This window comes from Mycobacterium sp. HM-7, from assembly GCF_053852335.1.
On the sequence record NZ_CM132657.1, the window covers coordinates 682401 to 737716 of the forward strand.

General features: G+C 67.9%; 57 protein-coding genes and 2 riboswitches (2 of these 59 cut by a window edge). Of the genes, 35 read left to right on the forward strand and 22 right to left on the reverse strand.

The window, feature by feature from the left end; translation table 11 throughout:
• The 4 genes from ACWW1C_RS03235 to ACWW1C_RS03250 all read left to right on the forward strand — a co-directional run.
• Window positions 1-231 carry the end of an MspA family porin gene (locus ACWW1C_RS03235; protein ID WP_455982098.1) on the forward strand. 426 nt of this gene lie to the left of the window's left edge, so the window shows 231 of its 657 coding nt (coding positions 427-657); the start codon falls outside the window, past its left edge; its stop codon occupies window positions 229-231.
• A gap of 209 nt (window positions 232-440) precedes the next feature.
• Window positions 441-1085, forward strand: coding sequence for a phosphate signaling complex protein PhoU (gene phoU / locus ACWW1C_RS03240; RefSeq protein WP_455982099.1), 645 nt, complete (start codon window positions 441-443; stop codon window positions 1083-1085).
• Window positions 1086-1212: 127 nt separating this feature from the next.
• Window positions 1213-1599: a hypothetical protein gene (locus tag ACWW1C_RS03245; RefSeq protein ID WP_455982100.1), complete on the forward strand. Its 387-nt coding sequence runs from the start codon at window positions 1213-1215 to the stop codon at window positions 1597-1599.
• 47 nt (window positions 1600-1646) lie between these two features.
• Window positions 1647-1985, forward strand: a complete 339-nt coding sequence (locus ACWW1C_RS03250) for a cupin domain-containing protein (RefSeq protein ID WP_455982101.1) — start codon at window positions 1647-1649, stop codon at window positions 1983-1985.
• On the opposite strand, the gene ACWW1C_RS03255 is transcribed toward ACWW1C_RS03250, so the two are convergent.
• The 3 genes from ACWW1C_RS03255 to ACWW1C_RS03265 form a co-directional block, all read right to left on the reverse strand.
• On the reverse strand, window positions 1966-3561 hold the full coding sequence (locus ACWW1C_RS03255) for a GMC oxidoreductase (protein WP_455982102.1): 1596 nt from the start codon (window positions 3559-3561) through the stop codon (window positions 1966-1968). The genes ACWW1C_RS03250 and ACWW1C_RS03255 overlap by 20 nt on opposite strands.
• Before the next feature lie 78 nt (window positions 3562-3639).
• A complete protein-coding gene (locus ACWW1C_RS03260) occupies window positions 3640-5289 on the reverse strand; it encodes a DNA repair helicase XPB (RefSeq protein WP_455982103.1) in 1650 nt (549 codons plus the stop codon).
• 154 nt (window positions 5290-5443) lie between these two features.
• Window positions 5444-7681: a helicase-associated domain-containing protein gene (locus ACWW1C_RS03265; protein WP_455982104.1), complete on the reverse strand. Its 2238-nt coding sequence runs from the start codon at window positions 7679-7681 to the stop codon at window positions 5444-5446.
• A gap of 83 nt (window positions 7682-7764) precedes the next feature.
• On the opposite strand from ACWW1C_RS03265, the gene ACWW1C_RS03270 reads away from it, so the two are divergent.
• The 4 genes from ACWW1C_RS03270 to ACWW1C_RS03285 are packed head-to-tail and all read left to right on the forward strand — an operon-like array spanning window position 7765 to window position 9357.
• The gene (locus ACWW1C_RS03270) at window positions 7765-7959 is read left to right on the forward strand and encodes a hypothetical protein (RefSeq protein WP_155902146.1); all 195 of its coding nucleotides are present in this window, start codon (window positions 7765-7767) and stop codon (window positions 7957-7959) included.
• A 41-nt stretch (window positions 7960-8000) separates the two neighbouring features.
• A complete protein-coding gene (moaC, locus tag ACWW1C_RS03275) occupies window positions 8001-8462 on the forward strand; it encodes a cyclic pyranopterin monophosphate synthase MoaC (protein ID WP_455984122.1) in 462 nt (153 codons plus the stop codon).
• The gene (locus tag ACWW1C_RS03280) at window positions 8459-8938 is read left to right on the forward strand and encodes a MogA/MoaB family molybdenum cofactor biosynthesis protein (RefSeq protein ID WP_455982105.1); all 480 of its coding nucleotides are present in this window, start codon (window positions 8459-8461) and stop codon (window positions 8936-8938) included. The genes moaC and ACWW1C_RS03280 overlap by 4 nt, the downstream gene beginning before the upstream one ends.
• Window positions 8935-9357, forward strand: coding sequence for a molybdenum cofactor biosynthesis protein MoaE (locus ACWW1C_RS03285; RefSeq protein WP_455982106.1), 423 nt, complete (start codon window positions 8935-8937; stop codon window positions 9355-9357). Before ACWW1C_RS03280 ends, ACWW1C_RS03285 begins: the two co-directional genes overlap by 4 nt.
• Window positions 9358-9477: 120 nt before the next feature.
• On the opposite strand, the gene ACWW1C_RS03290 is transcribed toward ACWW1C_RS03285, so the two are convergent.
• The 4 genes from ACWW1C_RS03290 to ACWW1C_RS03305 form a co-directional block, all read right to left on the reverse strand.
• Window positions 9478-10617: a transglycosylase family protein gene (locus ACWW1C_RS03290; RefSeq protein ID WP_455982107.1), complete on the reverse strand. Its 1140-nt coding sequence runs from the start codon at window positions 10615-10617 to the stop codon at window positions 9478-9480.
• A gap of 8 nt (window positions 10618-10625) precedes the next feature.
• Window positions 10626-10798: riboswitch (cyclic di-AMP (ydaO/yuaA leader) on the reverse strand.
• 234 nt (window positions 10799-11032) lie between these two features.
• Window positions 11033-11290, reverse strand: coding sequence for a MoaD/ThiS family protein (locus ACWW1C_RS03295; protein ID WP_455982108.1), 258 nt, complete (start codon window positions 11288-11290; stop codon window positions 11033-11035).
• A gap of 2 nt (window positions 11291-11292) precedes the next feature.
• Complete coding sequence (gene moaA, locus ACWW1C_RS03300) at window positions 11293-12354, reverse strand: GTP 3',8-cyclase MoaA (protein WP_455982109.1); 1062 nt, start codon at window positions 12352-12354, stop codon at window positions 11293-11295.
• Window positions 12351-12785 carry a YccF domain-containing protein gene (locus ACWW1C_RS03305; RefSeq protein WP_455982110.1) on the reverse strand — a complete coding sequence of 145 codons (435 nt, stop codon included), beginning with the start codon at window positions 12783-12785 and terminating at the stop codon, window positions 12351-12353. The genes moaA and ACWW1C_RS03305 overlap by 4 nt, the downstream gene beginning before the upstream one ends.
• Before the next feature lie 150 nt (window positions 12786-12935).
• On the opposite strand from ACWW1C_RS03305, the gene ACWW1C_RS03310 reads away from it, so the two are divergent.
• Window positions 12936-13346 carry a cold-shock protein gene (locus ACWW1C_RS03310; protein WP_455982111.1) on the forward strand — a complete coding sequence of 137 codons (411 nt, stop codon included), beginning with the start codon at window positions 12936-12938 and terminating at the stop codon, window positions 13344-13346.
• An 83-nt stretch (window positions 13347-13429) separates the two neighbouring features.
• Window positions 13430-14434, forward strand: a complete 1005-nt coding sequence (locus ACWW1C_RS03315) for a glutathione S-transferase family protein (RefSeq protein WP_455982112.1) — start codon at window positions 13430-13432, stop codon at window positions 14432-14434.
• A gap of 3 nt (window positions 14435-14437) precedes the next feature.
• Here ACWW1C_RS03315 and ACWW1C_RS03320 read toward each other — a convergent pair whose 3' ends face one another.
• Window positions 14438-14920: a DUF2771 domain-containing protein gene (locus ACWW1C_RS03320; protein WP_455982113.1), complete on the reverse strand. Its 483-nt coding sequence runs from the start codon at window positions 14918-14920 to the stop codon at window positions 14438-14440.
• Window positions 14917-16641, reverse strand: coding sequence for an MFS transporter (locus ACWW1C_RS03325; protein WP_455982114.1), 1725 nt, complete (start codon window positions 16639-16641; stop codon window positions 14917-14919). Before ACWW1C_RS03325 ends, ACWW1C_RS03320 begins: the two co-directional genes overlap by 4 nt.
• Window positions 16642-17061: 420 nt before the next feature.
• Between ACWW1C_RS03325 and ACWW1C_RS03330 the strand changes: the two genes are divergently transcribed.
• The gene (locus ACWW1C_RS03330) at window positions 17062-17763 is read left to right on the forward strand and encodes a DUF3027 domain-containing protein (RefSeq protein ID WP_455984123.1); all 702 of its coding nucleotides are present in this window, start codon (window positions 17062-17064) and stop codon (window positions 17761-17763) included.
• Here ACWW1C_RS03330 and ACWW1C_RS03335 read toward each other — a convergent pair.
• The gene (locus ACWW1C_RS03335) at window positions 17760-18227 is read right to left on the reverse strand and encodes an SRPBCC family protein (protein WP_455982115.1); all 468 of its coding nucleotides are present in this window, start codon (window positions 18225-18227) and stop codon (window positions 17760-17762) included. The two genes, ACWW1C_RS03330 and ACWW1C_RS03335, sit on opposite strands and share 4 nt — an antisense overlap.
• A gap of 25 nt (window positions 18228-18252) precedes the next feature.
• Window positions 18253-18519: a DUF2530 domain-containing protein gene (locus ACWW1C_RS03340; RefSeq protein WP_455982116.1), complete on the reverse strand. Its 267-nt coding sequence runs from the start codon at window positions 18517-18519 to the stop codon at window positions 18253-18255.
• A 41-nt stretch (window positions 18520-18560) separates the two neighbouring features.
• Here ACWW1C_RS03340 and ACWW1C_RS03345 point away from each other — a divergent pair, with 41 nt between their 5' ends.
• The 3 genes from ACWW1C_RS03345 to ACWW1C_RS03355 are packed head-to-tail and all read left to right on the forward strand — an operon-like array spanning window position 18561 to window position 20135.
• Complete coding sequence (locus ACWW1C_RS03345) at window positions 18561-18992, forward strand: Rv0880 family HTH-type transcriptional regulator (protein WP_455982117.1); 432 nt, start codon at window positions 18561-18563, stop codon at window positions 18990-18992.
• Window positions 18989-19849 carry a TrmH family RNA methyltransferase gene (locus ACWW1C_RS03350; protein WP_455982118.1) on the forward strand — a complete coding sequence of 287 codons (861 nt, stop codon included), beginning with the start codon at window positions 18989-18991 and terminating at the stop codon, window positions 19847-19849. The genes ACWW1C_RS03345 and ACWW1C_RS03350 overlap by 4 nt, the downstream gene beginning before the upstream one ends.
• A gap of 10 nt (window positions 19850-19859) precedes the next feature.
• Window positions 19860-20135, forward strand: coding sequence for a DUF2537 domain-containing protein (locus tag ACWW1C_RS03355; protein WP_455982119.1), 276 nt, complete (start codon window positions 19860-19862; stop codon window positions 20133-20135).
• Between the two features lie 152 nt (window positions 20136-20287).
• On the opposite strand, the gene sepH is transcribed toward ACWW1C_RS03355, so the two are convergent.
• Together sepH and serC are read right to left on the reverse strand one after the other, a co-directional pair.
• Entirely contained in the window at window positions 20288-21235 is a 948-nt protein-coding gene (sepH, locus tag ACWW1C_RS03360) for a septation protein SepH (RefSeq protein ID WP_455982120.1), read from the reverse strand.
• 137 nt (window positions 21236-21372) lie between these two features.
• On the reverse strand, window positions 21373-22479 hold the full coding sequence (serC, locus tag ACWW1C_RS03365) for a phosphoserine transaminase (protein ID WP_455982121.1): 1107 nt from the start codon (window positions 22477-22479) through the stop codon (window positions 21373-21375).
• Between the two features lie 207 nt (window positions 22480-22686).
• On the opposite strand from serC, the gene ACWW1C_RS03370 reads away from it, so the two are divergent.
• Window positions 22687-23703, forward strand: a complete 1017-nt coding sequence (locus tag ACWW1C_RS03370) for an AurF N-oxygenase family protein (RefSeq protein WP_455982122.1) — start codon at window positions 22687-22689, stop codon at window positions 23701-23703.
• 15 nt (window positions 23704-23718) lie between these two features.
• Window positions 23719-25395, forward strand: coding sequence for an FAD-dependent oxidoreductase (locus ACWW1C_RS03375; protein ID WP_455982123.1), 1677 nt, complete (start codon window positions 23719-23721; stop codon window positions 25393-25395).
• 63 nt (window positions 25396-25458) lie between these two features.
• On the opposite strand, the gene ACWW1C_RS03380 is transcribed toward ACWW1C_RS03375, so the two are convergent.
• The 3 genes from ACWW1C_RS03380 to ACWW1C_RS03390 form a co-directional block, all read right to left on the reverse strand.
• The gene (locus tag ACWW1C_RS03380; protein ID WP_455982124.1) at window positions 25459-25914 is read right to left on the reverse strand and encodes a VOC family protein; all 456 of its coding nucleotides are present in this window, start codon (window positions 25912-25914) and stop codon (window positions 25459-25461) included.
• A 99-nt stretch (window positions 25915-26013) separates the two neighbouring features.
• Window positions 26014-27156 (reverse strand): citrate synthase 2, encoded by a 1143-nt coding sequence (locus ACWW1C_RS03385; RefSeq protein ID WP_455982125.1) that lies wholly within the window; start codon window positions 27154-27156, stop codon window positions 26014-26016.
• Between the two features lie 55 nt (window positions 27157-27211).
• The gene (locus tag ACWW1C_RS03390; protein WP_455982126.1) at window positions 27212-27832 is read right to left on the reverse strand and encodes a maleylpyruvate isomerase N-terminal domain-containing protein; all 621 of its coding nucleotides are present in this window, start codon (window positions 27830-27832) and stop codon (window positions 27212-27214) included.
• A 73-nt stretch (window positions 27833-27905) separates the two neighbouring features.
• On the opposite strand from ACWW1C_RS03390, the gene pdxH reads away from it, so the two are divergent.
• The 7 genes from pdxH (at window position 27906) to arfA (ending at window position 34846) form a co-directional block, all read left to right on the forward strand.
• Window positions 27906-28535, forward strand: a complete 630-nt coding sequence (pdxH, locus tag ACWW1C_RS03395) for a pyridoxamine 5'-phosphate oxidase (protein ID WP_455984124.1) — start codon at window positions 27906-27908, stop codon at window positions 28533-28535.
• Entirely contained in the window at window positions 28532-29803 is a 1272-nt protein-coding gene (locus ACWW1C_RS03400; RefSeq protein ID WP_455984125.1) for an MFS transporter, read from the forward strand. The genes pdxH and ACWW1C_RS03400 overlap by 4 nt, the downstream gene beginning before the upstream one ends.
• Before the next feature lie 121 nt (window positions 29804-29924).
• Window positions 29925-31220: a citrate synthase gene (locus ACWW1C_RS03405; RefSeq protein WP_455982127.1), complete on the forward strand. Its 1296-nt coding sequence runs from the start codon at window positions 29925-29927 to the stop codon at window positions 31218-31220.
• 239 nt (window positions 31221-31459) lie between these two features.
• Window positions 31460-32914, forward strand: coding sequence for an MFS transporter (locus ACWW1C_RS03410; RefSeq protein WP_455982128.1), 1455 nt, complete (start codon window positions 31460-31462; stop codon window positions 32912-32914).
• Complete coding sequence (locus ACWW1C_RS03415) at window positions 32904-33323, forward strand: MarR family winged helix-turn-helix transcriptional regulator (protein ID WP_455982129.1); 420 nt, start codon at window positions 32904-32906, stop codon at window positions 33321-33323. The genes ACWW1C_RS03410 and ACWW1C_RS03415 overlap by 11 nt, the downstream gene beginning before the upstream one ends.
• Window positions 33324-33372: 49 nt before the next feature.
• The gene (locus tag ACWW1C_RS03420) at window positions 33373-33738 is read left to right on the forward strand and encodes an FKBP-type peptidyl-prolyl cis-trans isomerase (RefSeq protein WP_455982130.1); all 366 of its coding nucleotides are present in this window, start codon (window positions 33373-33375) and stop codon (window positions 33736-33738) included.
• A gap of 118 nt (window positions 33739-33856) precedes the next feature.
• Entirely contained in the window at window positions 33857-34846 is a 990-nt protein-coding gene (arfA, locus tag ACWW1C_RS03425) for a channel-forming protein ArfA/OmpATb (protein ID WP_455982131.1), read from the forward strand.
• An 86-nt stretch (window positions 34847-34932) separates the two neighbouring features.
• On the opposite strand, the gene ACWW1C_RS03430 is transcribed toward arfA, so the two are convergent.
• Complete coding sequence (locus tag ACWW1C_RS03430; protein WP_455982132.1) at window positions 34933-36273, reverse strand: sensor histidine kinase; 1341 nt, start codon at window positions 36271-36273, stop codon at window positions 34933-34935.
• Between the two features lie 10 nt (window positions 36274-36283).
• Window positions 36284-36994, reverse strand: a complete 711-nt coding sequence (locus ACWW1C_RS03435; RefSeq protein ID WP_455982133.1) for a response regulator transcription factor — start codon at window positions 36992-36994, stop codon at window positions 36284-36286.
• 73 nt (window positions 36995-37067) lie between these two features.
• On the opposite strand from ACWW1C_RS03435, the gene ACWW1C_RS03440 reads away from it, so the two are divergent.
• The 5 genes from ACWW1C_RS03440 (at window position 37068) to ACWW1C_RS03460 (ending at window position 42991) form a co-directional block, all read left to right on the forward strand.
• A complete protein-coding gene (locus ACWW1C_RS03440) occupies window positions 37068-38057 on the forward strand; it encodes a phospholipase D-like domain-containing protein (protein WP_455982134.1) in 990 nt (329 codons plus the stop codon).
• Window positions 38050-38625: a chromate transporter gene (locus ACWW1C_RS03445; protein WP_455982135.1), complete on the forward strand. Its 576-nt coding sequence runs from the start codon at window positions 38050-38052 to the stop codon at window positions 38623-38625. The genes ACWW1C_RS03440 and ACWW1C_RS03445 overlap by 8 nt, the downstream gene beginning before the upstream one ends.
• 10 nt (window positions 38626-38635) lie before the next feature.
• Complete coding sequence (locus ACWW1C_RS03450; protein ID WP_455982136.1) at window positions 38636-39196, forward strand: chromate transporter; 561 nt, start codon at window positions 38636-38638, stop codon at window positions 39194-39196.
• 67 nt (window positions 39197-39263) lie between these two features.
• The gene (locus tag ACWW1C_RS03455) at window positions 39264-41177 is read left to right on the forward strand and encodes an ABC transporter ATP-binding protein (protein ID WP_455982138.1); all 1914 of its coding nucleotides are present in this window, start codon (window positions 39264-39266) and stop codon (window positions 41175-41177) included.
• A complete protein-coding gene (locus ACWW1C_RS03460; RefSeq protein WP_455982139.1) occupies window positions 41174-42991 on the forward strand; it encodes an ABC transporter ATP-binding protein in 1818 nt (605 codons plus the stop codon). The genes ACWW1C_RS03455 and ACWW1C_RS03460 overlap by 4 nt, the downstream gene beginning before the upstream one ends.
• A 4-nt stretch (window positions 42992-42995) precedes the next feature.
• Here ACWW1C_RS03460 and ACWW1C_RS03465 read toward each other — a convergent pair whose 3' ends face one another.
• Window positions 42996-43835 carry a LuxR C-terminal-related transcriptional regulator gene (locus tag ACWW1C_RS03465; protein ID WP_455982140.1) on the reverse strand — a complete coding sequence of 280 codons (840 nt, stop codon included), beginning with the start codon at window positions 43833-43835 and terminating at the stop codon, window positions 42996-42998.
• A 58-nt stretch (window positions 43836-43893) separates the two neighbouring features.
• On the opposite strand from ACWW1C_RS03465, the gene ACWW1C_RS03470 reads away from it, so the two are divergent.
• The 5 genes from ACWW1C_RS03470 (at window position 43894) to ACWW1C_RS03490 (ending at window position 50060) form a co-directional block, all read left to right on the forward strand.
• Window positions 43894-45612: an AMP-binding protein gene (locus ACWW1C_RS03470; protein WP_455982141.1), complete on the forward strand. Its 1719-nt coding sequence runs from the start codon at window positions 43894-43896 to the stop codon at window positions 45610-45612.
• Window positions 45612-47228 (forward strand): AMP-binding protein, encoded by a 1617-nt coding sequence (locus ACWW1C_RS03475; protein ID WP_455982142.1) that lies wholly within the window; start codon window positions 45612-45614, stop codon window positions 47226-47228. Before ACWW1C_RS03470 ends, ACWW1C_RS03475 begins: the two co-directional genes overlap by 1 nt.
• A gap of 148 nt (window positions 47229-47376) precedes the next feature.
• Window positions 47377-47529 (forward strand): hypothetical protein, encoded by a 153-nt coding sequence (locus ACWW1C_RS03480; protein ID WP_455982143.1) that lies wholly within the window; start codon window positions 47377-47379, stop codon window positions 47527-47529.
• Between the two features lie 76 nt (window positions 47530-47605).
• Window positions 47606-47777, forward strand: a riboswitch (M-box (ykoK) riboswitch).
• 287 nt (window positions 47778-48064) lie between these two features.
• On the forward strand, window positions 48065-48217 hold the full coding sequence (locus ACWW1C_RS03485; RefSeq protein ID WP_455982144.1) for a hypothetical protein: 153 nt from the start codon (window positions 48065-48067) through the stop codon (window positions 48215-48217).
• Between the two features lie 100 nt (window positions 48218-48317).
• On the forward strand, window positions 48318-50060 hold the full coding sequence (locus ACWW1C_RS03490) for an NRAMP family divalent metal transporter (RefSeq protein ID WP_455984126.1): 1743 nt from the start codon (window positions 48318-48320) through the stop codon (window positions 50058-50060).
• 49 nt (window positions 50061-50109) lie between these two features.
• Here the strand turns inward: ACWW1C_RS03490 and ACWW1C_RS03495 are convergent, their stop codons facing one another.
• Window positions 50110-50298 (reverse strand): hypothetical protein, encoded by a 189-nt coding sequence (locus ACWW1C_RS03495; RefSeq protein WP_455982145.1) that lies wholly within the window; start codon window positions 50296-50298, stop codon window positions 50110-50112.
• Between the two features lie 368 nt (window positions 50299-50666).
• Here ACWW1C_RS03495 and ACWW1C_RS03500 point away from each other — a divergent pair, with 368 nt between their 5' ends.
• On the forward strand, window positions 50667-51413 hold the full coding sequence (locus ACWW1C_RS03500; RefSeq protein ID WP_455982146.1) for an SDR family oxidoreductase: 747 nt from the start codon (window positions 50667-50669) through the stop codon (window positions 51411-51413).
• Between the two features lie 6 nt (window positions 51414-51419).
• Here the strand turns inward: ACWW1C_RS03500 and ACWW1C_RS03505 are convergent, their stop codons facing one another.
• Together ACWW1C_RS03505 and ACWW1C_RS03510 are read right to left on the reverse strand one after the other, a co-directional pair.
• Window positions 51420-52172 (reverse strand): IclR family transcriptional regulator, encoded by a 753-nt coding sequence (locus ACWW1C_RS03505; RefSeq protein ID WP_455982147.1) that lies wholly within the window; start codon window positions 52170-52172, stop codon window positions 51420-51422.
• Window positions 52169-53626, reverse strand: coding sequence for an APC family permease (locus ACWW1C_RS03510; RefSeq protein ID WP_455982148.1), 1458 nt, complete (start codon window positions 53624-53626; stop codon window positions 52169-52171). The genes ACWW1C_RS03505 and ACWW1C_RS03510 overlap by 4 nt, the downstream gene beginning before the upstream one ends.
• A gap of 254 nt (window positions 53627-53880) precedes the next feature.
• Here ACWW1C_RS03510 and ACWW1C_RS03515 point away from each other — a divergent pair, with 254 nt between their 5' ends.
• On the forward strand, window positions 53881-55316 hold the 5' portion of the coding sequence (locus ACWW1C_RS03515; RefSeq protein ID WP_455982149.1) for an aldehyde dehydrogenase family protein. 64 nt of this gene lie beyond the right edge of the window; 1436 of the gene's 1500 nt are visible here — the first part of the coding sequence; the start codon lies at window positions 53881-53883; its stop codon lies beyond the right edge, outside the window.

Genomic DNA, 55316 nt, shown 5'->3' on the forward strand with positions numbered 1-55316 from the left:
CCGCTACAGGGGCAGATAGAAGTCCACCCTAAGCCGGGCACCGTGACCACCGTGCCGGTCGACAAGAAGTCCTTCAAGGCCGCGCCCGTCCGCGTCACCCTCAAGGACACCCACATCAAGGTCGACGGCTGCCTCGGGCAGTCGTTCCTGCGCTCCTACGCGACGCTCACGAGCTCTACTGCCGACACCGACGACATCGTCGCCTACTACGGCATCACCAAGTCGGTCTGATGATCAACGCACCCGCCTTCCGGTCGCGGTCAGCGGAGTGTGTCTCGTCGCTGATGAACTCCTGCCACGACGGCCCAAACCGGGCCGCCGTGGATATCGCGCCGCAGCGGACGCCGTAGCGGTGGGAGGCGAAGCCTCCACCGGCATTGTTAGCTGGAGTTAACAACCGTGTCACGCGCGATCGCGCGGATGTCGTAGGCTCGAAGTCCATGCGAACTGTCTTCCACGAGCAACTCGACACTCTCAACGAGAATGTCGCAGACCTGTGTGAGCGCACCGCCGACATGATGAAGCTGGCCACGGAGGCTTTGCTGTATGCGGACCTCGAGGCTTCTGAACGCGTGATCGACCGCCGCGACGATGTCGATCGGCTGTGTGCCGTGCTGGAAGGCGACATGTTCACCCTGTTGGCTCGCCAGGCGCCGGTGGCGAGTGATCTGCGCGTGGTACTCAGCGGCATGCGCAACGTCGCCGATCTGCAGCGTATGGGTGCACTTGCGGCACACGTCGCACGGATCACTCGTCGTCGTCACCCGGAGATCGCCGTCCCCGCCGATGTCTGCGGCTATTTCGCGGAAATGGGGCGCATTGCCGTCCAGCTGGCGCTGGACACCAAAAGTGTTGTGCGCGAAGGTAATCCTGACATCGCAGCCCGGCTCAACGTTGACGACGAAGCGATGGACAACCTGCACCAGCGGCTGTTCGCCGTGGTGATGAATCCGGAATGGCCCCATGGCACGACCGCTGCCGTCGATGTCACGCTGCTCAGCCGCTACTACGAGCGCTTCGCCGACCACGCTGTGGAAATCGCCCACAAAGTCATCTACCGCAGCACCGGGGCGCGACGGGACTAGTACCCGCCGCGGGCAGCTGGTGCGGGCCGGCGCGGGCTGAATGAGCCTTTACTGCCAGGTGTCTTTTGTCGGTCGGGAACATGAACGGCCGGTAGCGCGAAGGTGCAGTCTCGGTGATCATTGCGCCATGTTGCCGACGATGCGCGAAACCGGACGCCGAGCCGCCCCGGTGCCGATCCCCTCCAATGCCACGGCCACCCGGCGCACGGTGCGCCCCGGCGTCGTGAGTGGCCGGTCGCGGATCGATGCCGAGCCCCGGCCCGCCCACCGCGCAGACCTGGCGCAATCACGCCTGTTCGAGGCGCTGCTGCTGGACGAGATCGCCGATCTGGAAGACCAGATGACGTTGTTGGAGCGGCGATCCCGGCGCGCTCAGGCCACCGCGGCGACGGGGTCGGAGCTCCCGTCGGATGCACTGCTCGCGCTGCGTCGGCGGCTCGCGGAGGTGCAGCGGATGCTCGACGCGCTGGGTCGTCGCTTCCCCAACGAGGGGGATTCGCTGCGCGTGATTTAAACCGTCAATGGGTTCCCGCGGCCATTGCTGAGGCGGATAGTCGAAGTATGGAGAAAATCTCGCTGACGGCGCTGGCCCGCCAGCATCTGGATGCAGCGCGGAACGGGAACGGCGGGCGCAGCGCTCACACGGTCTTCGGCGGCCACGAGCATGCGTTGCGGCAGACGCTGATCGCCCTCGCCGAGGGCAATGAGTTGGCCGAACACGAGAGCCCGGGGGAGGCCACGCTTCAGGTGCTGCAGGGCCGGGTACGGCTCGTCGCCGAACAGGCCAGTTGGGACGGCATGGCCGGCGACCACATCATCATCCCGGCCACTCGGCACAGCCTGAAGGCCCTGGCCGATTCGGTGGTGCTGCTGACCGTGGTCAAACAGCCGGCGCGTTAGTCGGGATGAACGTCATCGCGCGCTCGGCAAGTGCGGTGATCGTCAGGCTCGGGTTGGCACCCACATTGGCCGGGACGGCGGCGCCGTCGGTGACCAGCAGGTTCTGGTAGCCGAAGACGTGGTTCCGGCTGTCGACGACGCCCGTCTCGGGGGAGGCGCCGATCACCGCGCCGCCAAGGATGTGCGCCGTCGACGGGACTGCGAAGATGCCCTCGGTGATGCTGCTGTACGCAACGCCGTTCATGCGGCGCGCGAACCATTTAGCCGCGTCGTACGCCGCCGGCACGAAGTCCGGATTGGGACTGTTCGGGTCCTGTTCGGTCGTCAGCGCGACATTTCCGTTCGGCAGCCGGGTCTTGACCTTGAGACGCATCGAATTGTCCAGCGACTGCATCACCAGCAGGATGATCACCCGGCGCGATGTGCCCTTGATCTTCCACGCTTCGAGCGCCGCCCGCGGATTCTTGGCGGCCGCGGCGAGAAAGTGGAACGGCCGCGTGCCCCGCTTGCCGGCTTCGACCATCAAATTGAACAACAGTGATTGGGAGTCGCCGGCATTGCCGTAGGTGACGACCTCGATGTGGGTCCTCGGATCGGGGTAGATGCTCGAGGTGATGGCGATCGAGTGCGTGAAGTCGTCGGGGTAGTCCTCGGGCGCCATCACGGTCAGGATCGATTCACTGTTGGTGCGGACGACGTACCCCAGTCGATCGGAGATGTTGGGCAGCGAGCCATTCACCTTGCAGCGCTGCAGCAGCCGGTTCGTGCCCAGTGCGCCGGCGGCGACGACGACGCCGCGGGCGCGCAGGGTCTCGGCGGTGCGCTTGCGTAGCGCGCCGCTCTTCTGGTGTGTCACTTCGTATCCCACGGAACCGTCGCCGTCGAGCGGCTTGATGTCGGTCACCGTGCGCTCGCTGAAAATCTTCACGCCGAGCTTCTCGGCGAACCACAGATAGTTCTTCCGCAGCGTGTTCTTCGCGTTGTGGCGACACCCGACCATGCACGAACCGCATTTGATGCAGCCCGTCCGGTCGGGCCCTTCGCCGCCGAAATACGGGTCGGACACGGTCTTGCCGGGCTGTCCGAGGAACACCCCGACGTGCGCCCGGCGATAGGTGTCACCGACGCCGATCGACTCGCCGTATTCCTTCAGCAGCAGGTCGGCGGGGCCGTCGTCGTCGTACTCGGTGACACCGAGCATGCGCTCGGCCTCGTCGTAATGCGGGGCCAGCTCGGCCTCCCAATCGGCCAGGCCTTTCCACTGTTCGCTGTTGTAGAAGTCCGGGAACGCCCGGTACAGCGTGTTCGCGTATCCGAGGCTGCCGCCACCGACACCGCACCCCGATCCGATCCAGATGTCTTTGAAGAGCGTCAGCCGGAAGATGCCGCGCATCCCGAGCTGCGGCACCCAGTAGTAGTTCTTGGTGTCCTTCGTCTCGCGCGCGTAGTCGGCGTCGTCGAACCGCCGTCCGCATTCGAGAACCGCTACGCGGTAACCCTTTTCGGCCAGGCGCAGCGCCGAGACGCTGCCGCCGAAACCGGATCCGATGACCAGCCAGTCGTAGTCGTATGTCATCAGTGACCTCCGCCGTCGGGTGAGCTGCGACGAGCGTAGTACCCGGCGGTCACGGCCGCACCTGATTGCTGGGACTCGCTAAATAGCGGGCCCCAGCAGGTCATCGGCATCTTTGATGACGTAGCCATAACCCTGCTCGGCGAGGAAGCGCTGCCGGTGCGCGGCGTACTCGGCGTCGAGGCTGTCACGCGAGACCACCGAGTAGAACACCGCGCCTCCGCCGTCGGCCTTGGGGCGCAGCAACCGGCCCAGGCGCTGGGCCTCTTCCTGGCGTGACCCGAATGTTCCCGAAACCTGAACGGCCACAGAGGCTTCCGGCAGATCGATGGAGAAGTTGGCGACCTTCGACACCACCAGGGTGCGGATCTCGCCGGACCGGAACTGGTCGAACAGCGCTTCGCGCTCGGCGTTCTTGGTCGAACCCTGGATCACCGGGGCGTCCAGCTCCTGGCCGAGTTCCTCCAGTTGGTCCAGGTAGGCGCCGATCACCAGGGTCGGCTCGTCGGGGTGGCGGGCCAGGATCGACTTCACCACCGCGATCTTGGTGTGCGCCGTCGAGCACAGCTTGTAGCGCTCCTCGGGCTCGGCCGTCGCGTACGTCATGCGCTCGTTCTCGGTCATGGTGACCCGGACCTCGACGCACTCGGCCGGCGCGATCCAGCCCTGCGCCTCGATGTCCTTCCACGGCGCGTCGTACCGCTTCGGCCCGATGAGCGAGAAGACGTCGCCCTCGCGGCCGTCTTCGCGGATCAGGGTGGCGGTCAGGCCGAGCCGGCGCCGGGACTGCAGATCGGCCGTCATCCGGAACACGGGCGCGGGCAGCAGGTGCACCTCGTCGTAGATGATCAGGCCCCAGTCGCGGCTGTCGAACAGCTCTAGATGCTTGTACTCGCCCTTGGTGCGGCGGGTGATCACCTGGTACGTCGCGATGGTGACGGGCCGAATCTCCTTGCGCTCGCCGGAGTATTCGCCGATCTCCTCCTCGGTCAGTGAGGTGCGCGCGATCAGCTCGCGCTTCCACTGCCGGCCGGCGACGGTGTTGGTGACCAGAATCAGCGTCGTGGCCCCGGCCTTGGCCATGGCTGCCGCGCCGACCATGGTCTTGCCCGCGCCGCAGGGGAGCACCACGACGCCCGACCCGCCGGCCCAGAACGAGTCCGCGGCCAGCTCCTGATAATCGCGCAGCTTCCAGCTGTCCTGCTCCAGCGTGATCGGGTGTGCCTCGCCGTTGACGTAGCCGGCCAAATCCTCTGCCGGCCAACCGATCTTGAGCAGCATCTGCTTGACGCGGCCGCGCTCGGACGGGTGGACGATGACGGTGTCGTCGTCGATCTGGGCGCCCAACATCGGGGTGATCTTCTTGTTCCGCAGCACCTCGGCGAGCACCGCGCGGTCCAGGCTCACCAGCGTGAGCCCGTGTGCCGGATGCTTCACCAGCTGCAGCCGGCCGTAGCGGCCCATGGTGTCGACGATGTCGACCAGCAGCGGCTGCGGCACCGCGTAACGCGAGTGCGACACCAGCGCGTCGACGACCTGCTCGGCATCGTGGCCCGCGGCGCGCGCGTTCCACAGCGCCAGCGGCGTGATCCGGTAGGTGTGCACGTGCTCGGGTGCACGCTCCAGCTCGGCGAACGGTGCGATCGCCGCCCGCGCCGCCCCGGCCAGCTCGTGATCGACCTCGAGCAGCACGGTCTTGTCCGACTGGACGATCAGGGGTCCGTCAGTCATGCGCCATCCACTCCGTTACTCGCTCGCCGGCCATTCGATCCATTATCCAGGCTCGGCCGACATTCCCGACTGTGCGACCAGATCCCGCGCAGGCCAGGCCCCAGGTCCATGCGCGCATTCGATATCGACGACAACAAGGACCGCGGCGCCCGCGTTATTCCGGCGCGACGACCGAGGTCACCCGATGGATGGCGAACTCGCGGACCCGCCCGGCGGCCGGGTCGTAGGCCGTCAGCTGACCGCCGCGCACGTTGACGGGCGACACCACCCGCTGAGTGGCCACCCCGGCAGCGTCGACGTAGCCGATCACCACGGCTGACTGCGTCAGCGCGGCGTCGGTCAGCAGTGAGATGGCCGCCGCCGGGTCCAGGCGCTCCCCGTTGCCGCCGCGGCCGGTCTGGCGCAGGACTGCGACGATGGCGCCGAGCGTCTTCTCGTTCGGCGCCTGCGGGTGGCGGAAGGTGCGACGGTGGATGGGCGTGGACACCCGCGCGCCGAGCGGACGCAGGTCGACGATGGTGCCCGACCAGTCCTCGGCGGCCGGGGCGAAGCCCGCGGTGCGCAAGCCCGCCAGCACGTCGGCGATGGGCGCCGGCGACACCGCGACGGTGGGGGCCAGGGCCCGCAGGCTCAACTGATCGAGCGTGGGGGAGGCCAGCGCCTGCGCCAGCAGGGCAGGGTCCTCGCACCGGATGAACGACGACGCCATGCCGACCCGCAGCTGGCCGTGCCTGCGGGCCACATCGTCGATCAGATAGGTGAGGCCCTGCGGCACAGGCGTTTTGGAATGCCGGGCGAACAGGGTGTGGATCTCGCTGGCGGTCCTGCCGGTGTCCAGGGCACGCCGGATGGACTGCTCGCTGATGCGGTACACCGTTGCCGCGCCGGCGGATTCGATGTCGGCGACGGTCGCCAGCTGATCGGCGAGGTCGCGTTCCAGCGGCCCGGGGACGACGACCGTCAGGTCGGCCTGCAGCAGGAAATGATCGATGGGGTCGGGCAGCGCCGCCGCCATCGCGGCAACGACCTCTTCTTCGGGTGCACCGGCCAGCAGCAGTCGAATGGGCCCGGCGATGGCGCCGCGCCCGAGCATGCCCACGGCATGTGCCTCGGTGAGTAGTTCGTCAGCCGGTTCGGTCTGCAGCCGTGCTGTCCAGCGCGGCCGCCGCCACAGCATCGCGGCGGACGCGGCGGCGGTGTCCATGGTGCTACCCGGCGGCAGCTCGGCGAGCACCGTCAGCAGCAATCGGCGGTCCAATGGCGCGGCCGACGAATACAGCGCATTGGTAAGGGCGGCATAGGGTTTGCCGTCGGGGCCACGCTTGCCCACCAGGCCGGGCCGGCATGGCAGGTCCAGCCAGGTGGTGGCCAGCAGATGCCAGCGCGTCGCGGCGCTCGATTCGATGAACCGGTCCGCGGCGACGGTAGGGGCCCAGTAGGGGCCGTCGTCGTAGGCGTCCGAGTCCGGGATGCCCGACGCGATGAGGGTGGCGGACGCGCACAACTCCAGGATCAGTGACAGCCGGCCTTCGTCGATGCCGGTGACCTTGGTCAGCCGCTTGGCGTCGCGCACTCCGAGGCCGCCGCTACGCAGCTCGGGAACCGGTGTCGCCGATAGGGTTTCGAGGACCAGTTCGACTTCGCGCAACAGGTCGATGGCCGAGCCGGCGGCGGCCGCGTCGACGTCCTGCTCCGCCAGCACCGGTGTCGACGGCGTCGGTGGCGTCAGCGTCGTCGGCCCCGCGGTCTGACCGCGCAGCACCTGGCCTACCAGGCGCGGCAGGATCACCGTCTCGTCGTCGATCCGGCGCAGCAGCCCGGCAGCGATCAGCTGTGGCACCGGGCGGTCGGGCGCGGTCCCCGGCGCGGCATCCTTGGTCCGGCCGATCGGTGAGCCGTCGGCCAGCCGCTCCAACAGCTCGCGCTGTGGGGTGTCGATGCCGGCCAGCTTCTGGGCGATGCCGTCGGCGTCAAGCTCTTCGACCGTCACCTGTCCCGGATACCAGGGCAGCACCGACGCCGCCTCCGAGACCACGCGCACCGTGTCGGAGCCCCACACCAACCCGCGGGTCCGTAGCGCGTCGAGGGCCGAGGTGACGATCTTCTTGGGGGCGCGGCCGGCCAGCAGCTTGAACAGGGCACCCGTCGGCACGGCGATGGTGGTGGCCTGCAGCGTCAGCAGCGCGTCCAGCACCGCGAGCTGCAGAAAATCGAGATCATCGGTCGCGGCTTTGACCGATTGCCGGGACTGGGCCCGGGCCGCGAGCGAGGACAGGGTCGCCGGCGGCGGCTGCGTGAGGTCGGGTCGGGCGCTGAGCAGCTGCACCAGCTGCGCGTCCGACATGTCGGCCAGCCAGGAGCCCAGCGGCACACCCGGGGATTCGTCGATCATTGCTGACCAGCGTAAAGCAGGTGACTTTGTCGTCTTCGCGTCCGGGACGCCCGGCCTCGCCAGCGGGCGCGGCGCCTGCCACAATGTCATCCGTGGCTGACAAGAAGAAGAACCAGTACGTCGACAACGGGTGGCCCGAGGTGTCCGGTGACGACCACGCCGTGAGCGAACTGGCAACCGACCGTACAGGCGCGCTCTCGCCGTTCGGCGACCTGGAGTTCCCGCTGCCGGCCGAGAAGCTGCCGTACACGCACCCGGTCACCGTCGTCAACAAGTAGCCGTGGAGCTCTCGCACCTGGACGAAACGGGTGCGGCCCACATGGTGGACGTGTCCGCCAAGGACGCCACCCTGCGCACCGCCTTCGCGGCGGGCGTGCTGCGTACCCGTGCTGACGTCGTCGACCTCATCACCAGCGGTGGCCTGCCCAAAGGAGACGCGCTCGCGACCGCTCGCGTGGCCGGCATCATGGCCGCCAAGCGCACCAGCGACCTGATCCCGCTGTGCCACCAGCTGGCGCTGACCAAGGTCGAGGTGGCTTTTGAGACCGGCGTCGGCGGTGCCGACAAATCAACGGAGGCTGCGGCGTCCGACATTCTCATCACCGCGACCGTGCGCACCACCGACCGCACCGGCGTCGAGATGGAGGCGCTCACGGCCGTCAGCGTCGCGGCACTGACGCTGTACGACATGATCAAGGCCGTCGACCCGGCCGCGCGCATCGACGATATCCGGGTGCTGCGCAAGGAGGGCGGTAAGACCGGCCTCTGGGAGCGGGCGTGAGCCGCACTGCCCGCGTCGTCATCGCTTCCACTCGCGCTGCCGCCGGCGTTTACGAGGACCGCACCGGCCCCCTGATCGTCGCCTGGCTCGCCGAGCGCGGGTTCGACGTGCCCGCACCGGTCGTCGTCACCGACGGCGCTCCCGTAGGCGCTGAACTGCGCCGCGCCATCGCCGACGACGTCGACGTCGTCCTCACCTCCGGCGGCACCGGAATCTCCCCGACCGATGCCACGCCGCAAGCCACCCTCGAGGTCCTGGACTACCAGATCCCGGGGTTGGCCGATGCGATCCGGCAGTCAGGCCTGCCGCACGTCCCGACCTCGGTGCTGTCGCGTGGTGTGTCCGGCGTCGCCGGCCGGACGTTGATCGTCAACCTGCCGGGTTCGTCCGGGGGAGTGAAGGACGGGCTGGGCGTGCTGGCCGGGGTGCTGGACCATGCGCTCGACCAGCTCAGTGGAAAGGACCATGCCGGATGATCGTGCTCCGCGCCGACCTCAGTGAATCGCCGATCGATGTGGCCTCGCACGAGGCGCTGGTCGACCACAGTGCCGCGGGCGCGGTCGTGAGCTTCGCCGGTGTGGTGCGCAACCACGACGGCGGCCGTGGCGTCACGCACCTGGAGTACTCGTCGCACCCGTCGGCCGCAGAGGTGCTGGCCGAGGTCGCCGCCGACGTCGCCGCCGCTTCAGAAGGCGTACGGGCCATCGCGGTCAGCCACCGGATCGGCGTGCTGAACATCGGCGACGCCGCCCTCGTCGCTGCCGTGTCGGCCGATCACCGCGCCGCGGCGTTCCGCACCTGCGCGTTGCTGGTCGACACCGTCAAGGAGCGGCTTCCGGTCTGGAAGCACCAGTTCTTCACCGATGGCACCGACGAATGGGTCGGCTCGGCCTGAGCTCCTCGGTTGAGCCTGCGCTGACGGCGCAAGCTACTCGAGCTTTTGCGCCGTGGATACCGGGTCAACGGAAAGAGAATCGCCCCGGTCGATGACCGGGGCGATTTCTCGATGTGCGTATTACGGAGCCGGAGCCGGAGCGATGTCGGCAACCGGGGCCGGGCCGGGCGCCGAAGCGTTCGGCGGGGCCTGGATGTCGCCACCCGGGGTGCCGTTCCGCGTCGAGGCGACGGCGAGCAGGGCGTCACGACCGGAGATGTCGTTGTTCTGGACCGCGTGCCACAGCTGCTTGAGGTAGCTCATGTTGGCGCTGTCGCCCGTGTCCGTCGGCTCCATGGTCGAACCGGGGGGCAGGTTGGTCGGGCTCGCGAGGTGCGGCGTGCCGTTCGGCGGGGTCTGCAGTCCGGCCGGGGCGGCCGGGGCGGGAGCCGCGGCATCGGCAACCGGCGCCGGGGCCGGGGCGTCGACGACCGGGGCCGGGTCGGCCGGCAGGTCCTGCTTGGCGTGCAGGGCCCAGGCGCCGGGCTCGGCGGGGGCTTCGGTGGTGTCCCAGTTGGCGGCCTGGATGATCGGCGCCGGGGCGTCGACCGGGGCTTCCGGGGCAGGGGCTTCGACGACGGGAGCCTCGGGTGCGGGCGCGTCGAGCGCGGGGGCCTCGGGTGCGGGCGCGTCGAGCGCGGGGGCCTCGGGTGCCGGGGCGTCCAGCGCGGGGGCTTCAGGGGCGGGAACCTCGTTGGCGACGGTGACGATCGTCGGGCCCTCAGGGGCGGGTGCGGGTGCATCCAGCGGAGCGGCGGCGTCCTGCACCGGAGCCGGATCGGCCGGGGCGCCCAGCTCAGGGTTGTCCAGCGTGGCGGCCGGTGCCGGCTTCGGGGTGCTCACCGCGTTGCGCGGGGTCGAGCGGGACAGGCCCGTGCCGCAGACCGGCCATGCGCCGCGACCCTGGCTGGCCAGGACGCGCTCCGCGACCGCGATCTGTGCTTCCTTGCTGGCCATGTTCGCGGCCGGGGCGTACTCGCCACCGCCGTGTGCACTCCAGGTGCTGGGCGAGAACTGCAGCCCGCCCTGGTAGCCGTTGCCGGTGTTGATGGCCCAGTTGCCGCCGGATTCGCAGCGGGCTACCTGGTCCCATTCGCCGTCGGTGGCGGCGGAGGCCTGAGCTGCGAGGGCGATGCTGCCGCCACCCAGGACCGCGCCGGTGAAGGCGATCTTGGCGACAGAGACACTGGACGTGGTCGGTTTACGGTGGCGTCCACTCATGGAAAAAGCAGTCCTCTCGTCAACGCCTACGAGGTCAGCTGTCGGGTTCGGGCTGGAGAGGTTGCCCGGCCTGCAAAGCAGGCTTCACCCCAAGGAGCCGAGGCTCCTGGTCCTGATTACTTCGGTGGACCGGTTGGGTCCCCCGCCCCCATCCACGGGTTGTCGTCGGCCGCACTTGATGGATGGAGCTAGGCGTTTCAAGTGCGGTTGCCAAAGGGTCGCTCTGGCTTGAGAGATGACGGTATCGGTTCAGGTGGGTTCCGTCACCTCGACCGATTTTGGGCGTTTCGGCCCCGAGCAAATTATGAGAGGACTTTAAAGCCGCTGGCTGTTTCGGCGTTTTAGCAGGTGTAAACCGGGGTCCATGCGGCCACAGCCAGTTCGTTATCGTTTCGTTATGTGAGGCATTTCACAATTAGCCACCGGCGAAGGGGGGTAGGACATCGAGCGTCTGAGCAGGTGCCAGCGCGGTGTCCAGATCGCGCACGGCGACGCCGTCGCGCAGAAACGAGCAGCGTGAGAGCACTTTTGCCACATCTGTCCCACGTGTACCAATGGAGTTCACCAGATCCCGGACGGTTACACCGGCATTGAGCTGCAACGTTTCGGTCTCGATTCCGGTCGCGGCCTTCGCGGCGGCGAAATAGCGCACGGTCACTGCCAGGTCGGACAACGTCAGCCGCCGATCGCACTCATCGGCCGGGCCGGCTGGACGAAACCCGGATCGTTTATTCCATGGCCTGCCGGCTTGGCCCACATGGCGGCCCGCCAGGCGGCCTCCAGCGCATCGTCGTCGGCCCCGCTTCGCAGCAACGCCCGTAAGTCCGTCTCCCGCTGTGAGAACAGACAGCTGCGCACCTGACCGTCGGCCGTGAGCCGGGTGCGGTCGCACGTGCCGCAGAACGCGGCGGAGACCGACGCGATGACGCCGACGGTGCCCAGCACCGTGTCGTCGTCGTGAACCTGCCAGAGCTCGGCCGGCGCGGAGCCGCGCGGCGTCGGGTCCGGGCGGAGGCTGAACTCGCGCCGTAGCCCCCCGAGAATCTGGTCGGCCTGCAGGACCGAACCGCGCTCCCAGTGGTGCCCGGCGTCCAGTGGCATCTGCTCGATGATCCGTAGCTGATACCCGTGCTCGAGGCAGAAGCGCAACAGCGCCGGGGCGTCCTCCAGGCCGGTGTCCGGATCGAGCACCGCGTTCACCTTGACGGGGCTGAGTCCGGCGTCCTTCGCGGCCGCCAGGCCGTCGAGGACCTCGGGGAGTCGCCGACGCCGGGTGATGGCTGCGAAGCGGTCGGCGTCCAGCGTGTCCAGAGAGACGTTGACGCGATTCAGGCCGGCCTTCTTGAGCGCGGCCGCGCGTTTGGCCAACCCGATGCCGTTGGTCGTCACGGCGATCGCCGGACGAGGTTGCAACGCGGCCGCGGCCGCGACCACGTCCTCCAGATGTGGAACCAGCAGGGGCTCACCGCCGGTGAAGCGGACGCCCGTGATGCCCAGGCGGGTCACGGCCACCCGGATCAGCCGCGTGAGTTCGTCGAGAGTCAAGAGGTCGCCGCCGGGCAGCCAGTCCAGGCCCTCGGCCGGCATGCAATAGGTACAGCGCAGGTTGCAGCGGTCGGTGAGCGACACCCGCAGGTCGGCCGCCACACGGCCGTACGTGTCGATCAGCGGCCCGGAGGCCGGAGCCGCGCCGACGGGTCGCGCGAGGGTGGGGAAGCCCAAAGGTGTGAGTGTCATTGTTGGGGGCGAGCGAAGCGAGGGGATGATGTGGGCCAGGCGGGTTCCGCATTCGTCTGATCCACCGGCACGATCTGCTTGCCGAGCGGCAAGAGCGACACCGGGATCAACTTGAGGTTGGCCAGGGCCAGCGGGATTCCCACGATGGTCAGGGCCTGGGCGATGGCGGTGGCGATGTGCCCGAGGACCAACCACCACCCGCACAGCACCAGCCAGATCACGTTCCCGACCAGCGCGCCCGGACGCGGACCGGGCTTGTCGACGACCGTCTGGCCGAAAGGCCAGAGCGCGTAGACGCCGATGCGGGCCGCGGCGACGCCGAACGGGATGGTGACGATGAGAACGAAGCAGATCAGTGCGGCGAGGAAGTAACCCAGCGCCAGCCAGAAGCCGCCGAAAACCAGCCAGATGATATTCAGGACCAGGCGCATGTCACCTCCCGCAAAGTAGAACTCTCAGTCTACTGAGTAATGGGGATGCTGCGATCTGAGGTGGCCGAGTAGGATCAACGTCAACGCGTCCTGCGTCGGTGGGGCGCTTTCCTTATGTGACCGTAGTTTGAGAACGAGCAGGTGAGACCAGTGCCAAGCGGCCGGGTTAAGTGGTACGACACGGAGAAGGGCTTCGGCTTCCTCTCCCAGGAAGAGGGCGAGGACGTCTACGTCCGGTCTTCGGCGCTGCCCGACGGGGTCGAAGGTCTCAAGGCGGGCCAGCGCGTCGAGTTCGGCGTCGCTGCCGGACGGCGTGGCCCCCAGGCGCTGAGCCTCAAACTGATCGACCCGCCGCCGAGCCTGTCGCGTACCCGTCGTGAGGCGTCCGCCCCCGAGCACAAGCACACGCCGGACGAGCTGCACGGCATGGTGTCGGACATGATCACCCTCCTCGAGGATGTGGTGCAGTCCGAGCTGCGCCGGGGCCGCTACCCCGACCGCAAGACCGCCCGCAAGGTGTCCGAGGTGGTCAAGGCCGTCGCGCGCGAACTCGACGCCTGATCCACGCGTTGACCGTTGGCTTGTGTTCGAGAGTCGGCTGATTTCTCGCACACAAGCCAACTTTCGGCGGGCAGACTGGGGACGTGTCCTACGTCAACCCAGGTACTGAATTCACGCGCGACACCAACTACATCAACACCCGGATAACGGCCGATGGGCGCGACGGCTATCCCGTCGAACCCGGCCGGTACCGGCTGATCGTCGCCAGGGCCTGTCCCTGGGCCAACCGGGCCATCATCGTCCGACGACTGCTGGGCCTGGAAGATGTTCTCTCCATTGGCTTTTGCGGCCCCACGCATGATGAGCGCAGCTGGACATTCGATCTCGACCCCGGCGGCGTCGACCCGGTGCTGAAGATCCCGCGGCTGCAGGACGCGTACTTCAAACGCGACCCGGACTACCCCAAGGGCATCACGGCGCCCGCGATCGTCGACGTGCCCACCGGGGCCGTCGTGACCAACGACTTCGCGCAACTGACGTTGGACCTGTCCACCGAATGGACGGCATACCATCGCGCCGGCGCTCCGCAGCTCTACCCGGAGCACCTGCGCGACGAGATCGACACCGTGGCCAAGCGGGTCTACACCGAGGTCAACAACGGCGTCTATCGCTGCGGATTCGCGGGATCGCAGGAGGCGTACGACGCTGCCTACGACCGGTTGTTCACCGCGCTGGACTGGCTGACCGAACGGCTCAGCGGCCAGAGGTATCTGGTGGGGGACACCATCACCGAGGCCGACGTACGCCTGTTCACCACACTGGCCCGGTTCGACCCGGTCTATCACGGGCACTTCAAGTGCAACCGGTCCAAGCTCACCGAGCTACCGGTGCTCTGGGCGTATGCCCGCGACCTGTTCCAGACCCCCGGCTTCGGCGACACCGTCGACTTCGTGCAGATCAAGCAGCACTACTACATCGTGCACGCGGACATCAATCCGACGCAGATCGTGCCGAAGGGGCCCGAACTGGCCGACTGGCTGACGCCGCACGGCCGGGAAGCGTTGGGCGGCAGGCCTTTCGGCGACGGCACGCCGCCCGGCCCGGTTCGCGAGGGCGAACAGGTGCCGGCCGGTCACGGCGCCGAGTAGCGACTAGGGCCAGACGGTCCGCACCGACCATTCGGCGTGCGGTAGCGGGAATTCGTTGCCGTCGGAATCCCTTGCCAGAGTGGGCAGCTGGACGGCGAGTCCGAGCAGCTTGCCGTGATGCGGGTCGACGGTCGGGATGGTGACGGCCAGTCGTTTATCCGGCCGGAACTCGCTGACCGCGGAGCCGCCGTCCTCGTAGGCGAGCAGCAGTACCCACGGCGCCCGCGCGATGACCGCCGGCACCGAGAGCTGGATGGGATGCCGCGGTGTCACGTGCAGTTCGCCCGTGGTTGCCGGGACGTCGCATGCCTTCAGATGCACGTCGCAGTAGCGGTACGGCCCGACGCGGGTCAGCTGGCCGTCGGTGAAGGCGCTGATCTTCGGGAAGCCGGGGCCCTGGTGCCGCGTGAGCCGCCAGACCAGAACACCGGTGGCTGTCGCAGACAGCACCGCGACCACAGCCAACAGCGCGAGAACTCGTTTCATATCCGTCCTGGGCGCGCCCCGGGCATTGCCGGATCGGGCCGTGGTCCTTCCTGTTCGGCTAGTACGGGCCGGTTGCCGCCGAAGCCCGGGATCAATGAGCCCCCGTTATAGCTCACCAGGGTCTGGGCCAGGCCGGGGATCAGCACGGCGCAGACCGCGGTGAACCCGACCCAGAGGTCGGTATAGATCAGCACACCGATGGCGCCACCGATCACCCAGGCCAACTGCAGTACCGACTCGGACCGGCCGAAGGCGGATGCCCGGGACTGCTCGGGCAGGTCGTGCTGCAGCGAGGCGTCCAGCGATGCCTTGGTGATGGCTGTGGCCGCGGAGGTGATCAGCGCGGCGATCGTGGCCACCATCAGATTGCCGGCCACTGCGGCGGCGATGGCGGCTGCGGTCACGATGATGGTCGCCCGCACCACCACCTGGGCCGGATGGCCGAGTTTGAGCCGGGCACTGGCGATGTTGCCGGCGAAGGTACCGATACCGGCGGCGGCGCCGATCAGCCCGAGAATCTTCAGCTGCTCCCAGGCGCCCGCGTCGTGCGATTTGGCGACGAATGCCGGGTACAGGAACAGGAATCCGACCAGCACCTTGATGGTGCAGTTGCCCCACAGCGACGTGATGATGTTGCGGCCCAACGGCTGTCGGGGCGATTTGTCGGCGTGCGGATGCTTGAGCTGCTCAGTTGGTGCGTGATACGAGAGCGTCGCCGGGACCTCGCCCTCGGTGACCTCGACCCACTTCGGGATACGCATCGTCAGGACCGCACCGGCGACGGCCACGACGGCGACGACGTAGAGCGCGCCCGGCAGGTGCATCAGCCCGAAGGTGTACTCGAATGCGGCGGCGAGGCCACCACCGAGGCCGGTGCCGCCCAGCAGCCCGAACATGGTGAGCCGGGAATTGACCCGGACCAGGTCGATGGTCGGCGGCAGCACGCGTGGCGTCACGGCACTGCGCAGCACGCTGAACGACTTGGACAGCACCATCATGCCCAGCGCACACGGGTACAGCACCCAGAGCGGATAGCTGCCGGTGGCGCCGTCGTAGTTGCCGATCAGCACCAGCGCGAGCACCACGCGCAGCGCGAACGACACGGCCAGCGCGACCCGCCGGCCGTGCTGCACGCGGTCCAGCGCCGGCCCGATCAGCGGCGCGATCACCGCGAACGGCGCGATGGTGATGAGCAGGTACAGGGCCACCTTGCTCTTGGATTCGCCGGAGGCCGCCGCGAAGAACAAGGTATTGGCCAGCGCGATGCCCATCGCCGCGTCGAGCGCGTTGTTGGCGACGACCGGCCAGGTCAGGGCGGTCAGCCCGGATTTGTCGGCGCCGTCGGCGGTGGCGGCGCGGTGCACCAGCCCGTACACCTTGGTGCCCATCTCGCGGCTGCGTTGGGCGGCGGCGCGGGTGACGGTGATCTTCTCGCCGCCCGCGGGGCCGCGACGCCGGTCGTCATAGCGGCGGCGATCGTCGTAGTCATCGTCGTGATCGCCGTCGTAGCCGTGACCGTCGTGGTGATCGTCGTCGAGTGGCGGCAGCCACCGGTTGTCGCTGTGCGCCGACGAGCCACGGGGCGGCGGCCGGCGCCGCGACTGACCAGGATCGCTCGGGTAGTTGGCCATGCCCGGATGCTCTTCGTCATGGCGGCGCGGAGGACGCGGCGGGTAGTAGCGGGGATCTCCCGACCACCCGGCGTCCCGCGGTCCACTCATGAGCACGATTGTTCCCCATGCTGCCGACAGTGGCGCGCAGGCAGGCGGTGTGGCCTTGTCCTGGGTGGTCAGGCAGTATTGATCGCGATGGACATGCCCAATGACACCGAATCGGCAGCCGTGACGCCGGACGAGTCGACGCCGACCGAGGCGCCGGTCGAGGTGCCGACCCCTGAAGCCGCCGCGGAATCTGTCGAGGCCCCCGCGGCAGAGGCTCCCGGCGAGGCAGCGGAAACCGCCGAGGCGCCCGAGACCGTCGACGCGCCGCAGCCGCAGGCCGCTGACGAACCCGCGGCTGACGAGCCCGCGGCAGCTGACGCCGCGGCCGACGAGGTTCCCGCCCCGGAGGCCGAAGCGGCCCCGGATGCTGACGCTGTTGTCGAAGAAGAGGCCGAGCTACCCGACCTGACCCCGATCCTGATGGGCGCGGTCGATCAGGCCCGCGCCGCGATCATCGAGTTCAGCGGCGAGGGCGTCGTCGGCGACTACTTGGGCGCCGGCTTCGACGACCCCGCTTCGGTGACCCATCGTTTCCTGGCGTCATTGCCCGGATACCACGGCTGGCAGTGGGCGGTGGTGCTCGCGACCTATCCGGGTGCCGACCACACGACCGTCAGCGAAGTGGTCCTGGTGCCCGGTCCCGATGCACTGCTGGCCCCGGAGTGGGTGCCGTGGCACGAGCGCGTGCAGCCCGGCGACCTGAGCCCCGGCGATCTGTTGTCCCCGCCGCCCGACGATCCGCGCCTGGTGCCCGGATACCTGGCGTCGGGCGATCCCGAGCTCGATGAGCTGGCTGCTGAAGTCGGCTTCGGGCGTAAACAGGTGCTCAGCGACTGGGGCCGCACGGAAGCCGCGCAGCGGTGGCAGGACGGCGACTATGGACCGAACGCCGCCATGGCTCGCGCCACCCGTCGGACCTGCCGTGGCTGTGGCTTCTTCGTTCCGCTGACGGGTTCGCTCGGCCTGATGTTCGGTGTCTGCGCCAACGAACTGTCTGCCGACGGACGAGTGGTGTCGGCGGAGTACGGCTGTGGCGCCCACTCGGACACGCCGCCGCCGGAGCCCATCGGCTCACCGGCGTTCGAGCCGTTCGACGACGGCGTGCTGGACCTCGGTACTTAGTTCGAGACGCCCTCGGCCGCGGCCTTGATGCGGCTGAGTGAGGTCGTCATGCCGTCGACCAGCTCGGCTTCGAAGTTGGGCACGCCGCCCATGAAGCGGTCGACGAGCGCTCCCGAGAGGGGTTTGACGCCGTTCTCCGCGTGCCTGCTGACGGTCACCTTGGTGCCGGTGCCGGCTGGCTCCAGGTCGTAGGTCCACTCGGTGTTGTTGGTGTTGACCCGGAACGACAGCTTCTTCTGCGGGTCGACCGCGGTGACGGTCGCGGTTGTCGGCCAGAACATCGCGCCGCGCCGGTTGATGTTGACGGTCTTGGTGCCGACCTTCACGGCGCCGATCGCCTTCATCACCCGGCACTGCGGGCTCCACTTGGGCATGTTGCCGAGATCGGAGATCAAAGCCCAGACCTTGGCCACCGGCGCGTTGATGGTGATGTCTGCCTGCAGCAGAGGTGCTTCTCCAGCCATCTGACTCTCCCTTGAGTTTTCGGGGTCAGCGCAAGCCGCGTTGGGCACCTCGTGCGCCGCGACGGGCTGCGCTGCGTTGCCACAGAAATATAGAGGTGCCCAGTACTCCGACACCGAGGCCTGCGACGGTCACCGGCCGCCAGTCGTGCAGAGCCGCGACACTGAACGCCAACACCGTCGCCACCAGCCAGCCGACGGCGATCACCACGATCACCGGAACGGGGTCCAGGAGGCGGTCGGGAAGAGCCGGCGGTGCTATTTCCGCCGGGTGTTCGTGCGCGGGCGTGGCCATCTCCTCTAACGCTAGTCGATCGATCGGTACGCTATCTGCTCGTGACGGACGCCGATGACCGCTTGGCCAATGACCTGTCGCTGGCCGTCGTGCGGCTGGCGCGGCAACTGCGCTTCCGTCGCCCCGATTCCCCGGTGTCTCTGACGCAGCTGTCGGCTCTCGCCACACTCGCCAAGGACGGCCCGATGACGCCGGGCGCGCTGGCCACCCGTGAGCGGGTGCGGCCGCCCTCGATGACGCGCGTCATCGCCTCGCTGGTCGAACTGGGGCTGGTCGAACGCAGTTCGCATCCGGATGACCGGCGCCAGGTGCTGGTCGCGGTGTCCTCGGCCGGTGCGGAGCTGTTCGAGGCCGAACGCCGGGCCGGCATGGAGTGGCTGCAGGGCCGGCTCGAAAAACTGAAGCAGGAGGACCGTGCGACCTTGCTGGCCGCGGCAGACCTGATGTTCGCGATCATCGACGAAGCCCGGTGAGCGCTGCCGCGGACATCGATGACCTCGGGGACGGTGTCATCGACGTGATCGTTGAAGACGTCACCGACCCCGCCGATCCGAGGCTCGACGATTTCCGCGATCTCAACAGCGTGGACCGCCGACCCGACCTGCCGTCGGGCAAGGGTTTGGTGATCGCCGAAGGCGTGTTGGTGGCACAGCGCATGCTGGCTTCGCGGTTCAGCCCCCGGGCGTTCCTCGGCACCGATCGCCGGCTCCGCGAGCTCTCCGACGACCTGGCCGGCTGCGGCGTGCCGTACTACCGCGCCAGCGCCGAGGTGATGGCCGAGGTCGTCGGCTTCCACCTCAACCGCGGCGTGCTCGCCGCGGCGCCGCGGCCCGTCGAGTTGACGGTGCCCGAGGTGCTGCGGGGCGCGCGGACGGTCGCGGTGCTCGAGGGCGTCAACGACCACGAGAACTTGGGTTCGATCTTCCGCAATGCCGCGGGCCTCGACGTCGACGCGGTGGTGTTCGGCGCCGGGTGCGCCGACCCGCTGTACCGGCGCGCGGTCCGGGTATCGATGGGCCACGCACTGCTGGTGCCCTACGCCCGGGCGGAGTCGTGGCCCGGTGACCTGAAGTTGATGCGGGACAGCGGCTTTCACTTGGTCGCCATGACTCCGGGCGAGGGGTCTCTGCCCCTGGCCGACGCTCTCGCGCCCCTGGCCGACGAGAAGATCGGCATCCTGGTCGGCGCCGAGGGACCCGGGCTGATCGAACACACCATGCGGGCCTGCGAGGTGCGGGCCCGCGTTCCGATGTCGCGGGGCACCGATTCGCTGAATGTCGCTACGGCAGCAGCCATGGCGTTCTACGAGCGCACCCGGGCGGCGGTCTAGATTGGCTCAGATGACGACGCCGTCGCGCACGCCGTGGGGCACCGGACTGACGGTGTCGGCGTTCGTCGCCGCGGTGACGACCGCCGCCATCATCGTCCTGTCCCTGGGGCTGCTACGGGTGCATCCGCTGCTGGCGGTGGGCCTGAACGCGGTCGCGGTCGGCGGCCTGGCCCCGACGGTATGGGCCTGGCGGGTGCGCCCGGTGTGGCGCTGGTTCGTGTGGGGCGCCGGTGTCGGTGTGGCGCTGGGCTGGATCGCGACGCTGGCGATCGCGCTGGGGCGCTAGCCCAACTGCCGTTGATCCTGAGGCTACGTCGCAGAAGTGCGAGTAGCCGAGACCTTCAGCGCAGAGTCAACGTGGGTTTGGCGTCGACCCTGTAACCACGGTGCAGAAGTGCGAGTGGTGAAGACCCTCAACGCAGGGTCAACGCGGACGTACTAGCGCTGGCCGTTCGCCCGTACACCGAGGAGGACATCTTCCCACGCCGGAATCTCGGGCTTCTTCTTGCGCGGACGCGGCGTGGGAGCGGCGGGCTCGGGGGTCTCGGGGGTCTCGACGACGGCCGCGGGTTCCGGAGCCGGGGTTGGCTCGGGTGCCGGCGGGGCAATCGGCGCCGCGGGCACCGGGGGAGCCACGGGAGCAGGCGTCATGACGACGACCGGGGCGGCCGCGGGTTCCGGAGCGGGCTGCGGTTCGGAAACGACGGCGGGCATCGGGATCTCGGCGACCGATTCCTCGAAATGCAGCTGCGGCAGCGGCGCGACCGACCGCAGGGCGGGCCGGGTGTAGTTCGGATCGATCAGCTCGGTCGCAGCGTCGTCGAACGCGGTGGTGGTGCCGCCGTGCGCGCCCGGGCTGAACCGGAAGTGTGCGACGTTGTCCGAGCGGCCGGCCTTCCAGCCGAACTGCACCGTCCACCGGCTGTCCTCGTTACGCCAGGCGTCCCACTTGGTCGCCTCGGGGTCGAGTCCGCGCGAGATCAGGGCGCCGGTCACCGTCTCCAGCAGGGTCAGCACCGACGGGCCGTCGGGCAGGATCGGGTGAGACGCGCTGGCGAGTTCGGCGGCGCGGGACCGCTCCAGCAGTACCGGGTGCGCGAAGCGCATGACGCGCTCCGGGCTCACCCCCGCGGCCGCGGCAAGCTGCTCGACGGACGCGCCGGCCCGGATGCGGGACTGGATATCACGGGGGCGCAGAGAGTTGGGCACCTCGACCTCGACCTCGATCTGCGTCTGGTTGGTGGCTGCGCGGTCGCCGCGGACGGCGGCCTTCAGTCGATCGTCGACGCGCAAGACAAACTTGTCTGCGGTGGCCGAGCCGTTGGGGGCTTCGCAGATGATGCGCTTGCCGTCGGCATCGAGTCCGACGACCTTGAGTTCCCTCATTGGTGACCTCCTGGGACGCGGCTTAACGGCCCACCCTACTGCGTTATCGACTCGTAACCGTGCTGACACACCGAGGCGCGCAGCTCTTCATGAACTGCGCGCCTCGGGTGGTGTTCCAGTTGTGCGGCCAGGACCGCTCAGAGACGTTCGACGACCCAGTCCACGCATGCGGTCAGGGCGCTGACGTCATCGGGGTCGACGGCCGGGAACATCGCCACGCGCAGCTGGTTCCGGCCCAGCTTGCGGTAGGGCTCGGTGTCGACGATGCCGTTGGCGCGCAACACCTTTGCGACCGCGGCGGCGTCCACATCATCGTTGAAGTCGATGGTGCCGACGACCTGGGACCGCAGCGCCGGGTCGGCCACGAACGGCGTGGTGAACGGACGCGACTCGGCCCACGAGTACAGCCGCTGCGACGAGTCGGCGGTGCGCTTCACGGCCCAGTCCAGGCCGCCATTGCCATTGAGCCAGTCCAGTTGCTCGGCGAGCAGGATCAGGGTCGCGATCGCCGGGGTGTTGTAGGTCTGGTTCTTGAGGCTGTTCTCCACCGCGATGGGCAGGGACAGGAAGTCCGGCACCCAGCGGTCGGTGGCGGCGATCTGCTCGACGCGGGCCAGTGCGGCGGGGCTCATGACGGCGATCCACAGGCCGCCGTCGGAGGCGAAGTTCTTCTGCGGCGCGAAGTAGTAGGCATCGGTGTCGGCGATGTTGACCGGCAGGCCGCCGGCGGCCGACGTGGCGTCGATGGCGACCAGTGCGTCACCGGCGGGGCGCTGGATGGGCACCGCGACACCCGTCGAGGTCTCGTTGTGGGCCCAGGCCACGACGTCGACGTCGGGGTCCGACTGCACGGCGGGCGCGCTGCCGGCGTCGGCCTTGATGATGATGGGGTCGCCGACGAACGGGTTCTTGGCGACGCACGAGGCGAACTTGCTGCTGAACTCGCCGTAAGTGAGGTGCAAGGAGCGCTTGTCGATGAGGCCGAAGGCAGCGGCGTCCCAGAACGCGGTCGAGCCGCCGTTGCCGAGGATGACCTCGTAGCCGTCCGGGGTGGAGAACAGTTGCTTGACGCCGTCGCGCACGCGGCCGACGAGGTTCTTGACCGGGGCCTGCCGGTGCGAGGTGCCGAACAGGTCGCCGGCGGCGGCCAGCGCGGTCAGCTGCTCGGGGCGAACCTTGGACGGGCCGCAGCCGAAGCGTCCGTCGGCGGGCTTGATGTCGGCGGGGATGGTGAGCTCAGCCATGGGTGTCAGCGTAGTTGCAGGTCGACGCCTCGTGTCGCGGGGATCCGGCTACTGGGCCCGGCGCCTCGCGCCATGGATGTGACTGCGGTCACATTAGGTGTACATGTGTGTGACGGCGGGCACTAGTCTTTAAGTGGTACCTCCGGTACCGTTCGACACAAGACAGCCGATTGTAAAGCTGGCAAAACAGTCTTGGGAGGCTCGAAAATGGCTCGTACCCGCATGATCCGTCGCTGGCGTCGGAACATGGACGTGCTCGACGACCAGGTTTACGTAGAGAAGCTCGCCACACTGTCCGAGGGGTCTGTGCGGCGCAACTTCAACCCGTACACGGACATCGGCTGGGACTCGCCGGAATTCGCTGTGGTCCCCGATGACCCGCGCTGGATTCTCCCGGAGACCGACCCGCTCGGTGGCCACCCGTGGTACCAGGCCCAGTCGCAGGAACGCCAGATCGAGATCGGCATGTGGCGTCAGGCCAACGTCGCCAAGGTCGGCCTGCACTTCGAGAACATCCTGATCCGCGGCCTGATGGAGTACGCGTTCTGGGTCCCGAACGGGTCGCCCGAGTTCCGTTACTGCACGCATGAGGCCATCGAAGAGGGCAACCACACCCTGATGTTCCAGGAGATGGTCAACCACATGGGTGTTGACGTCCCGGGCATGCCCAAGCTGCTCAAGTGGATTCAGCCGCTGATCCCGCTGGCTGCCGGCCCGGCGCCCATCCCGTTCTTCTTCGGCGTGCTCGCCGGCGAGGAGCCCATCGACCACACGCAGAAGAACATCCTGCGTGAAGGCACCGAACTGCACCCGATCATGGAGCGGGTCATGGCCATCCACGTGGCTGAGGAAGCCCGGCACATCTCGTTCGCCCACGAGTACCTGCACAAGCGCGTTCCCGAGCTCAGCCGCTGGAAGAAGTTCTGGCTGTCGCTGTTCGTGCCGGTCACCATGCGCATCCTGTGCTCGGCCATCGTGGTTCCGCCGCGTGCCTTCTGGAAGACCTTCGACATCCCCAAGTCGGTGCGCAGCGAGCTGTTCTTCGACGCCCCGGAGTCGCGCATGTTCCTGCGCAACATGTTCTCGGACGTCCGCATGCTGGCGTACGACACCGGCCTGATGAACCCGCTGGCCAAGCTCGTGTGGAAGCTCTGCAAGATCGACGGACCGCCGAGCCGGTACCGCAGCGAGCCGCAGCGCCAGCACGTCGTGGTCGCTGCCTGAACGTCTAGGTAACTCATGCCGCACGTCATTACGCAGTCGTGCTGTAGCGATGGTTCATGCGTTTTCGCATGCCCGGTGAACTGTATTCACCCGTCCCCGGACGAGCCGGGTTTCGCTACCGCCGAAATGCTGTTCATCGATCCCGCCGCCTGCGTGGACTGTGGTGCCTGCATCACGGCCTGCCCGGTGGGGGCGATCAAGCCGGACACCAAGCTGACCGAAGCTCAGCTGCCGTTCATCGAGCTCAACGCGTCCTTCTACCCGAAGTACGAGGGCAAGCTGCCGCCGACGTCCAAGCTGGCGCCGGTGCCCGACGCGCCGGCGGTCGACCAGCGGCCGCACGGTCCGCTGCGGGTTGCCATCGTCGGCTCCGGACCGGCGGCCATGTACGCAGCCGACGAGCTGTTGACCCAGCGCGGGGTCCGGGTCAACATCTTCGAGAAGCTGCCGACGCCCTACGGACTGGTGCGCGCCGGGGTCGCCCCCGACCACCAGAGCACCAAGGGTGTGACACGGCTGTTCGACCGGATCACCGAGCGTCGTGGGCTCGACTTCTACCTCAACGTCGAGGTGGGCCGGGACATCACGCACGCCGAACTGCTGGAGCACCACCACGCGGTGCTGTACGCGGTGGGCGCGCCCAACGACAAGCGCCTCGACATCGAGGGCATGGAGCTGCCGGGCACCGGAACCGCCACCGAGGTGGTGGCCTGGTACAACGGGCACCCCGAGTTCTCGCACCTGCCGGTCGATCTGAGCCACGAGCGGGCGGTGATCATCGGTAACGGCAACGTCGCGTTCGACGTGGCCCGCATCCTCACCGCCGACCCGGATGCGTTGGCGCGCACCGATATTTCCGACCATGCTCTGACCGCACTGCGCGACTCGAAGGTGCGCGAAGTGGTGGTCGTGGCCCGGCGTGGCCCGATCCACTCGGCGTTCACCCTGCCCGAACTGATCGGTCTGACGGCGACGTGCGACGTGGTGCTCGACGCCGCGGACCATGAGTTGGTGCGACGGGATCTCGAGACGGCGTCGGATGCGCTGACACGGCACAAGCTGGAGATCCTCTCCAAGCTGGCCGACAGTTCCGCGCCGCCCACGCGCCCGCGGATCCGGTTGGCCTACCAGCTGACCCCCGCCCGGGTGCTCGGCTCTGACAAGGTCACCGGCATCGAGTTCACCGTGACCGGCACCGACGAGGTGCGTCAGCTCGACGCCGGCCTGGTCCTGACGTCAATCGGCTACCACGGCAAGGCAATTCGCGGCCTGCCGTTCGACGACGCCGCCGGCGTGGTCCCCAACGACGAGGGCCGCGTCATCGACCCGGCGACCGGTGAGCCGGTCCGGGGCAGCTATGTCGCGGGCTGGATCAAGCGCGGTCCGACCGGCTTCATCGGCACCAACAAGTCGTGCGCGGCGCACACCGTCGACCGGCTGGTCGCCGACTACAACGCCAGCCGTCTCGGTGAGCCGACCGCGAAAAGCGGTGCGCTGCAACAACTCATCCGCGACCGGCGGCCGGAAGTGGTCGACATGGCGGGGTGGCGGGCCATCGACGCCGCCGAGATCACGCGTGGCGGCGCAGACCGCCCTCGGGACAAGTTCATCGACGTGTCCGACATGCTGGCCGCTGCCGCCAACGCCCCGAAGCCGACGCTGCGTCAGCGACTGCTCTCGGCCTTCGGCTGACTGTGATTTGTGCACGATTTTCCGCGGTCACCGCGGAAAATCGTGCACAGATCACCAGGGTCGCTACGCTCCCTGCTGCTGGGCCATCGCGGCCTCGATCTCCTCAGGGCTGACCACGCGCACGGTCTGCGCCAGCGACCAGTGGTGGCCGAACGGGTCCTCCACCTGGCTGTAGCGGTCACCCCAGAACATGTCCTGCGGGGCCATCAGTTCGCGTGCGCCGGCGTCGATGGCGCGCTGGTATGCCGCGTCGACATCGGGCACCTGCAGGTGGATCGTCACGGGCGTGCCGCCGAAGGCCTCCGGGGTCTGCGACTTGCCGCCACACATCTCCGGGAAGTCGTCGTTGAGGTAGACGTTCGACCCGTTGATGGTCAGCGCGGCGTGCATGAGCTTGCCGTCGGGTCCGGGCACCCGGCCGAGCTCGGTGGCGCCAAAAGCCTTGACGTAGAAGTCGATTGCAGCGGTGCCGTCGCCGACGACGAGGTGCGGGGCGAGGAAGGTCTGGGACTCGGTCATCGTGTTCTCCTCAGAGCGGTACTGCGTGGATTGTGGTCATTCGTTATGACCATCTCCAACGCTACTTCTCATCGGTGACAAGAAACCGAGGCCGAAGTGTCAGCTGTGCGCGATGCTGCCCCAGCCGACCACCGAGTCCGCGCTGCGCGGCTCCGGGCCGACGTAGATGGCCGCCGGCCGGACCAGCTTGCCCAGCCGCTTCTGCTCGAGGATGTGGGCGCACCAGCCCGCGGTGCGGCCGCAGGTGAACATCGCGGGCATCATCGCGCTGGGCACCTGGGCGAAGTCCAGGATCACCGCGGCCCAGAATTCGACGTTGGTCTCGATGGCCCGGTCGGGACGGCGTTCGCGCAGTTCGGCCAGGGCGGCCTGCTCCAGCGCGGCAGCGGCTTCGAAGCGCGGGGCGTCGAGGCGTTTGGCGGTGGCGCGCAGGACGCGGGCCCGCGGATCCTCGGCGCGGTACACCCGGTGCCCGAATCCCATCAGTTTCTCTTTGCGGTCCAGGATGCCCTTCACGACGGCCCGGGCGTCGCCGGTGCGCTCGGTCTCCTCGATCATCGGCAGCACGCGGGCCGGGGCGCCGCCGTGCAGCGGGCCGCTCATGGCGCCGATGGCGCCGGACAGCGACGCGGGCACGTCGGCTCCGGTGGATGCGATGACGCGCGCGGTGAAGGTAGATGCGTTCATGCCATGCTCGGCGGCACTCACCCAGTAGGCGTCGATGGCTTCGATGTGCCGCGGGTCCGGCTCACCCTGCCAGCGGGTCATGAAACGTGCTGTCACCGTTGGGCATTCGTCGACGAGGCGCTGCGGCACCGCCGGCTGGTAGATGCCGCGGGCCGACTGTGCGACGAACGACAGTGCCGTTACCGAGGTCGTGGCCAGCTGGTCGCGGGCGGTGTCGTCGTCGATGTCGAGCAGCGGCTGGAAACCCCACATGGGGGCCAGCGTGGGCAGCGCGGCCTGGACGTCGACGCGGACGTCGCCCGAATGTACGTGCAGCGGGAAGGGCTCGGCGGCCGGCAGGCCCCGGCCGAACTCGCCGTCCACCAGCAGCGCCCAGACGTCACCGAACGTGACGCGGTGGCTCACCAGGTCCTCGATGTCGACACCGCGGTAGCGCAGCGCGCCGCCGTCCTTGTCCGGTTCGGCGATCTCGGTCGTGAACGCCACGACGCCTTCCAAGCCGGCGACGAAGTTCTCAGGGATCTGCGGCGTCGACACTGACGTTGCCTCTGTCATGCCGAAATTGTTCCACTAGCCGATGGGCTGGGGGCTACCGGCCGGTAACAAGCGGTCAGACCACAGAGAAACCAGCAGGTAGACCCGCGCGTCCGGTGAGTGCCTGCAGCACCGCGGCGGCCTGACCGGTCAGCGCCGCGATCTGCGCAGCCAGCACGGTGGCGTCGCGCAGCGCCTCGTCGGGCAACGAGAGGTCGATTCCGGTGGCGCGCGCGATGTCGAGGCTGTGCACCGTCAGCTCGAACACCCGGGTCGGCAGGTAGTTGCTCAGCCGGATGCCCAGGCCGCCGATGACGGCGATCAGAGGGTCGCCCGCCCCGTCGAGGTCGGTCAGCACCTGGCGTAGTAGGTCGGTGACCGCGGCGGCGGGGTCGGTCCCGAGATTGCGCCCGGCTTCCCGGCCGCGCTCGACGATGGCCGGACTGCCGGCGGCGTAGTCGCGCATCAGTGCGTAGTAGTGCGCCGGTCCGGTCACGTCCTCCCTGTCGGCAGGCATACGCAGGTAGCTGCTGACAGTGATCAGTGACCGTGAGGTGTGTCCCACCAGCGCCCGCAGATCCCAGTCGCCCAGTCCGGGACCGTCCCACGCCGTGGCCGGGATCTGTGTCACCAGGTCCGCGAAAGCTGTTGCCGCCGAGGCGAATACTGAATGGTCTCGTGGTGCTTCCGACGCCATGACTGCATTGTGTCACCGCAGGGGCGTACCGTCGCCGATCATGGTGTCTGACCGCGACGATCATCTGGCCCGGATGCGGGTGGAATACGGCTCGACGGAGAAGGACGGCAGCGTCGACCTCGACGTGGACTGGCTGGACCGGGGCTGGCTGGCGCTGTTCCGCGACTGGATGGCCGAGGCCGTGCAGGCCGGTGTCTCCGAACCCAACGCGATGGTGCTCGGCACCGTCGACGCACAGGGTCATCCCGTCACCCGCTCGGTGCTCTGCAAGTCCATCGAAGAGGCGGGCATCTCCTTCTACACCAACTACGACTCCGACAAGGGTGACCAGCTGGCCGCCGTGCCCTACGCCTCGGCGACGTTCCCCTGGTACCTGCTGGGCCGTCAGATCCATATCCGCGGCGCGGTGACGAGGGTCGACGCGGAGCACACCGCCGCGTACTGGTCGAAGCGGCCGCGCGGTTCACAGCTGGGAGCGTGGGCGTCGCACCAGTCAAAATCGATTGCCTCGCGAGCGGCGCTGCTGGAACAGTTGCGTGATGTGACCGAGCGATTCGCCGATGTGCCAGAGGTGCCGGTGCCGCCGAACTGGGGCGGCTACCTGATCGCACCGGAAGTGATCGAGTTCTGGCAGGGCCGGGAGAACCGGGTGCACAACCGGATTCGCGTCACCGGCGACCGGGTCGAACGGCTCCAGCCCTGAAAGGTCTGATCGCCGACACCACACCGCTGCGCAACCCCGATTACCGGCGCCTGTGGTGGTCCAGCGTCGTCACGGTGATCGGGGCCAACCTGACCATCTTCGCGGTGCCGGTGCAGCTGTACGCGCTGACGCAGAACTCGGCATACGTCGGGCTGGCGGGTGTGTTCAGCGTCGTGCCGCTGATCGTGTTCGGCCTGTGGGGCGGGGCCTGGGCCGACGCGATGGACCGGCGGCGCCTGCTGATCATCGCGTCCTGCGGGCTGGCGGTGGCGTCGGTCCTGCTCTGGGTGCAGGCCGCCGCCGGGTTCAACAACGTCTGGCTGGTGCTGTGCCTGCTGTCGGTGCAGCAGGCGTTCTATGCCATCAATTCGCCGACCCGCTCGGCCGCCATCCCGCGGATGCTGCCCGCCGATCAACTGCCCGCCGCGAACTCGCTCAACATGACGGTGTTCCAGGCCGGTGCGATCATCGGCCCGCTGCTGGCCGGTGTGCTGCTGCGCTGGGTGGACCTGTCGACGCTGTACTTCATCGACGCCCTCACCACGATCGTCCCGATCTGGGCAACGTTCCGGCTCGCGCCCATGCCGCCGGAGCATTCGGCCGACGACGACACCTCGCGCTGGGGCTTGGCGGCGGTGCTGGACGGCTTCCGGTATCTGTCGGGCAACCGCGTTGTCCTGATGTCGTTCGTGGTCGACCTCATCGCGATGATCCTCGGCATGCCGAGGGCGCTGTTCCCGCAGATGGCCCACGAGAACTTCGGCGGACCGGTCGCGGGCGGGACCGCGATGGCACTGCTGTCGGCGGCCATGGCCGTGGGCGCGGTGGCCGGCGGGGTCTTTTCGGGGTGGCTGCCGAGGGTGCGCAGGCAGGGCTTGGCGGTCGTGGTGTCGATCGTGGTGTGGGGCGTGGCCATGGCCGGTTTCGGGCTGGCGGTCGGCCGGGCGACGGGCCGGCCTGACGGCTTCCTCTGGATCGCCCTGGTGCTGCTGGCCGTCGGCGGTGCCGCCGACATGGTCTCGGCGGTGTTCCGCAGCACGATCCTGCAGGAAGCGGCCTCCGACGAGTTGCGCGGCCGTTTGCAGGGCGTCTTCACCGTCGTGGTGGCGGGCGGTCCGCGCATTGCTGACGCGGTGCACGGCGCCGCCGCGGCGGTGGTGGGCACGACGGTGGCGGCCACGGGAGGAGGCGTCCTGGTGGTGGTGGGCGTGGTCGTATCGGTCCTGTTGGTACCGGCGTTCGTGCGCTATCAGGTCGCTCGCAGCTGATGCTTGACAGCGGGGTTATGACGACCCGAGCAAGCACATAGTTCTCTTAACGACTACCGTCTTGTTCCGGACGTTTCACCTGCCGACACCGCAAAAGGTCGACACCGCAAAAGGGGTTCAAGTGGCCGACACCTCCAGCTCTGACGACGTAGCCAACCTCCGGTATCCCGGGGGCGAGATCGATCTGAAGATCGTGAATGCCACCGAGGGTTCGGACGGCATCGAGCTCGGCTCGCTGCTGGCGAAGACCGGTTACACCACCTACGACGGTGGTTTCGTCAATACCTCGGCCACCAAGAGCGCCATCACCTACATCGACGGTGACGCGGGCATCCTGCGCTACCGCGGGTACCCGATCGAGCAGCTCGCCGAGAAGTCGAACTTCATCGAGGTCAGCTACCTGCTGATCTACGGGGAGCTGCCGACGGCCTCCGAGCTCGAGGCCTTCACCAACAAGATTCAGCGGCACACCCTGCTGCACGAAGACCTCAAGCGGTTCTTCGACGGCTTCCCGCGCAACGCGCACCCGATGCCGGTGCTGTCGTCGGCGGCCAATGCCCTGAGCGCCTACTACCAGGACTCGCTCGACCCGAAGGATCCCGAGCAGGTCGAGCTGTCGACCATCCGCTTGCTGGCCAAGCTGCCGACCATCGCGGCCTACGCCTACAAGAAGTCGGTCGGTCAGCCGTTCCTGTACCCGGACAACTCGCTGAACCTGGTCGAGAACTTCCTGCGCATGACCTTCGGCCTGCCGGCCGAGCCATACCAGGTGGACCCGGAGCTGGTCCGGGCCCTGGACATGCTGTTCATCCTGCACGCCGACCACGAGCAGAACTGCTCGACCTCGACGGTGCGCCTGGTCGGCTCCTCGCAGGCCAACCTGTTCACCTCCATCTCCGGCGGCATCAACGCCCTGTGGGGCCCGCTGCACGGCGGCGCCAACCAGGCCGTGCTGGAGATGCTGGAGAAGATTCGCACCGAGCACGGCGACGTCCGCGACTTCGTCAAGAAGGTCAAGAACCGCGAAGACGGCGTGAAGCTCATGGGCTTCGGCCACCGCGTCTACAAGAACTACGACCCGCGGGCGCGCATCGTCAAGGAGCAGGCCGACAAGATCCTCGGCAAGCTCGGCGGCGACGACGAGCTGCTGGACATCGCCAAGTCGCTGGAGGAGATCGCCCTCACCGACGACTTCTTCGTCGAGCGCAAGCTGTACCCGAACGTCGACTACTACACCGGCGTGATCTACCGGGCCATGGGCTTCCCGACCCGCATGTTCACCGTGCTGTTCGCCCTCGGCCGGCTGCCGGGCTGGATCGCGCACTGGCGCGAGATGAGTGCCGACCCGAGCACCAAGATCGGCCGCCCGCGCCAGATTTACACCGGCTACACCGAGCGGGACTACCCCGCCCACTAAAGCCTGAGCTCAGATACGGCCCCTCGCGCATGCATGCCCGAGGGGCCGTTTCGTTTTCCGCATCTTTTCCCGCGAGCCGGCCTGGGGGTACCACCCGTGAGCGGCCGTGTTTGCACCCCGACACGCCGTCTTTCGCGTGCAGTCCTGGGCCGCTCGCGGGCGCCGACGGGCCGCGAAGTGCTCAATGTCACTCTGCCGGAGCGTTGCCTCATGGACAGTTGTAGTTTCACAATAGTTGTGTGAATACAACCATCGACGCGCTCGACTCGCGGCGCAAGACGATCATCTTGATCTCCTGCTGCCTCAGTCTGCTGATCGTGTCGATGGACTCCACCATCGTGAACGTCGCCATCCCGTCGATCCGCCGCGACCTCGGCGCGAGCGCCACCCAGATGCAGTGGGTCGTCGATGTCTACACGCTGGTCCTGGCCTCACTGCTGATGTTGTCCGGCGCCGCCGGTGACCGGTTCGGCCGCCGCCGGGTTTTCCAGATCGGCCTGACGATCTTCGCGTTCGGCTCACTGCTGTGCAGCCTGGCGCCGACCGCCGATGCGCTCATCGGTGCTCGACTGGTGCAGGGCATCGGTGGCTCGATGCTCAATCCCGTTGCCCTGTCGATCATTTCGCAGTTCTTCACCGGTCGGGTCGAGCGGGCCCGGGCGCTCGGCTTCTGGGGCGCGGTCGTGGGTATCTCGATGGCGCTGGGCCCGACGGTCGGCGGTCTGCTGATTCACGCCGTCGGCTGGCGGTCGGTGTTCTGGATCAACCTGCCGATCTGCCTGGCCGCCATCGTGCTGACGGCGATCTTCGTCCCGGAGAGCAAGTCGGGCACCATGCGCGACGTCGATCCGATCGGCCAGGGGCTGGCGGTGCTGTTCCTGTTCAGCCTGGTCTTCACCCTCATCGAGGGGCCGGGCATGGGCTGGGGCCATCCCCGCACCGTGGTCATCGCGGTAGTGGCGGCGCTCGCCCTCGTCGGGTTCCTGCGCTACGAGCGCCGGCGCCACGACCCGTTCATCGACCTCCGGTTCTTCCGCAGCATCCCGTTCGCGGCCGCTACCGTCACCGCCGTACTCGCGCTGACCGCCTGGGGTGCGTTCCTGTTCATGATGTCGTTCTACCTCCAGAACGAGCGGCACTACTCGGCCATGCACACCGGCATCATCTACCTGCCCATCGCCATTGGCGCCCTGGTCTTTTCGCCGCTGTCCGGGCGGATCGTCGGGCGCTACGGCTCTCGCCCCTCGCTGATGGCCGCAGGCGTCTTGATGGCCTCGGCCGCGCTCATGCTGACGACGTTGACCGCGACGACGCCCATGTGGCGAGTGGTCGTCATTTTCGCGGTGTACGGCATAGGGTTCGCGATGATGAATGCGCCAGTGACCAACGCCGCGGTGAGCGGCATGCCGGTAGATCGTGCCGGCGCCGCGGCGGCGGTGACGTCCACCAGCCGTCAGGTCGGTGTGAGTATCGGTGTGGCACTGTGCGGTTCGATCGCCGGCTCGGCCCTGGCCGGTAGCGGCTTCGACTTCGCCACCCAGGCCCGGCCGTTGTGGTGGATGTGCGTCGGGGTGGGCGTGGCGGTCACCGTGCTCGGATTCGTCTCGACCTCACCGCGGGCACTGCGCTCCGCGGAGCGGCTGGCACCCCTCATCGAGGGACCGCGCGAGCCGGAGCCGGCCGGTGTCCGCTGATTCGTTGGCCGACGAGGTCTGGCAGTCCATGGCCGCCGTCGTGGTCGAAAACCGCGACAGCTGGAAACGCGCCGTGGTCGAGCAGACGGGGTTGCCCTTCAGCCGTGCCCGGATCCTGCGCAGGCTCGAGGCCAAGGCCATGACGGCGAAAGAACTCGCTGCGGCCACGGCGATGGACGCACCGGCCACCACGGTCGCCATCAACGATCTGGAAGAGCGCGGACTGGTTGTGCGCCAACCAGATCCGGACAATCGACGGTGCAAGTTGGTGTCCCTCACCGACGCCGGTGCCGCGCTGATGCGCGGCATCCGTCGGATCGATGACCCGGCCCCGCCGGTCTTTGCCGCGTTGGACGCCGACGAACTCGCCACACTCCGCGATCTGCTCAGCCGGCTGCGCCGCCACTAGGGGTGCGGTTCCTGCCCACCCGTGGTGGGCGCCCGACTACGGTGGTCCCGTGGCTAACACCAAACCTGAGATCGAATTCCCCGACGGCCCGGCACCAGACTCGCTGGTGATCGAGGACGTCATCGTCGGCGACGGCGCCGAAGCGGTGCCCGGCGGCAACGTCACGGTCCACTACGTCGGCGTCGAGTACGACACCGGTGACGAGTTCGACAGCTCCTGGAACCGGGGCGAGACCATCGAATTCCCCCTCCGCGGCCTGATCCAGGGCTGGCAGGACGGCATCCCCGGAATGCGCGTCGGCGGCCGGCGCAAGCTGACCATCCCGCCCGCACAGGCCTACGGCCCCGCCGGCGGCGGCCACCGCCTGTCCGGCAAGACGCTGATCTTCGTCATCGACCTCGTCGCCGTTCGCTGACCTGATCGACTTTCTGCCGGGCGCAGAGTCCGGCGGTTGTGGCGTGTCATGGCGGCAACGGGCCGTCCCCACAGCCGTCGGGCTCTAGGCTCGAACGTGTTTCAGGAAGGGTTTGTGCATGCCGGACACAGCTGACGTCACCGAGCAGTCCGGCAGCGCTCGTCGACTCGGTACCCGCGGCAAGGTCGCTGCGGTGGGTGTCGTGGTCGCCATCGTCGCTGCAGTGGGCTGGGTGGTGTTCGGCAGTTCCGACGAGCACCGCGCCCCGAGCTCCATCGCGGCGTCCGCCGCGCCGGTTCCGGCGCAGCCCGAGCTGACCTCGGCGCCGTTCTCGCTGACCCGCGACGGCAACACCGTCACCCTGACGGGCAGCCTGGCCAGCACCCGGTCGAAGTCCGAACTGGCCGCCGCGGTGAAGGCGCAGTGGCTCGATGCGACGCTCAACGACAAGACGACAGTCGTCGACGGCGCCGGGACTCCCGACATGTCGGTCATCGGCAACGTGCTCTCCACGGCGGACGCCATCCCGGATTTCGGCCTGTCCGTCGACGGCGCCACCATCACGTTGATGGGGACGGCGCCCAACCTCGACGTCGCCGGAGAGGTACAGAGCGCCGCGGCGCTGTCTTTCCCCGGCGCCAAGCTGGCCAACAACATTCAGATTCCCGCGCCGGGTGGGCCGGTGGCGCCACCCACGCAGTTGCCCTCACCCGCACCTGCGCCCGCCCCGTCCCCGGCCGGCGGCCCCTGCGCGAAGGTGCAGGCCGACGTCACCGAGCTGCTGCGCACCCCGATCAGTTTCGTCACCGGCGGCTCGCAGATGACGGGGGAGTCCCGCCGGCTGCTGGGGCAGATCGCGGACAAGATCAAAGGCTGCCCGAACGGTGCGGTCACCGTGGTGGGCTACACCGACAACGAAGGCAGTGACGCGGTCAACCTCAAACTGAGCGACACCCGCGCCAAAGCCGTTGCCGCCGCGCTGGTTTCGAATGGCGTGCTGGCGGCGAAGGTGACCGCCCGCGGTGCCGGCTCGGCCAACCCCGTCGCCGACAACAGCACCGAGGAAGGCCGGGCGAAGAACCGTCGGGTCGAGATCACCGTCGGCTGACCGGCCGCGCGTGCGATGCTCCGCGAGTGTGCGATGAGTGCGCGGGATCTCCGAATTCTGTGAGCTGTGCGCACACTCGCGGTGGGCTAGCGATGCCCGGGCAGGCGGAGCAACAGCCGCGTCCCGCCGAGGGGGCTGGTCTCCAATGTCGCGGTCCCGCCGTGCAATTCGGCCTGCTGGGCCACCAGGGCCAGGCCCAGCCCGGAGCCTGAGTGCGATGCGGTGGAGCCTCGGCTGAAGCGTCCGAAGACCTTCAGCCGCTCTTCTTCGGGGATGCCGCAGCCGTCGTCGTCGATGGCGATTTCGATCCCGGCGCGTGAACTGACCGCCGACAATTGAACTTTCGACGCGCCACCGTGCTTGACGGCGTTGACGATCGCATTGTCCACCGAAAGCCGCAGTCCGGCAGGCAGTCCCACGATGATGATGGTCGGCGCCGGTACCAGCGACACCTCCAGGTCGGGATACACGCGCATGGCGTCGTGGGCGGCCCGGTCCAGGAGATCGGTGATGTCCACGGGCACATGGTCATCGACGGTCGACAGCTCGCCCTGGGCCAGCCGCTCCAGCGCCCACAGCGTGGTCTCGATGCGCGACTGCGTGCGGACGACGTCGCCCAGCACTTCCTTGCGCTGCTCCTCGGGAAGATCGAGGGTGCTCACGATTTCAATGTTGGTGCGCATCGCGGTGAGCGGGGTGCGAAGCTCGTGCGCCGATACCGCGGCGAAGTCACGGGCCGAGGCCAGCGCGGCCTTCGTCCGGCCTTTCTCCTCCCACACGCGGTCCACCAGACCTTTGACCGCATCGGCGATGTCGACGGCCTCGGTGGCGCCGCGGACGTCGATGTGCGGGGCATCGCCTTCCGGATCGATGTCTCGCGTCTGCTGGGCGAGGCGCTTGAGCGGACGCACCGCGAACGCGGCCAGCGCCCAGCCGGCGACAGCGGCCGCGCCAATGGCGAACGCGCACAACGCGATCACGCGACGGTGCAGGTTGTTGGTATCGACGATCGTCGCGTCGTACGTGGCGCCGACCGCCACCAGCATCGGGTCCGGCATGTGGATCTGCACCGTGCGCACCCGGTAGCGGACGCCATTGACATCGGTGTCGGCGTAGCCGACCGGCAGCTCGGGCAGTACGACGTTCGAGTTCGAGCTGACCTGGCCGTTCCGGCGTGCCGTGATGACGACGTTCTCGTCGTGCGGCGGCCGCGGAATCTCATCCAGCCCACGCGGCAGGAACGGGATCGCGAAACCCGCTGCCTCGTCGAGGCGGCGGTCCAGACGCTCCTTGCGGTCGTTGGTGATGCCGATCCACACGATGGTGCCGACGATCCCGACCACGATGGCCGCGGCGATACCGGTGGCGAACGCGACGCGCGACTGCAGCGACGGGGTGCGACGGAAGACCCGCGCCAGCACGTTCACCGTCTGCTGCCTACTGCTGCCTGAGTACGAACCCCACACCGCGGACCGTGTGCAACAGTCGCGGCGCCCCGTTGGCCTCCAGCTTGCGGCGCAGGTAGCCGATGAACACGTCGACGACGTTGGTGTCGGCGGCGAAGTCATAGCCCCACACCAGCTCCAGCAGCTGGGCGCGGGACAGCACCGCGGTCTTGTGCTCGGCCAGCACGGCCAGCAGGTCGAACTCGCGCTTGGTCAGGTCGACGTCGGCGCCGTTGACGCGGGCCCGCCGGCCGGGGATGTCGACCTCCAGTGGCCCGACCGCGATGGTCTCCGACGAGAACGTCGCCGTCGCACCGCGGCGACGCAGCAGCGCCTTGACGCGGGCCACCAGTTCGGCGAGGACGAACGGCTTCACCAGGTAGTCGTCGGCGCCGGCTTCCAGCCCGGCCACGCGATCGTCGACCGAGCTGCGGGCCGACAGCACACACACCGGCACGTCGTTGTCCATGGCGCGCAGTGCGGTGACGACGCTGACGCCGTCGAGCACCGGCATGTTGATGTCCAGAATGATGGCGTCGGGCCGGAACTCGGTGGCGCTACGCAGGGCTTCGGCGCCGTCGACCGCGGTCGATACCTCGAAGCCGGACAGCCGCAGCCCGCGCTCCAGCGAGGCCAGCACGTCCGGGTCGTCGTCGACTACGAGCAGGCGGGGGGAGGCGCTTCCGCTATCCATGTGCCTCATCTTGCCCGATGGCCCACTGTTATTGACGGAGGCACGTCTGGCAGCCACTATTCGGTGCTAGCATCCGGCGCTTATGGGGCCTGTGTCGCCGCGAGTCATCGTCCAACCCGATGATGGCGTGCAGCCGGTGCGGGATTTCATCGCATCGGCGCAGAAGTCGTTGCTGATCAAACAATTCACGTTCACCGAGCCGTCCCTCGTGGCGGCGGTGATCGAGCGGCACCAGGCGGGCGTCGCGGTGCGCGTCATGCTGAACCCGGCCCGCTCGGGCGGGGACCGTGCCAATGACGAGACGTTCGAACAGTTCTCGGATGCCGGCGTGAACGTGCAGTGGTCCAACCCGTCGTTCTATGTGACGCACGAGAAGTCGATCGTGGTCGACGGGACGGCGGCGCTCGTGGCGACGTTCAACCTGTGCGAGAAGTACTTCACCCTCACCCGTGACTACGGCTTCATCACCACCGACGCGGAGCACGTCGCGCAGATCGTCGAGGTGTTCGACGCCGACTGGTCCCACACCGATTGGGAGCCGTCGCAGTATCACGGGCTGCTGTGGAGCAACTCGAATTCGCGGTACCACATGGCGAAGTTCATCGACACCGCCGAACATCGGCTGCGCATCCAGCACCCCAAGTACGTCGACGCCGTCATCCTCGACCACATCGCGGCGGCGGTCGGCCGCGGCGTGAGTGTCCATGTGTTGTGCGGCGGGCGGCACGGCATCAGCGACTGGGACATTCTCGACACGTTCGCGTCACTGCGGACGCTGCGCCGGTTCGGGGCCAAGGTGCGCAAGCAGAAGAACCTGCGGGTGCACGCCAAGCTGGTCATCGTCGACGACCGCGAGGCCCTGGTCGGTTCGATGAACATCGACCGCAGCGCCTTCGATCTGCGCCGGGAACTGGGCGTCATGGTCGACGATCCGGACGCCGTCGCGCAGCTGACCGAGGTGTTCGACGCGGACTGGGAGTCCTCGCACCACTACGAGCCGCCGGATCCGCTCGACTCGACGCAGCACCACGAAGACGACTTCCCGCACGACCCCGAGTTGGTCCATGAGTGAGCAGCTCGACTCTACGGCCCAACGGGTTTCGTTGTTCGAGTTGGTCCTGACGTTCAACCACATCGCGCTGGCATCGTTCGGCGGCGGACTGTCGGCGTGGTCCCGTGAGGTGCTGGTGGTGGAGAAGGGCTGGCTCGGGGACGCCGAGTTCCTGTCGGCCACAACCATGTGCCGCATCCTGCCCGGCGCCAATCAGGTCAACATGGCGGTGTTCGCCGGCACCAAGATGCGCGGTTTCGCCGGGGCCGCCGCCGCGGTGTTCGGCTTGTGTGCCATGCCGTTGGTCATCGTGCTGGTGCTGTCGTTCGCGTACTTCCGGTTCAAGGAGGTGCCGGCCGTCAAGGGCGTGCTGCACGGGGCGTCGGCGGCCGCGGTGGCCCTGACCCTGACGATGGTGCTCAAGACGGGCCAGAAGTGCCTGACGGGCGTCGTGCCGGTCCTGTTGTTCGCCGGCGCCTTCGTGCTCAACGGCGTGCTGCGCTTCCCGCTGCTGGGGACGCTCGCGATCCTGGCCCCGCTGAGCCTGATCTGGGCGTGGCCGCGGGAGCGCGCCGCGGCGGCGTCATGAGCGCCTCCGCATGAGTACCGAGGCGCTGTCGACCTACGTCCAGCTCATCGGGCTGTTCGGCATGCTGTCGCTGCTGTCCATCGGCGGTGGCAACGTCGTCCTCCCGGAAATGCACATCACCGCCGTCAACGGCAGGCATTGGCTCACCAACAACCAGTTCGCCGACCTGTTCTCCATCTCCCAGACCGCGCCGGGCCCGAGCATCCTCATCGTGTCGATGGTCGGCTACGGCGCGGGGCTGAAGGTGGCCGGGATTCCCGGGGCGATCATCGGCGGCGTCGTCTCGATGGTCGCGATGGTGGTGCCGGCCGCGACGTTCGTCTACGTCATCACCTTGATCTGGCAGAAGGCCGAGCGCTCGAAACTGCGGCGGGCGGTCGAGAAGGGTTTCGCGCCGCTGACGGTCGGCCTGATCCTGGCGGCGTCGTTGGTCATGAGCCGCGCGGCCGACCATGACTGGCGGGCCTACACCGTCACCGCGGTGTGCACCGTGATCTTCATGGTCACCAAGCTGAACCCGCTGATCGTGGTCGCCGCGGCCGGTGTGGTCGGGTATCTCGGTTTCATCTGACGATTCGAGCAGGTCAATCCGCCGCACACCAGGTTTGTCGGTGGCACGTGCGAGCATTGAAGTTGTTGTGTCTGATATAGCCCAGCCCCAGCCCCTGCAGTCGGCTCCGACGATCGCCCCGGTGCCGCAGCGCCGGCGTGCGTCGACGGATCTGCTGCGTCTGCTGCCCTATCTCGGCCCGTACCGCGGTCGGTGGGGTGTCATGCTGCTCACCGCATTCGCCGGTCTGGGCGTGACGGTGGCGATTCCGCTGGTGACGAAGGCCGTGATCGACGGTCCGGTGCGGCACCAGGATCAGCACGGCTTGTGGGTGCTCGGTTCGGCCGCCCTCGCGTTGGGGCTCCTCGAGGCGGTGCTGTGGTTCATCCGGCGCTGGCTCGGGGCCCGGGCGACCATGGGCGTCGAGGCCGACATCCGCAAGGAGCTCTACGCCCGGCTGCAGATTCTGCCCATGTCGTTTCACCGACAGTGGCAGTCCGGGCAATTGCTGTCGCGCGTGATGAACGACCTTGGCACCATTCGCCAATTCCTCGGTTTCGGTCTGCTGTTCTTGGTGCTCAACAGCATTCAGATCGTCGTGGTGACGGGCATCCTGCTGGCCATGTACTGGCCGCTGGGTGTGGTGGTCCTGGCGTCGGTGCTGCCGGTGACGGTGACGATCTTCAGATTCGAGCGGCAGTTCAGCCGGCTGTCCCGGCTGGCGCAGGACCAATCCGGCCATGTGGCAACGCATGTCGAGGAGTCCGCGCTGGGTCTGCGGGTGATCAAGTCGTTCGGCCGCGAGGACTACGTCTACCAGCGGTTCGACGAGCGGGCCACGGCCCTGTACGACGCGGAGGTCGGCAAGGTCGCGGTATCGGCGCGATTCTGGACACTCCTCGAGGTCATCCCCAACCTCACGCTGATCCTGGTGCTCGGGTTCGGCGCATATGCGGTCGGCCACGGCCTGGTCACCATCGGCACCCTGGTCGCGTTCATCACCATGATGCTGTCGCTGGTGTGGCCCATCGCGTCGCTGGGCTTCCTGTTGTCGATGATGCAGGAGTCGATGACCGCTGCCGATCGCGTCGCCGAGATCTTCGACGCGCCAGTGGATATCACCGACGGCCCGGTCACGACCGTGCCCCGCGGCGGGCATCTCGAACTGCGTGACGTCGGCTTCCAGTTCCCCGACGCCGCACCCGACGACTGGGCGCTGCGGCATGTGTCGGTGACGGTCGAACCGGGACAGACACTGGCGTTGGTCGGTGCCACCGGTTCCGGGAAATCGGTTCTGGCCGCACTGTTCTCGCGGTTGTACGACGTCACCGAGGGCGCCATCCTGCTTGACGGGCGGGACATCCGCGAGCTTTCGCTGCCCGCTTTGCGGACCGCCGTGGCCACGGCGTTCGAAGACCCGACGCTGTTCTCGATGTCCGTCGCCGAGAACCTCACCCTCGGTCGGGGCGCCGACAATCCCGCCACCGACGACGAGGTGCGCACAGCCGTCGACATCGCGGCCGCCCAGTTCGTCTACGACCTGCCGTACGGGCTGGACACCCGCATCGGTGAGCAGGGCATGAGTCTGTCCGGCGGTCAGCGGCAACGTCTTTCGCTGGCCCGTGCCATCCTCGCGAACCCGTCGCTGCTGGTGCTCGACGACACCCTCTCCGCACTGGACATGCACACCGAGGCCGAGGTGACGGTCGCGCTGCGGCGCGTGCTGAGGGAGGTCACCGGCATCGTGGTGGCGCACCGGGCGTCCACCGTCCTGCTGGCCGACCGGGTGGCGCTGCTGCAGGACGGCACCATCACGCGCATCGGTACACACGCCGAATTGTTGGTGCAGGCGCCCGAATACCGGTATCTGCTGTCCGCCGACGACGAGCTCGACGACGGTTGCGAACGCAGCTGCGACTGGGAGCAGGACGCTGAGCGGGAACGGCTCGAACAGCTGTATCTGGAGCAGTCCGATGAGTCCGAAGAGGTGCGGAGGCGATGAGCGCCGAGACCTGGAGAGGCCAGGCGGTCGACAAGGCCGAGGACCTGCCCATCGACGAGAGCATCTCGCGGCGGCGCGAGGCCCGCGCGTTGCTGGGCTCGCTGCTCAAGCCGTACCGCGCCGCGGTCCTGCTGCTGGGTCTGGTCGTCGTGGTGGAAAATGCTGCGCGCCTGTCGGTTCCGCTGCTCGTGCAGCGCGGCATCGACCACGGCATCCCGCCGATCCTGCACGGCGGGCCGGCGCGCGAACTGCTGCAGATCGTCGGGGCCCTGTGCGGCGTCGTGGTGCTGCAGGCCACGTTCCGGTTGTTCTTCCTGAACCGGTCGGGCCGGATCGGGCAGAAGGTGCTGCTGGAACTGCGCCGCTGCGTGTACCGGCAGTTCCAGCGGCTCGATGTCGCATTCCACGACCGCTACACCTCGGGCCGCGTGGTGAGCCGGTCCACCAACGACATCGAAGCCATCCAGACCATGTTGTCGACGGGTTTCGACAGCCTCATCACCGCGGTGCTCACCTTGGGCGGCACCGCCGTACTGCTCGTCACGCTGGATGTGCGGCTCGGGCTGATGTGCCTGGGCGCCTTTCCGCTCCTGGTGTTGCTGATCGCCTGGTTCCGCCGCGAGTCGTCGAAGACGTACCGCACCGTCCGGGAACGGGCGGCCCTGGTGATCGTCCAGTTCGTCGAGACCATGACGGGCATCAAGGCGGTGCAGGCCTACCGCCGCGAGCCCCGCAACCAGGACATCTTCGACGACGTCGTCGACGACTACCGCGTCATCAACGAACGCACCATGACCCTGCTCGCGGTGTTCATGCCCGGCGTCAAGCTCGTCGGCAACATCACCACCGCCGTGGTGCTGCTGTACGGCGGATATCTGGTGCTGCACGGCCGCATGACCATCGGCACGCTGACGGCCTTCCTGCTGTATCTGCGCATGTTCTTCGAACCGATGCAGGAGATTTCGCAGTTCTTCAACACGTTCCAGTCCGCGGCCTCGGCGCTCGAGAAGCTGGCCGGCGTCCTCGGGCAGCAGCCGGCGATCATGGACCCCGCCGACCCCGTCGCGCTCACGGCGGTCAAGGGGGACATTACTTTTCGCGAGGTGAGTTTCGGCTACACCCGGGCGCGGCCGGTGCTGCCGGAACTGAACCTGACGGTGCCCGCGGGGCAGACCGTCGCTCTCGTCGGTGCCACCGGCGCGGGGAAGACGACCATCGCCAAACTGATCGCGCGCTTCTATGACCCCGTCACCGGAACGGTGACGCTCGACGGCATCGACCTGCGGTCCATCGCCCAGGCCGAGTTGCGCCGGCATGTGGTGATGGTGACGCAGGAGAACTTCATGTTCGCCGGCAGCGTCGCCGACAACATCCGGTTCGGCCGGCCCGATGCCACCGACGCCGAGATCCGCGCGGCCGCGGAAGCCGTTGGCGCCGACCGGTTCATCGACGCGCTGCCGGACGGCTATGACACCGACGTCGCCAACCGGGGCGGACGGCTGTCGGCGGGGCAACGCCAGTTGGTCGCGTTCGCGCGCGCGTTCCTCGCTGACCCCAAGGTGCTGATCCTGGACGAGGCGACGTCGTCGCTGGACATCCCGACCGAACGCCTGGTGCAGCGCGCTCTGGCCACCGTGTTGGCCGGGCGGACAGCGCTGGTGATCGCGCACCGGCTCTCGACCGTGCAGTCGGCGGATCGGGTGCTGGTCCTCGACGGCGGACGCATCGTCGAAGACGGTGCCCCCGATGATCTGGTCGCCCAGAACGGGCGATACGCGGCGCTGCACCGCGCCTGGATCGACTCCCTGGCCTGACCGGTCAGGGGATCAGCCGCAACTGTCGCGCCTTCGAAACCGCCTCGTGCCGGGTATGGGTGCCGAGTTTCGTTGCGGCACTGCGCAGGTAGCTCTTGACGGTCTCGGGCTTCAGCGAGAGCCGCTGGGCTGCTTCGGTATTGGTGCAGCCCAGCGCAATCTGGGCCAGCACGTCGAGTTCGCGGGGGCTCAGCGGACCGGCCGGTGCGGGCCCGCCGGCCAGGGCTTCGGCCAGCCGGTCGGCGAGGTCGCCGAGCTCGCCGGGCGCGACGTGCCGGCCTGCGGCGGCCAGTCTCCGCAGTTCGGCGTGCACCTGCCTGAGGTGTTCGGTGTTCACCGCGGTGTCGGCCGCCGGGGGCTGCTGCAGCCGTAGTCGACGGTCCACTTCGTCGCGGATCGCGAGCTCGTCGGCGAGCCGCTGCGCGGAGGTCAGCATGAGGTCGACGGCCCGCCCGCCGAACGGGGCACTGGAGCGGTAGGCGCCGTAGAGCACAGCCCGGGTCCGGCCGTCGACGACGACCGGCACCGCCAGTACCGAGCGGATGCCCTCGGACAACACGGGCATGTCGTAGTCGTGGGTGATGGACGGCGCGTGCCGGTAGTCGGCCACCGCCAGCGGTTGGCCCGTCACCATGCTGGCCCCGCCGAGGCCGAACGCCGAGCGCACCGTCAGGCCGCGGAGCCCGCCGCCTCGGGTGCCGTAGAACTCGGTGATCAGCAGTGCGTCGTCGTGCACCTCGCCGCCGAACATCACGGGTACCGCGCCCTGGGTGCCCAATCGCCGTAGTTCGGCACGCACCGCGTCGGTGTCGCGCGGGCGCAGCAGCGATGGGCCGGTGGTCACGGTCAGTACCCTCTTTCGGGGGTAGCGGGCGGATGGGTGTGACGTAGATCCTACGTTCATGGCGACCAACGCTGGGACAACCACCAACACCGAGCAGTACCGCGCGGCGCGCGATCACCTCGTGGCATCGATCGGCGACTACTCGCAGGCCGTCGAAACGTTCCGCTGGCCGCGGCTGGCCGGCGCCTTCAACTGGGCCACGGACTGGTTCGACGTCGTCGCGCACAGTCCGGAACGGGCCGGGCAGACGGCGCTGTGGATCACCGAAGAGGGCGGGTCCGAGGAGCGGTACACCTTCGCCGAGATGGCCGATCGGTCCGACCGGGTGGCGACGTGGCTGCGGGCGCTGGGCGTGCGCAAGGGCGATCGGGTCATCGTGATGCTGGGCAACCAGGTCGAGCTCTGGGAGTCGATGCTGGCGGTGGCGAAGCTCGGCGCGGTGGTGATGCCGACGACGGGCGCCCTGGGCCCCGCGGACCTGGCGGACCGGATCACCCGCGGCGGGGCGGGCTTCGTGGTGACCAACGCTGCCGACGCCGACAAGTTCGCGTCGGTCGATGGGCAGTACGTGGGGGTCGTGGTCGGGGACTCGGCGCCGGGCTGGCATCGCTATGCCGATGCGTACGAGGTGGTTTCGGCGGGTCCGTTCGCCGCGGTCACCGAGGTCGACGATCCGCTGCTGGTGTATTTCACCTCGGGCACCACCAGCAAGCCCAAACTTGTTGAGCACTCTCAGATTTCGTATCCGGTCGGGCACCTGTCGACCATGGCGTGGATCGGGGTGACGCCGGGTGATGTCCATCTGGCGATCAGCTCGCCGGGCTGGGCCAAACACGCCTGGAGTTGTGTGTTCGCGCCGTGGATCGCCGAGGCGACCATCTTCGTCTACAACTACAGCCGCTTCGACGCCGCCGCGCTGATGGGGCAACTGCGCCGCGCCGGCGTCAACACCTTCTGCGCGCCGCCGACGGTCTGGCGGATGCTGATCCAAGCCGACCTCGGCACCAAACCCGAAGGGCTGCGCGAGATTCTGGGCGCGGGTGAACCGCTGAACCCCGATGTCATCGCGAAGGTGCAGGACGCGTGGGGCCTGACCATCCGGGACGGTTTCGGGCAGACCGAGACCACGCTCCTGGTGGGCAACACCCCGGGGCAGCCGGTCAAGGCCGGGTCGATGGGCCGGCCGATGCCCGGTGTGCCCGTGGTGCTGGTCGATCCGCTGACCGGCGAGCGGGCCGACGAGGGCGAGCTGTGCCTTGAACTGGGCGCGCGGCCGCTGAACCTGATGACCGGCTATCTCGGTGACCCACAACGTAATGCGGCCGTGATGGCGGGCGGTTACTACCACACGGGTGACGTGGCCGCCCGCGACGAAGACGGCTACATCACCTATATCGGCCGCACCGACGATGTGTTCAAGTCCTCGGACTACAAGGTGTCGCCGTTCGAGTTGGAGAGCGTGCTTATCGAGCACCCGGCGGTGGTGGAAGCCGCGGTGGTGCCGCAGCCCGATGACACCCGGCTAGCGGTCCCGAAAGCGTATGTGTGTCTGGCCACCGGCTGGGACGCCGACGCGGAAACCGCAAGGTCGATCATGGAGTTCGCCCGTGATCACCTGGCGCCGTATCTCAAGGTCCGCCGGGTGGAGTTCGGTGACCTCCCCAAGACGATTTCCGGCAAGATCCGGCGCGTTGACCTGCGCAAGCGCGAAGATCAAGCGCATGCGGCCGGCACCCCGATCGCATCGGAATACCGCTATGAGGATCTGGTGAACTGATGCTGAGCTACGACACCGGGCCCACCGAGACCCCGATCCTGGAAGAGACCATCGGCGCCAACTTCGAGCACACCGTCGCGGCCCATCCCGACACGCTCGCGTTGGTCGACCGCGGGCAGGGCCTGCGGTACACCTACGCGGAATTGAATGCCGAAGTCGATTTGATCGCCCGCGGCTTGATGGCCCGCGGCATCGAGAAGGGCGATCGGGTCGGCATCTGGTCACCGAACTGTGCCCAGTGGGTCGTGACGCAGCTCGCGACGGCCAAGATCGGCGCGATCCTGGTCAACGTGAATCCGGCGTACCGGGTGCACGAACTGGCTTATGCGCTCAACCAATCCGGGATGCGCATGCTGGTCTCGGCGACGTCGTTCAAGACGTCCGACTACGCGGCGCTGATCGACGAGGTGCGCCCGCAGGCACCCACGCTGTGCGACGTCGTCTACCTGGACGGCCCGGACTGGGATCAGTTGCGCGCCGACAGCGCAGCGGTCGGTGCCGATTTGTTGGCGGCCCGGCAGGCCACGCTGTCCAACACCGACCCGATCAACATCCAATACACCTCGGGCACAACCGGATTCCCGAAAGGTGCGACGCTGTCGCACCGCAACATCCTGAACAACGGCTACTTCACCACCGAGGGCATCAAGCTCATGCCCGGTGAGCGGCTGTGCATTCCGGTGCCGTTCTACCACTGCTTCGGCATGGTGATGGGCGTGCTCGGCTGCATGGCTCATGGTGCGGCCGTGGTGATTCCGGCCCCCGGCTTCGACCCGGCAGCGACGCTCGACGCCATCGAAGCCGAGCGGTGTGCCGGCGTCTACGGGGTGCCGACGATGTTCATCGCGATGCAGCACCACCCGTCGTTCGCCGGGCGGGACCTGTCGAGCCTGCGTACCGGCATCATGGCAGGCTCGGTGTGCCCCGTCGAGGTGATGAAGCACTGCGTCTCCGACATGCACATGGCCGAGGTGGCCATCGCGTACGGCATGACGGAGACGTCGCCGGTGTCCTGCCAGACGCTGATCGATGACGACCTGGACCGGCGTACCGCGACCATCGGGCGGGCGCATCCGCACCTGGAGGTCAAGGTCGTCAACCCGGAAACCGGCGAGACGGTGGCGCGGGGCGAGCCGGGGGAGTTCTGTACTCGTGGTTACTCGGTGATGTTGGGCTATTGGGACAACGACGAAAAGACCCGGGAGGCCATCGATTCCGAGGGCTGGATGCACACCGGCGATCTCGCGGTGATGCGCGCAGACGGCTACTGCGCCATCGTCGGCCGGATCAAGGACATGGTGATCCGCGGCGGCGAGAACGTGTACCCGCGCGAGATCGAGGAGTTCCTGTACACGCACCCGGACATCGAGGACGCGCAGGTGATCGGGGTGCCCGACGCCCGCTACGGCGAGGAGATCTGCGCATGGCTGCGGATGCGCCCCGGAGCCGAGCCGCTCGATGCCGCCGCCATCCGGGAATTCACCGCGGATCGGCTGGCGCACTTCAAGATTCCGCGCTATGTGCACATTGTCGACGAATTCCCCATGACGATCACCGGCAAGGTTCGCAAGGTCGACATGCGCGCCGAGAGCATTCGCATCTTCGGTCTGGACTGAGCGGCGTCCATCAGCCTCGATTCTTAACAGTGTCTTGACGCCGTCACCGGATGTCATCGCCACGTTTGCGTGCTGTCATTGGGGGGTATGGGTCTGGCCATCGGCGGCACATGCCGGCCGGCGGGACAGATGTCGACAGGAGCGCACCATGACCGTTATTCGTACCGATGCCTTCCGCCGGGTAGCCAAGTTGGTGCGCCGTCGTGCTCATCTGACCCCACAGGAACGCCACAATCTCGAGCTGTCGCACACGCCACTTGCCGTGATCTCGGCTTCGCTCGGGGCGCACGTCGCGCACTGATCCAGGGGCCGTACCCGGCCACCGGGGCCATCATTCGACTTGACGGGTCCCGATCGCCGGGGCTATCTTCCAAAAGTCAGCACCTCGCTAGGCGAGGCTCCTGAACGAACAGAAGCCACTGATCCGACGACGTCGAGAGACGCCCAGGGTCAGGACAGGTCTCCCCGGATTAAGGGGTTACCCAAAGTGGCTATCCGCCCAGCGGATTACGTCGTCCAGTGCCGAAGCTCTGACGAGAGGGGTGTGAGCGATGTCGAATCATGACCGGGTCTTGACGGCCTGTCCGGCAATCGCCTTCTCCCTTTTGTGTTGTCATCGACAGCGTTGCCTCCGCGGAGGCCCGGCGGCAAGGAGGTGAGGGATCACATGAGACCCGGCGATAGTCCGAGTTCCAGTCCGGAACGAGAACGTATGTATTTCAATCACATTCAGCATTCTGTGAAGTCCCTGCTGTCCTGCCGCCGAGTTGGTGGTTTGGCCGTCTGACCGACGCCTAAGGCAGGCCCACGGGACCGAACCCGACAGGAGCTCTGTCATGACCGTATTCCGCGCTATCCCAGTACGCCGGCTGGCCCGGCTGGTACACACCCGCACCCGCCTGACCCCACAGGAACGGCACAACCTTCAGATGTCGCAGACCCCGCTCGCGGTGATCTCGGCTTCTCTCGGGGCACACCCGCACTTCTGATCCGTCCGGCCGCACGGTCCGCCCACCGATTTCGGTGGGCGGACCCCTGCTGCGCTGCCCTTCTCCCGAGAGGAATCTCGCCATGGCCCTCTTCGCTCGCATGCCGCGACCCACCGGCGGAACGCCAGTAACACAACATGATTCGCCGAGCACCGCGGTGCTCGACACGGCGCACGTCGGCGACATCGTCGGCGCGCTCGGCACCATCCGTACCGACGAGACCACCACGGGCCGCAGCTGGTGGCAGCGCCTGAAGATGCTGCTGGTGGTGATGGGGCCCGGCCTCATCGTCATGGTCGGGGACAACGACGCCGGCGGCGTCGCCACCTACGCGCAGGCCGGCCAGAACTACGGCATGGCGCTGCTGTGGACGCTGGCGCTGCTGATTCCGGTCTTGTACGTCAACCAGGAGATGGTGGTCCGACTCGGTGCCGTAGCCGGCGTCGGGCACGCCCGCCTGATCTTCGCCCGGTTCGGCAAGTTCTGGGGCGCTTTCAGTGTCGGTGACCTGTTCATCGTCAATGCGCTGACCATCGTCACCGAATTCGTCGGGGTGTCCATGGCGCTGAACTACTTCGGGCTGCCCAAGTCGATCTCGGTCCCGCTCGCGGCGGTGCTGTTGTTCGCCGTGGTGGCCGGTGGCTCGTTCCGCCGTTGGGAGCGTTTCATTTTCGCGCTGATCGCCGTCAACATCGTGATCTTCCCGTTGGCGTTCATCGTGCACCCGTCGGCATCGGAAACCGCGCACGGTCTGATCCCGTCGTTGCCGGGTGGGCTGAACTCGACGCTGTTGCTGCTGATCGTGGCGATCGTCGGCACCACCGTCGCGCCGTGGCAGTTGTTCTTCCAGCAGTCCAACATCGTCGACAAGCGGTTGACCCCCAAGTGGATTCGTTACGAGCGCGTCGACCTGTGGATCGGCATCGTCGTGGTGATGGTCGGCGCGGTCGCGATCATGGCTGCCGCGGCGTTCGGGCTAGGCGGCACCGCTGCGGCCGGAAACTTCACCGATGCCGGTGACGTCGCACATCAACTGGGTCAGCACGTGTCGCACACCGCCGGTGCGCTGTTCGCCATCCTGCTGCTGGATGCGTCGCTCATCGGGGCCAACGCCGTCGGCCTCGCGACCACCTACGCGCTGGGCGACACCATGGGCAAGCGCCACTCGCTGCACTGGAAAGTCAGTGAGGCCCCCGCTTTCTACCTCGGCTACGCGGCGCTGCTGGCGGTGGCTGCCACGGTGTCGTTCAGCCCCGACCACGTGCTGGGGCTGTTGACGCAGGGCGTGCAAGCCCTCGCCGGTGTGTTGCTGCCGTCGGCGACGGTGTTCCTGGTGCTGCTGTGCAACGACAAGGCGGTGCTGGGTCCGTGGGTCAACACCATGCGGCAGAACATCCTGGCCGGCGTGATCGTGTGGGCCTTGGTACTGCTGTCCCTGGCGCTGACCGCTGCGACGTTCTTCCCGAATCTGACTGCCGCACAACTCGAGTGGGGTTTCGGCGTCGGGGTTGCCGTCGGCGTGCTCGGTGGTGGCGCCATCGCCGGCGCGACGCTGCGGTCGCGGCGCGCGCAGCGGAAGCGGGCCGCAGCGGAGGTCGCGGAGGAACTGGGTGGCCTGGACCCCGAGCAGGTGGAGGATCTGGATGAGCAACCGGACGATCGCGCGGTCCGGAAGGCGCTGCGGAACCAGGAGCGGGACAGTTTCCGCACGCCCGCGCTCGACACCCTGGATCGGCCGGCGTGGTCGCCGCTGCGGGTGGCCGGCATGGTCGCGCTGCGTGGCTATTTGCTGGTGGCCGTGGTGCTGGTCGGCGTGAAGGTTGCCGAGGCGATCAGCGGCTGACAGAGGTGGGGCGCGGTGCCGGTGGTGCCGCGCCCCCTTCGAAACCGGTTCACAGGGAATCGCGTGCGGGGCAGTGCGAGGTGTCGCCGTCCTTGCAGGTGCACAGGTCCGTGTGCCGCCGTTCGATGTCAGCAACGTCACCTGTCGGGCTGCGCACCGCCGTAATGATCGCGGCCGTCCCCGCTGCCGCGGTGAGCAGCAACTCGATTTGATTTGCGGACTGCAGAAGAACCACCAATTGATGCACTGTAACCAGCCGATTTACCATGCTGACCGTCCGATGCATTGCATTGCTGTGCGTACCTGGATTCGTTCCCGACGACTGTCGCACAGTACCGACGTGGGCGTCAATTCCGCAAACGGTGTGTCCGGGTCGAGGTGCATGGCGGCCGCCTGATCGCCAGTGCGGGAAATCCCGCCGACGGACCAGGCGTGACACCGGCAGCGGCACCAATCGTGTTGCGTCGTCCAGCGATACGGGACTTATCGATGCCCGCCTATCCAGGTATCCCGGACGTCGGATTCGCGCCCCTCGGCATGCTGGGCGACGTAGGCTGAGTGCCCGACTCCCAGGTCGGCGTGGCGACGACGAAAGGTGTTGGCACAGTGAAGGTGACAGTTATGGGGGCCAGTGGCCTCATCGGGAACCTACTGGTCGACCTCTTGACTCGGGAGGGCGAGGACGTGGTCGCCGCGTCCCGGCGCTCCGGCGCCGACGTGCTCAGCGGTGTGGGCCTCGCCAAAGCCCTGGCGGGCGCGGACGCCCTCGTCGACGTCACCAACTCGCCGTCCTTCGAAGACGAGGAGGTGATGGATTTCTTCGTGAGGGCGACCACCAATCTGGTGGCGGCGGCCCGCGCAGCAGGGGTGGGCCATTACGTCGCACTGTCGATCGTGGGCGTCGACGAACTGCCGGACAGCGGCTACCTGCGGGCCAAGGTCGCGCAAGAGGGGATCATCGCGTCGTCGGGGCTGCCCTACACGATCGTGCGCGCCACGCAGTTCCACGAGTTCGCAAGCGCCATCGTCGATTCGTTGGTCGTCGAGGCCGACACCGACGAAGGCGACGAGCACGATGTGCGGGTGCCGGATGCCTTGATTCAGCCGATCGCGGCCGACGAGGTGGCCGCGTACCTGGCTGAGGTCGCGATAGAGCCACCGCGCAACCATGTGATCAACATCGGCGGGCCCGAGAAGTTCCCGTTCTCGAGGCTGGCCCGGGAGGTGCTGGCCCTCCATCACGACGATCAGCGGGTGGTGGTCGACCCGCAAGCGAAGTACTTCGGCACGACGCTGAAGAAGGAGAGCCTGGTCACCGGGGCCGGGGCGATGATCGCTTCGATTCCCTTCTGAGCGGCATCACGCGAGCAGCGGGCCCAACTGTGTTGCGTAGTCCTGTAATACCGGAACCTGCCGGAGCAGCAGCTGTTCCTGTTCGGCGCGCCCGGACATCGCCACCGCCGCCACCAGGGTCGAGGTAGCGGAACGGATCGGCACCGCGATACAGGCGGAGTCGGTCCGCAATTCTCCGGTCTGGATGGCGTGGCCGTTTTCCCTGATCGCGGTGAGTTGCTCGGCCAGTGCCGATTTCGACGTGATGGTGCGGTCTGTGAGCGCGGCCGGCACGAGGCCGAGCAGCGTGTCGGCATCGCGCTTCTCGGCGAGCAGCAGCTTGCCGACGGCGCTGGCGTGCAGGTGGCGGTTCAGCACGGATTCGTCTGCGGGCGGCGGGTATTCGCCGTCGGCGTCCGCGAGGCGCACGGAGGTGTTGGTGAAGTAGAACAGATGGACCCCGAAGCGCACAGAGAGTCGGAGCTCGGCCAGGGTTTCGCGGGCCCGGGTGCATACGGTGGGGGAGACCGCGGCATCGATCAGCAGACCCATCCGCGGGCCAAGTGCGAATCCCGACAAGTCCGGTAGCCGGACGATGTAGCCGTCGGCGACAAGGAGATTCAGCAGCCGGTAGGTGGTGGCCGACGGCATCGACAGGTGTTCGGCGATGTCCTTCGCCGTGACCCCGGTGCCGGCCAGGGCGACCGCTTCGAGCACCTGTAACGCGCTCTGTACTGCTTTGGGCTGGCGGCCCGACAGCGCGCCGTCGGCGGGGCTCATCGGCGCACCTCCCACGGGTTGTAGTCGGCGAACACGTCGCCGGCGACGGTCTCGTCGAACACCCCGACCAGGTCCGCCAGATCGGGCACCCGACGTCGCCGGACGAGGAACGCCGCCAAACCCATTGCCAGCAGCACGGAGTAGACCGCGGTGGCGATCCACACCGGCGATGCCACGGAGAGGGCGGCCCAGATGATGATGGCGACCATGGTGGCGGCGGTGGCGAGCCCGACGACCAGCGGCGCGGTGGTGAGCTCGCCGATCCGGCGCAGAAATGCCGGCGTCGCAAGGCAAACCAGCAGATACGCCACGATGTAGCCGTGGGCCGACACCGCCAGCAGTCCGACGAGGACGTCGCGGCTGGACTCCGCGGCGAACAGGTAGCCGACCGGCACCGCGACGATCACGGGCATCGCGATGCTGAGCGCGACGTGCGGGGTGCGGTAGCGCGGGTGGGCGCGTCCCATGGCGGTCGGCAGCAGGCCCTCGCGTCCCATCGCGAACAACGTCCGGGACAGCGCGGTGGTGGATCCGATCACGCAGGCGATCCAGGACGCGGTGATGCCGAACTCCATCGCGACGGACAGTGCACCGGCCAAGGTGTCGGCCGAGTCGGGAAGGGACAGCACGATGGGCGTCGACCCGGTTCGGGTCTGAATCGTGCCGGTGGTCTGCAGGACGGCGGCGAACGTGTACAGCGCCCCCAGCGCGAGCGGTGTCCAGCGGATCGCCCGGGTCACGGTGACGAACGGACGCTGCGCCTCGCGGGCGACGGTGCTGGCGCTCTCGAAGCCGACGTATGACGTAATGGCGAGCAGGAGCGCGAAGCCCAGGGCTGAATGTGGGGCATCGGCAACCGCTTTCGACGGTGTCGCGGGACCGGTGACCGCTCCGCCGAAGGCGATCACCAGGACCAGGCCGGCCACCACGATCGCGAACAGTTCGACGGCCAGCGAGATGCGCGCAGACAGTCTGATACCCCGGATCATGAGGATCAGTGCGGCGCCGCCGACCAGGGCGGTCAGGCCGGCGACGACGGGCTTGCCGTCCGGCACCCCGACCCTGCCCAGCAGCGCGGCGAGGTAGCTGGCCGCGCCGAGCGCACTGGCCATCGCCGCGGCGGCATAGCCGATGACCAGTGACCAGCCGGACGCGATGCCCGGTACGGGGCCGAGCCCCTTGACGGTGTAGCTGTACAGCCCGCTGACCGCGACCATCCGGGTGGAGAACTGCGTGATGCAGTACCCGACCGCCGTCATCATGAGGGCGGTCAGGATGAACACCGCGATCGTCGCGTGGCCGGCAGCCGGCAGGACCAGCGCGGGCAGGGTGACCATCACCGCTGATGGCGCCACCGCCGAGACCGACTGCCCGAGCACCTGGGTGAACGTCAGCTGCGCGCGCTGAAGTCCGGCGACCGGCGAGCGGCTCCGGATGGTTCTGGTGGGGCCCATTTGTCGGAAGGTAGCCGATCGCCGCCGACCTCGGCGGCGTTGTCGGGTAAACATCGAAAATCTTCAAATGAGAATCGGGACGCCTGCCCATAGCGAAAGACCCCGTGCCGGCACGCTGGATCGACGCGAGCTGCGATTATCAACCAGCCCGAATGAGAATGACGGCGCCATTTCAAATGAGAATCCGAATTCGCCGAATACCCATTCGAAATAAGTGGTGACGCGCACCACATCACGGCGTAAACATGAATTCCATGACAGCCACGATCAGCACCGAACTGGATCCGCGGACCGCCGAATTCATCTCCCGTCCGCAGCAGATGTACGTCGACGGTCAGTGGGTCGAGTCGGTTTCCGGCCGGCGTTTCGACACCGTCGACCCTGCCACCGAGCAGGTCATCACGACTGTCCCGCACAGCGGTGCCGAAGACGTCGAGCGCGCGGTCCGGGCGGCGCGGCGGGCGTTCGAGGACGGCCCGTGGCCGGCGATGACGCCGGCCGAGCGGCAGCGGATGATCTGGCGCATCGCCGAGGGCATCACGGCCCGGGCCGATCAGTTCGCCGAGCTGGAGAGCATCGACAACGGCAAGTCCGTCGCCGTCGCCAAGGCCGTCGACGTGACCTGGGCCGCGGAGATCTTCTACTACTACGCCGGCTGGGCCACCAAGATCGAAGGTCGCACCGTCCCGGTGTCGGTGCCGTGGGCCCCGGGCGGCAAGTTCCACGCCTTCACGCTGCGGGAGCCCGTCGGCGTCTGCGCTCAGATCACCCCGTGGAACTTCCCGCTGGTCATGGCCGCGTTCAAGGTCGCACCGGCTCTGGCCTGCGGGAACACTGTCATTCTCAAGCCCGCCGAGCAGACCCCGCTGACCGCGGTGCTGCTCGCCGAAGTGATCGCCGAGGCCGGCGTCCCGGCCGGGGTGTTCAACCTGCTGACGGGCTTCGGCGACGTCGGCGCCGCGCTGTCCGCGCATGAGGGCGTCGACAAGGTCGCCTTCACCGGATCGACCGAGGTGGGCAAGAAGATCGTCAATGCCGCGTCGGGCAACCTCAAGAAGGTCTCGCTGGAGCTGGGCGGCAAGAGCCCGCAGGTGGTCTTCGCCGATGCCGATCTGGAAGCCGCGATTCCCGGTGTGGCCGGCGGATTCCTGTTCAACCACGGCCAGACCTGCACCGCAGGCACCCGGCTGCTGGTCGAGGACGCCATCTTCGACGAGTTCACCCAGGGCGTCGCCGAACACGCCGCCGGGATGCGCATCGGGCCCGGCCTGGACCCCACCAACGACATCGGACCGCTGGTCTCCCGCGAGCAGCTCACCAAGGTCACCGGCTACCTCGACGACGGCATCGCGCAGGGTGCGCGGGCGCTGGCCGGCGGTGGCCGCCACGGCGACACCGGCTTCTACGTGCAGCCCACGGTGTTGGTCGACGTGAACCGCGACTTCAACGTCTACCAGGAAGAGATCTTCGGGCCGGTCGCCGTCGCCGTGCCGTTCAACCGTGACCGCGGTGTTCGCGAAGCCGCCAACGACACCCCGTACGGGCTGGCCGCCAGCGTGTGGACCCGCGACGTCTCGACCGCGCACCGGGTGGCGCAGCAGATCAAGGCCGGCACCGTGTGGGTCAACTGCCACAACGCGTTCGATACCGCGTTGCCATTCGGGGGATATAAGCAATCGGGCTGGGGGCG

Coding starts and splice junctions, on each gene's coding strand:
- ACWW1C_RS03335 (WP_455982115.1), bottom strand. CDS start 18,227: ATGGCTGGAGAAGCACCTCTGCTGCAGGCAGACATCACCATCAACGCG.
- ACWW1C_RS03380 (WP_455982124.1), bottom strand. CDS start 25,914: ATGACCGAGTCCCAGACCTTCCTCGCCCCGCACCTCGTCGTCGGCGAC.
- ACWW1C_RS03245 (WP_455982100.1), top strand. CDS start 1,213: ATGTTGCCGACGATGCGCGAAACCGGACGCCGAGCCGCCCCGGTGCCG.
- serC (WP_455982121.1), bottom strand. CDS start 22,479: ATGGCTGAGCTCACCATCCCCGCCGACATCAAGCCCGCCGACGGACGC.
- ACWW1C_RS03435 (WP_455982133.1), bottom strand. CDS start 36,994: ATGAGGCACATGGATAGCGGAAGCGCCTCCCCCCGCCTGCTCGTAGTC.
- ACWW1C_RS03440 (WP_455982134.1), top strand. CDS start 37,068: ATGGGGCCTGTGTCGCCGCGAGTCATCGTCCAACCCGATGATGGCGTG.
- ACWW1C_RS03320 (WP_455982113.1), bottom strand. CDS start 14,920: ATGAAACGAGTTCTCGCGCTGTTGGCTGTGGTCGCGGTGCTGTCTGCG.
- ACWW1C_RS03470 (WP_455982141.1), top strand. CDS start 43,894: ATGGCGACCAACGCTGGGACAACCACCAACACCGAGCAGTACCGCGCG.
- ACWW1C_RS03460 (WP_455982139.1), top strand. CDS start 41,174: ATGAGCGCCGAGACCTGGAGAGGCCAGGCGGTCGACAAGGCCGAGGAC.
- ACWW1C_RS03390 (WP_455982126.1), bottom strand. CDS start 27,832: ATGGCGTCGGAAGCACCACGAGACCATTCAGTATTCGCCTCGGCGGCA.
- ACWW1C_RS03375 (WP_455982123.1), top strand. CDS start 23,719: ATGCCGCACGTCATTACGCAGTCGTGCTGTAGCGATGGTTCATGCGTT.
- ACWW1C_RS03445 (WP_455982135.1), top strand. CDS start 38,050: ATGAGTGAGCAGCTCGACTCTACGGCCCAACGGGTTTCGTTGTTCGAG.
- ACWW1C_RS03270 (WP_155902146.1), top strand. CDS start 7,765: ATGTCATCCGTGGCTGACAAGAAGAAGAACCAGTACGTCGACAACGGG.
- ACWW1C_RS03325 (WP_455982114.1), bottom strand. CDS start 16,641: ATGAGTGGACCGCGGGACGCCGGGTGGTCGGGAGATCCCCGCTACTAC.
- ACWW1C_RS03290 (WP_455982107.1), bottom strand. CDS start 10,617: ATGAGTGGACGCCACCGTAAACCGACCACGTCCAGTGTCTCTGTCGCC.
- ACWW1C_RS03450 (WP_455982136.1), top strand. CDS start 38,636: ATGAGTACCGAGGCGCTGTCGACCTACGTCCAGCTCATCGGGCTGTTC.
- ACWW1C_RS03265 (WP_455982104.1), bottom strand. CDS start 7,681: ATGATCGACGAATCCCCGGGTGTGCCGCTGGGCTCCTGGCTGGCCGAC.
- ACWW1C_RS03370 (WP_455982122.1), top strand. CDS start 22,687: ATGGCTCGTACCCGCATGATCCGTCGCTGGCGTCGGAACATGGACGTG.
- ACWW1C_RS03475 (WP_455982142.1), top strand. CDS start 45,612: ATGCTGAGCTACGACACCGGGCCCACCGAGACCCCGATCCTGGAAGAG.
- pdxH (WP_455984124.1), top strand. CDS start 27,906: ATGCGGGTGGAATACGGCTCGACGGAGAAGGACGGCAGCGTCGACCTC.
- ACWW1C_RS03510 (WP_455982148.1), bottom strand. CDS start 53,626: ATGGGCCCCACCAGAACCATCCGGAGCCGCTCGCCGGTCGCCGGACTT.
- ACWW1C_RS03260 (WP_455982103.1), bottom strand. CDS start 5,289: ATGACTGACGGACCCCTGATCGTCCAGTCGGACAAGACCGTGCTGCTC.
- ACWW1C_RS03355 (WP_455982119.1), top strand. CDS start 19,860: ATGACGACGCCGTCGCGCACGCCGTGGGGCACCGGACTGACGGTGTCG.
- ACWW1C_RS03285 (WP_455982106.1), top strand. CDS start 8,935: ATGATCGTGCTCCGCGCCGACCTCAGTGAATCGCCGATCGATGTGGCC.
- ACWW1C_RS03480 (WP_455982143.1), top strand. CDS start 47,377: ATGACCGTTATTCGTACCGATGCCTTCCGCCGGGTAGCCAAGTTGGTG.
- ACWW1C_RS03485 (WP_455982144.1), top strand. CDS start 48,065: ATGACCGTATTCCGCGCTATCCCAGTACGCCGGCTGGCCCGGCTGGTA.
- ACWW1C_RS03340 (WP_455982116.1), bottom strand. CDS start 18,519: ATGGCCACGCCCGCGCACGAACACCCGGCGGAAATAGCACCGCCGGCT.
- ACWW1C_RS03305 (WP_455982110.1), bottom strand. CDS start 12,785: ATGCGCCTGGTCCTGAATATCATCTGGCTGGTTTTCGGCGGCTTCTGG.
- sepH (WP_455982120.1), bottom strand. CDS start 21,235: ATGAGGGAACTCAAGGTCGTCGGACTCGATGCCGACGGCAAGCGCATC.
- arfA (WP_455982131.1), top strand. CDS start 33,857: ATGCCGGACACAGCTGACGTCACCGAGCAGTCCGGCAGCGCTCGTCGA.
- ACWW1C_RS03385 (WP_455982125.1), bottom strand. CDS start 27,156: ATGACAGAGGCAACGTCAGTGTCGACGCCGCAGATCCCTGAGAACTTC.
- ACWW1C_RS03250 (WP_455982101.1), top strand. CDS start 1,647: ATGGAGAAAATCTCGCTGACGGCGCTGGCCCGCCAGCATCTGGATGCA.
- ACWW1C_RS03505 (WP_455982147.1), bottom strand. CDS start 52,172: ATGAGCCCCGCCGACGGCGCGCTGTCGGGCCGCCAGCCCAAAGCAGTA.
- ACWW1C_RS03490 (WP_455984126.1), top strand. CDS start 48,318: ATGCCGCGACCCACCGGCGGAACGCCAGTAACACAACATGATTCGCCG.
- phoU (WP_455982099.1), top strand. CDS start 441: ATGCGAACTGTCTTCCACGAGCAACTCGACACTCTCAACGAGAATGTC.
- moaA (WP_455982109.1), bottom strand. CDS start 12,354: ATGACACTCACACCTTTGGGCTTCCCCACCCTCGCGCGACCCGTCGGC.
- moaC (WP_455984122.1), top strand. CDS start 8,001: ATGGTGGACGTGTCCGCCAAGGACGCCACCCTGCGCACCGCCTTCGCG.
- ACWW1C_RS03255 (WP_455982102.1), bottom strand. CDS start 3,561: ATGACATACGACTACGACTGGCTGGTCATCGGATCCGGTTTCGGCGGC.
- ACWW1C_RS03330 (WP_455984123.1), top strand. CDS start 17,062: ATGGGCGCGGTCGATCAGGCCCGCGCCGCGATCATCGAGTTCAGCGGC.